This window comes from Gilliamella sp. B2887 (assembly GCF_026537015.1).
Lineage (GTDB): Bacteria > Pseudomonadota > Gammaproteobacteria > Enterobacterales > Orbaceae > Gilliamella.
The window spans coordinates 182,556-227,536 of the sequence record NZ_JAFNMX010000004.1 but is presented as its reverse complement, the minus strand read 5'-3'; the positions used below and the strand labels follow the sequence as shown (position 1 = coordinate 227,536).

General features: G+C 32.9%; 43 protein-coding genes and 5 tRNA genes. 26 read left to right on the top strand and 22 right to left on the bottom strand.

Annotation, left to right across the window (positions count from 1 at the left end):
- The first annotated feature begins 188 nt into the window (after positions 1–188).
- Entirely contained in the window at positions 189–692 is a 504-nt protein-coding gene (locus tag J3U13_RS05485; RefSeq protein WP_267340672.1) for a hypothetical protein, read from the top strand.
- Positions 693–1,007: 315 nt separating this feature from the next.
- Here J3U13_RS05485 and J3U13_RS05480 read toward each other — a convergent pair.
- A tRNA-Ser gene (locus J3U13_RS05480) sits at positions 1,008–1,095 on the bottom strand.
- Positions 1,096–1,287: 192 nt separating this feature from the next.
- Between J3U13_RS05480 and J3U13_RS05475 the strand changes: the two genes are divergently transcribed.
- Genes J3U13_RS05475 through J3U13_RS05450 form a run of 6 tightly spaced genes read left to right on the top strand, consistent with a single transcriptional unit; the run spans position 1,288 to position 4,806 of the window.
- Positions 1,288–1,605 carry a TusE/DsrC/DsvC family sulfur relay protein gene (locus J3U13_RS05475; protein ID WP_267340671.1) on the top strand — a complete coding sequence of 106 codons (318 nt, stop codon included), beginning with the start codon at positions 1,288–1,290 and terminating at the stop codon, positions 1,603–1,605.
- A 21-nt stretch (positions 1,606–1,626) separates the two neighbouring features.
- A complete protein-coding gene (gene ftsB, locus J3U13_RS05470) occupies positions 1,627–1,923 on the top strand; it encodes a cell division protein FtsB (protein ID WP_267340670.1) in 297 nt (98 codons plus the stop codon).
- Entirely contained in the window at positions 1,920–2,621 is a 702-nt protein-coding gene (gene ispD, locus J3U13_RS05465; RefSeq protein WP_416380280.1) for a 2-C-methyl-D-erythritol 4-phosphate cytidylyltransferase, read from the top strand. Before ftsB ends, ispD begins: the two co-directional genes overlap by 4 nt.
- A 19-nt stretch (positions 2,622–2,640) precedes the next feature.
- Positions 2,641–3,126, top strand: a complete 486-nt coding sequence (gene ispF / locus J3U13_RS05460; protein WP_267340667.1) for a 2-C-methyl-D-erythritol 2,4-cyclodiphosphate synthase — start codon at positions 2,641–2,643, stop codon at positions 3,124–3,126.
- A 21-nt stretch (positions 3,127–3,147) separates the two neighbouring features.
- The gene (truD, locus tag J3U13_RS05455; RefSeq protein WP_267340665.1) at positions 3,148–4,170 is read left to right on the top strand and encodes a tRNA pseudouridine(13) synthase TruD; all 1,023 of its coding nucleotides are present in this window, start codon (positions 3,148–3,150) and stop codon (positions 4,168–4,170) included.
- 6 nt (positions 4,171–4,176) lie between these two features.
- Positions 4,177–4,806: a protein-L-isoaspartate(D-aspartate) O-methyltransferase gene (locus tag J3U13_RS05450; RefSeq protein WP_267340664.1), complete on the top strand. Its 630-nt coding sequence runs from the start codon at positions 4,177–4,179 to the stop codon at positions 4,804–4,806.
- A gap of 374 nt (positions 4,807–5,180) precedes the next feature.
- Here J3U13_RS05450 and pnuC read toward each other — a convergent pair whose 3' ends face one another.
- Positions 5,181–5,870 carry a nicotinamide riboside transporter PnuC gene (gene pnuC, locus J3U13_RS05445; protein WP_267340663.1) on the bottom strand — a complete coding sequence of 230 codons (690 nt, stop codon included), beginning with the start codon at positions 5,868–5,870 and terminating at the stop codon, positions 5,181–5,183.
- A gap of 2 nt (positions 5,871–5,872) precedes the next feature.
- A complete protein-coding gene (nadR, locus tag J3U13_RS05440) occupies positions 5,873–7,108 on the bottom strand; it encodes a multifunctional transcriptional regulator/nicotinamide-nucleotide adenylyltransferase/ribosylnicotinamide kinase NadR (protein ID WP_267340662.1) in 1,236 nt (411 codons plus the stop codon).
- Between the two features lie 501 nt (positions 7,109–7,609).
- Between nadR and recD the strand changes: the two genes are divergently transcribed.
- Positions 7,610–9,457 (top strand): exodeoxyribonuclease V subunit alpha, encoded by a 1,848-nt coding sequence (recD, locus tag J3U13_RS05435; protein WP_267340661.1) that lies wholly within the window; start codon positions 7,610–7,612, stop codon positions 9,455–9,457.
- A gap of 104 nt (positions 9,458–9,561) precedes the next feature.
- Here recD and J3U13_RS05430 read toward each other — a convergent pair whose 3' ends face one another.
- The 14 genes from J3U13_RS05430 to J3U13_RS05365 form a co-directional block, all read right to left on the bottom strand.
- On the bottom strand, positions 9,562–10,287 hold the full coding sequence (locus tag J3U13_RS05430; RefSeq protein ID WP_267340660.1) for an amino acid ABC transporter ATP-binding protein: 726 nt from the start codon (positions 10,285–10,287) through the stop codon (positions 9,562–9,564).
- Entirely contained in the window at positions 10,284–10,985 is a 702-nt protein-coding gene (locus tag J3U13_RS05425; RefSeq protein WP_267340659.1) for an ABC transporter permease subunit, read from the bottom strand. Before J3U13_RS05425 ends, J3U13_RS05430 begins: the two co-directional genes overlap by 4 nt.
- Position 10,986: 1 nt before the next feature.
- Positions 10,987–11,721, bottom strand: coding sequence for an amino acid ABC transporter permease (locus tag J3U13_RS05420; protein ID WP_267340658.1), 735 nt, complete (start codon positions 11,719–11,721; stop codon positions 10,987–10,989).
- A gap of 80 nt (positions 11,722–11,801) precedes the next feature.
- Positions 11,802–12,710, bottom strand: a complete 909-nt coding sequence (locus J3U13_RS05415; RefSeq protein WP_267340657.1) for a glutamate/aspartate ABC transporter substrate-binding protein — start codon at positions 12,708–12,710, stop codon at positions 11,802–11,804.
- A 227-nt stretch (positions 12,711–12,937) separates the two neighbouring features.
- Positions 12,938–14,476, bottom strand: coding sequence for an apolipoprotein N-acyltransferase (gene lnt / locus J3U13_RS05410; RefSeq protein WP_267340656.1), 1,539 nt, complete (start codon positions 14,474–14,476; stop codon positions 12,938–12,940).
- 1 nt (position 14,477) lies between these two features.
- Entirely contained in the window at positions 14,478–15,341 is an 864-nt protein-coding gene (gene corC, locus J3U13_RS05405) for a CNNM family magnesium/cobalt transport protein CorC (protein WP_267340655.1), read from the bottom strand.
- Between the two features lie 86 nt (positions 15,342–15,427).
- Positions 15,428–15,895: an rRNA maturation RNase YbeY gene (gene ybeY / locus J3U13_RS05400; RefSeq protein ID WP_267340654.1), complete on the bottom strand. Its 468-nt coding sequence runs from the start codon at positions 15,893–15,895 to the stop codon at positions 15,428–15,430.
- Positions 15,896–15,916: 21 nt separating this feature from the next.
- Positions 15,917–16,387 (bottom strand): 23S rRNA (pseudouridine(1915)-N(3))-methyltransferase RlmH, encoded by a 471-nt coding sequence (gene rlmH / locus J3U13_RS05395; protein WP_267340653.1) that lies wholly within the window; start codon positions 16,385–16,387, stop codon positions 15,917–15,919.
- 4 nt (positions 16,388–16,391) lie between these two features.
- Positions 16,392–16,709, bottom strand: coding sequence for a ribosome silencing factor (rsfS, locus tag J3U13_RS05390; protein ID WP_267340673.1), 318 nt, complete (start codon positions 16,707–16,709; stop codon positions 16,392–16,394).
- Between the two features lie 138 nt (positions 16,710–16,847).
- On the bottom strand, positions 16,848–18,491 hold the full coding sequence (gene cydC / locus J3U13_RS05385) for a heme ABC transporter ATP-binding protein/permease CydC (protein ID WP_267340652.1): 1,644 nt from the start codon (positions 18,489–18,491) through the stop codon (positions 16,848–16,850).
- Positions 18,485–20,200, bottom strand: coding sequence for a heme ABC transporter permease/ATP-binding protein CydD (gene cydD / locus J3U13_RS05380; RefSeq protein ID WP_267340650.1), 1,716 nt, complete (start codon positions 20,198–20,200; stop codon positions 18,485–18,487). Before cydD ends, cydC begins: the two co-directional genes overlap by 7 nt.
- 15 nt (positions 20,201–20,215) lie before the next feature.
- Positions 20,216–21,169 (bottom strand): thioredoxin-disulfide reductase, encoded by a 954-nt coding sequence (gene trxB, locus J3U13_RS05375; RefSeq protein WP_267340648.1) that lies wholly within the window; start codon positions 21,167–21,169, stop codon positions 20,216–20,218.
- 395 nt (positions 21,170–21,564) lie between these two features.
- Entirely contained in the window at positions 21,565–22,221 is a 657-nt protein-coding gene (locus tag J3U13_RS05370; protein ID WP_267340646.1) for an NAD(P)H-dependent oxidoreductase, read from the bottom strand.
- Between the two features lie 8 nt (positions 22,222–22,229).
- On the bottom strand, positions 22,230–23,492 hold the full coding sequence (locus J3U13_RS05365) for an AmpG family muropeptide MFS transporter (protein ID WP_267340644.1): 1,263 nt from the start codon (positions 23,490–23,492) through the stop codon (positions 22,230–22,232).
- A gap of 261 nt (positions 23,493–23,753) precedes the next feature.
- On the opposite strand from J3U13_RS05365, the gene J3U13_RS05360 reads away from it, so the two are divergent.
- The 6 genes from J3U13_RS05360 (at position 23,754) to J3U13_RS05335 (ending at position 31,531) form a co-directional block, all read left to right on the top strand.
- Positions 23,754–24,761 (top strand): 2-hydroxyacid dehydrogenase, encoded by a 1,008-nt coding sequence (locus J3U13_RS05360; protein WP_267340642.1) that lies wholly within the window; start codon positions 23,754–23,756, stop codon positions 24,759–24,761.
- Between the two features lie 50 nt (positions 24,762–24,811).
- Positions 24,812–25,885, top strand: a complete 1,074-nt coding sequence (gene mltB, locus J3U13_RS05355; protein ID WP_267340641.1) for a lytic murein transglycosylase B — start codon at positions 24,812–24,814, stop codon at positions 25,883–25,885.
- Positions 25,886–26,568: 683 nt separating this feature from the next.
- Positions 26,569–26,988, top strand: a complete 420-nt coding sequence (locus J3U13_RS05350; protein ID WP_267340640.1) for an OsmC family protein — start codon at positions 26,569–26,571, stop codon at positions 26,986–26,988.
- A gap of 111 nt (positions 26,989–27,099) precedes the next feature.
- Entirely contained in the window at positions 27,100–28,449 is a 1,350-nt protein-coding gene (locus J3U13_RS05345) for an APC family permease (protein WP_267340638.1), read from the top strand.
- Positions 28,450–28,539: 90 nt separating this feature from the next.
- The gene (locus J3U13_RS05340) at positions 28,540–29,163 is read left to right on the top strand and encodes a LysE/ArgO family amino acid transporter (protein WP_416380548.1); all 624 of its coding nucleotides are present in this window, start codon (positions 28,540–28,542) and stop codon (positions 29,161–29,163) included.
- A gap of 406 nt (positions 29,164–29,569) precedes the next feature.
- Positions 29,570–31,531, top strand: a complete 1,962-nt coding sequence (locus tag J3U13_RS05335) for a glycoside hydrolase family 3 protein (protein ID WP_267340635.1) — start codon at positions 29,570–29,572, stop codon at positions 31,529–31,531.
- Between the two features lie 106 nt (positions 31,532–31,637).
- Here the strand turns inward: J3U13_RS05335 and J3U13_RS05330 are convergent, their stop codons facing one another.
- The 4 genes from J3U13_RS05330 to J3U13_RS05315 form a co-directional block, all read right to left on the bottom strand.
- Complete coding sequence (locus J3U13_RS05330) at positions 31,638–32,342, bottom strand: tetratricopeptide repeat protein (protein ID WP_267340634.1); 705 nt, start codon at positions 32,340–32,342, stop codon at positions 31,638–31,640.
- A 498-nt stretch (positions 32,343–32,840) separates the two neighbouring features.
- A tRNA-Lys gene (locus J3U13_RS05325) sits at positions 32,841–32,916 on the bottom strand.
- A 20-nt stretch (positions 32,917–32,936) separates the two neighbouring features.
- Positions 32,937–33,012: transfer RNA gene (locus J3U13_RS05320), tRNA-Val, on the bottom strand.
- Positions 33,013–33,047: 35 nt separating this feature from the next.
- Positions 33,048–33,123: transfer RNA gene (locus J3U13_RS05315), tRNA-Val, on the bottom strand.
- 166 nt (positions 33,124–33,289) lie between these two features.
- On the opposite strand from J3U13_RS05315, the gene J3U13_RS05310 reads away from it, so the two are divergent.
- The 6 genes from J3U13_RS05310 (at position 33,290) to tusA (ending at position 37,633) form a co-directional block, all read left to right on the top strand.
- On the top strand, positions 33,290–34,276 hold the full coding sequence (locus J3U13_RS05310) for a PilN domain-containing protein (RefSeq protein WP_267340632.1): 987 nt from the start codon (positions 33,290–33,292) through the stop codon (positions 34,274–34,276).
- Positions 34,269–34,739, top strand: coding sequence for a hypothetical protein (locus J3U13_RS05305; RefSeq protein ID WP_267340631.1), 471 nt, complete (start codon positions 34,269–34,271; stop codon positions 34,737–34,739). Before J3U13_RS05310 ends, J3U13_RS05305 begins: the two co-directional genes overlap by 8 nt.
- Entirely contained in the window at positions 34,736–35,110 is a 375-nt protein-coding gene (locus J3U13_RS05300; protein WP_267340630.1) for a hypothetical protein, read from the top strand. Before J3U13_RS05305 ends, J3U13_RS05300 begins: the two co-directional genes overlap by 4 nt.
- Entirely contained in the window at positions 35,100–36,443 is a 1,344-nt protein-coding gene (locus tag J3U13_RS05295; RefSeq protein WP_267340628.1) for a secretin N-terminal domain-containing protein, read from the top strand. Before J3U13_RS05300 ends, J3U13_RS05295 begins: the two co-directional genes overlap by 11 nt.
- Before the next feature lie 127 nt (positions 36,444–36,570).
- Positions 36,571–37,377 carry a Cof-type HAD-IIB family hydrolase gene (locus tag J3U13_RS05290; protein WP_267340626.1) on the top strand — a complete coding sequence of 269 codons (807 nt, stop codon included), beginning with the start codon at positions 36,571–36,573 and terminating at the stop codon, positions 37,375–37,377.
- A 19-nt stretch (positions 37,378–37,396) separates the two neighbouring features.
- On the top strand, positions 37,397–37,633 hold the full coding sequence (gene tusA, locus J3U13_RS05285) for a sulfurtransferase TusA (protein ID WP_267340624.1): 237 nt from the start codon (positions 37,397–37,399) through the stop codon (positions 37,631–37,633).
- Between the two features lie 38 nt (positions 37,634–37,671).
- On the opposite strand, the gene J3U13_RS11485 is transcribed toward tusA, so the two are convergent.
- Positions 37,672–38,079 carry a protein YgfX gene (locus tag J3U13_RS11485; RefSeq protein ID WP_416380532.1) on the bottom strand — a complete coding sequence of 136 codons (408 nt, stop codon included), beginning with the start codon at positions 38,077–38,079 and terminating at the stop codon, positions 37,672–37,674.
- Positions 38,080–38,347: 268 nt separating this feature from the next.
- Here J3U13_RS11485 and J3U13_RS05280 point away from each other — a divergent pair, with 268 nt between their 5' ends.
- The 6 genes from J3U13_RS05280 to J3U13_RS05255 all read left to right on the top strand — a co-directional run bounded on the left by J3U13_RS05280 (position 38,348) and on the right by J3U13_RS05255 (position 44,711).
- Positions 38,348–40,879: a penicillin-binding protein 1A gene (locus J3U13_RS05280; protein ID WP_416380256.1), complete on the top strand. Its 2,532-nt coding sequence runs from the start codon at positions 38,348–38,350 to the stop codon at positions 40,877–40,879.
- Positions 40,880–40,892: 13 nt separating this feature from the next.
- Positions 40,893–41,456: a 16S rRNA (guanine(966)-N(2))-methyltransferase RsmD gene (rsmD, locus tag J3U13_RS05275; RefSeq protein WP_267340620.1), complete on the top strand. Its 564-nt coding sequence runs from the start codon at positions 40,893–40,895 to the stop codon at positions 41,454–41,456.
- On the top strand, positions 41,456–41,713 hold the full coding sequence (locus J3U13_RS05270; protein WP_267340618.1) for a DUF1145 domain-containing protein: 258 nt from the start codon (positions 41,456–41,458) through the stop codon (positions 41,711–41,713). The genes rsmD and J3U13_RS05270 overlap by 1 nt, the downstream gene beginning before the upstream one ends.
- Positions 41,714–41,783: 70 nt before the next feature.
- Positions 41,784–41,859 (top strand) — tRNA-Gly (locus J3U13_RS05265).
- A 1,917-nt stretch (positions 41,860–43,776) separates the two neighbouring features.
- On the top strand, positions 43,777–43,998 hold the full coding sequence (locus tag J3U13_RS05260; protein WP_267340616.1) for a Flp family type IVb pilin: 222 nt from the start codon (positions 43,777–43,779) through the stop codon (positions 43,996–43,998).
- A gap of 494 nt (positions 43,999–44,492) precedes the next feature.
- Complete coding sequence (locus J3U13_RS05255; protein WP_267340614.1) at positions 44,493–44,711, top strand: Flp family type IVb pilin; 219 nt, start codon at positions 44,493–44,495, stop codon at positions 44,709–44,711.
- Positions 44,712–44,981 lie beyond the last annotated feature (270 nt).

Genomic DNA, 44,981 nt, shown 5'->3' with positions numbered 1-44,981 from the left:
GGGGACATCCAAAGAGGGCACTGAAATTCCTGTTGTTTTTGGTACTGTTAAAGTGAATAAACTCATTTATGTCTGGTATGGAAATCAAAGCACGGTGAGAATTGAATAATAATGGCTGTTATGATCAGGGTCAAAATTCATATTTAATAATGATATTAGAGAGGTCTATTCTCGCCTTTTGTATATTCATGTCAGACGATGAAATATCCAATATACATAGTAATGGCAGTAAACGTGTTAAGCAAATAATTGCGAGAACAGGTAAATTTAGCGATATAAATAGCATTGATATTTATTGCGTATCACTTAGCAACAAAATTGGAAATTTGTCTCCTTTCGACAATACGCCTGAAGATACTATACCCATATCAATTGGATTAAATGACATGCAAAAAATATTCATATTGGTTTACGGTAAAATAGAACATGATAGGAATCTAGCTTACACACTTCGAAAGTTTGTGTTAAATAAAAATTGCAGGTATGAAATCAGGTATGTCAGAAATGTAATTAATGAACAAAATTTTAAACAGGTGGTAGATAGACTATATTCTGAATTGTTCGAACTTAGTTATTATTGGACTTCTCAAAGCAAGATTTATGAGTTGAGATCAAATATTGAAGAGTTCGCTGATTGTGTTTTACATCAGAATGCAGTAACAAATAAGTTTGAAATTAAACTTTCTCAATAAGATTATAAATCCATTAGCCTTAATGGAGTTTGATAAAATCACCATTCACGATTTATAGCCAGTGAAAAAATAAGATATGGACATTTTTACAAACGTAAATTGAGCCATTATTAGGGATTATTATTAGGTAACTTGTTGTTAATGTCGTTTATTGTGATTAGTTGAAATTACATATTGTTTTTGAAGGAAATAATTAAGTTATGATTAGAATAAATAATGCTGTATATTTGAAATTAATACTAAGTGATATTATTTTATAACAAGATGATATTTTAATTTTTGAATTGTAACTAATCGCTTCCTATTTAGGAAAGATGGCGGAAGCGCAGAGATTCGAACTCTGGGAGGGTCGCCCCTCGCCGGTTTTCAAGACCGGTGCTTTCAACCGCTCAGCCACACTTCCGCAATGGCTGTGCATATTAAAGTAGACTTACTCATTTGTAAATAGGTATTTTGATTTTTTTAATCGTTTGCTTTAAATTTCATCAAATTTAGTGGTAATTAGTGTAAATATGGTGCTTTTACTATCAAAATAGTGTTGGAATTTATTTTAACAGGTATAATATGGCGCAAATAAAAATGCGTGTTTACAAAAATGTTAGAGCAAATACAAACTGATGATAATGGTTATTTAAAAAATTGGCAGGATTGGACTGCTGATTTGGTTCCTTTGTTGGCAGAAAAGGAGTCTATCGAATTAACAGATGCACATTGGGAAGTGATTTTATTTGTCCGTGATTTTTATTTAGAGTATAAAACATCGCCAGCGATTAGAGCATTAGTAAGAGCGATGGAAAAAAAATTTGGTATTGAAAAGGGTAATAGTCGTTATTTATATAAGTTATTCCCAGAGGGTCCTGCTAAACAAGCTACTAAACTTGCAGGCTTACCAAAACCCGTTAAATGTATCTAAATAAGCGAATAGATTAATTTCATGATTAGATGGAAATTGCCTTTAATACTACTTATTGTACTTGGTTATTTGCAATACTCGCTATGGTATGGCAAAAACAACGTTTATGATTACCAAGATAATCTACAAGTGTTGGCTGATCTTCATGACCAAAACGCACAATTAAAAGATCGTAATGAACAAATGTTTGCCGAAATTAATAATTTGCAACGCAGTTCTGAAGCGATAGAAGAGCGTGCGCGTAGCCATTTAGGTATGGTAAAGCCAAATGAATATTTCTATCGGATTATTATTGATCCCAACCCGCAATCTCGATAAGGCGTAACGTGAATAATACCAGTAATATTGTCGCAATTGTTCCAGCAGCTGGCATTGGTTGTCGTATGAACAACCAAATACCAAAACAATATTTGAAAATTGACTCAATGACAGTCATTGAGCATACTTTGAATAAACTGTTATCACATCCTAAAATAAGACAGGTTATTGTCGTTATTAACCGCGAAGATGTAATATTTAAAACACTTGCAGTTGCAATGCATGATAAAATAAAAGTTACTATAGGCGGTAAAACTCGTGCTGAGTCAGTATTGGCAGGTTTGCATTTAATAAATGATAATCAATGGGCGCTCGTTCATGATGCAGCAAGACCTTGTGTTTGTCATGATGATATAACACAATTAATGGATATAGTACTTAATACACAAAAAGGCGGTATTTTAGCTACTCGAGTCAGTGATACCATAAAACGTTCTTATCAAAATAATGACAATATTATTGAATGTTCAGAAGATAGGAATTATTTATGGGCGGCAGCAACTCCACAATTATTTAAAGCAGATGAGCTAAAATCATGTTTGCAGCGGGCTTTAGATAATCATATGACTATTACTGATGAAGCTTCTGCTATTGAATATTGTGGCGGGCATCCATTATTAGTTGAATGTCGTCGCGATAACATTAAAATTACTCGACCTGAGGACTTGGCGTTGGCCACTTTTTATTTAACTACATAAATCACAAATAGGTAGAACTATGCGAATAGGTCATGGATTTGATGTTCATAAATTTGGCGGAGAAGGTCCCATTACGCTTGGAGGTGTGAAAATTCCTTATCAATATGGTCTGGTTGCTCACTCTGATGGTGATGTGGTACTGCATGCAATAACGGATGCGTTAATTGGTGCATTAGCAATGGGTGATATTGGTAAACTTTTTCCTGATAACGATCCTCAGTACAAGGGAATTGATAGCCGAATATTATTAAGAAAAGTTTATCACATTATCCAAAACAAAGGTTTTGAACTTGTCAATTTAGATACGACGATCATTGCCCAGGAACCTAAAATGCGTGGTCATGTCGATCAGATGCGAATTAACATTGCTGAAGATCTTAATGTTCATTTTGATCAAATTAGTGTCAAAGCAACCACTACAGAACAATTAGGTTTTACCGGACGTAAAGAAGGTATAGCCTGTGAAGCAGTCGTATTATTAACGAAAATAGCTGAAGTCAATTAAATTAAAAGATAGGTAACATTCGTGTTAACAGAACTGAATTATTTTTATGGAAAACCTACAATAACAGGACAATATAAACAAAATTATGATGATTTTATTGTCACTGAAGATCTTGGATTTGAGTTAACTGGTGATGGTGAACACGTCTTGGTTTATCTTCAAAAGCGTGATTGTAATACTTTATTTGTTGCTGAACAGTTAGCTAAATATGTTGGTATTCCTGCTAAATTAGTCAGTTATGCAGGATTAAAAGATCGTCAAGCGGTAACTCGTCAGTGGTTTAGTTTACACATGCCAGGTCAAGTAACGCCTGATTTTTCGGCTTTTAATTTAGACGGATGTGAGATTTTAAAGATTACACGGCATAATAAAAAATTAAAAATAGGTTCTTTAAAAGGTAACTATTTTGATATCACGTTAAAAATGCTAAGTGATAAATCTGAGCTTGAAACCAAATTACCGTTAATCAAACAAAATGGTGTGCCAAATTATTTTGGCGAACAGCGTTTTGGTCGCGAACAAAATAATATTACTCAAGCCATCAAATGGGCGAATGGCGAAATTTCCGTTAAAGACCGTAAAAAACGCAGTTTTTACCTTTCAGCAGCACGAAGTGTGATTTTTAATGAAATGGTCAGTCAGCGAATTGAAAAAAAATTGCATAAAACTGTGCTTGATGGGGATATATTACAACTTGCAGGGCGCGGTAGTTGGTTTGTTGCAAAAACAGATGAACTAGATTTATTACAACATCGTTTGGAAAATCGTGAAATCACTATTACTGCACCAATGTTGGGCGATTCGCCACTAGGAACAATGTCTCAAGCACTTGAATTTGAGCAAATTTGTTTACAAAAGTGGTCAAGTTTTCATGATTTATTTAAAAAAGAGCGTCTTGAAACGGCAAGGCGCTCAATAGTTGTATATCCTTTAGAACTTAGCTGGCAATGGCTGGATGATAATAGCCTTAGTATGAGTTTTTATTTACCGTCAGGATGTTACGCCACAAGTGTTATACGCGAATTGATAATAGGAAATAAGTAAATAAATATGCAAAGTTTAAAAATGCAGTCTTTAATTAAATTATTGCGTCAGCAGGGAATCAAAGATGAACGTGTTTTAACCGCTTTTGCCTCTATACCTCGAGAACACTTTATAGACGAGGCATTATCCCATCAGGCTTATGATAATTGTTCTCTACCAATAGGTAGTGGACAAACCATTTCACAACCTTATATAGTTGCAAAGATGACTGAGTTATTACATTTAGAACCTAATTCTAAAGTGCTTGAAATTGGTACTGGATCTGGCTATCAAACGGCAATTTTGGCCAAATTAGTCAACCACGTTTGTTCGGTTGAAAGAATTAAAAGTTTACAGTGGAATACTAAACGTCGTTTAAAGCAGTTGGACATTCATAATATTTCTACTCGACATGGAAATGGTTGGTTAGGTTGGTCTGAACGTGGTCCTTTTGATGGTATTATTGTCACTGCTGCTGCAACACAAGTACCACAAAGTCTTTTAGAGCAGTTAGCGAATAATGGGCGCTTAATCATTCCTGTTGGTGATGAAGACAATCAGGTGCTTCAATTAATAAAACGTAGTGGTGAAAATTTTATTGTGAAAAATGTAGAGGAGGTTAAATTTGTTCCGCTCGTTAAAGGTGATATTGAATAATAAAGCTCTTTATAAACGGATAACTTTGTTTAGTCATTAATACTCAAGATTGAATATTCATATTTTCCTGCTTGATCCTTTATTGTAGGCCATTTTTCGCTCCTTTAATAATGCGAACGACTTTTTGTCAATTAGATATTGCTAATTTTTCTTTAAGTATTATCGTGTTATATCCATTCATGCTTAACCTTTATCGTAATTATTATAAAAGTAATAAATAATTGATTAAAAATTTTTATTTAAAATGGATAATTCATTAAAATTATTAGTTTTTTTAAATATCAGCAAATAGATATGAAATCATCCATGCTACTTACATGGATGACTGTTTTATTGAAATTTATGCATTACCTAAAGTTTTGTTACAAACAGTTTTATTGTTTTTGTTCAGAACTTCTCCACTCACAAATGCCATAAATTGCATTAAATAGATAAATTAAATATTGTGCAGCAATAACAATGTTATTCGTATAAAGGTTGAGACCAATAACCAATATATTTAATATCACCCAGAAATACCAATTAAACGAATAGCGCATCATCAATAATAACTGAGCAACAATCCCTAGTCCAAAGATAAAACAGTTAGTAATAAGCTGATAACTACTATTATTGACTTCAAGGGATTCGGTGATATAAACATTTAAAAATACTGCGACAATGAGTACAATGAAGGTCCATAAAAAATTACTTTCGTTTAAGATTCGGGATTTCACATTTTTATTATTATCTTGATTTTTTTGCCAATTAAGTAAGCCATAAATGTGTGAACCAAAATAGCAAATACTTGGTAAACCAGCACCAATATTACCGTTAAGAAAGTTGGCAAAGCATTCGGCAATATTGGCTAACATACCCATCACATTCCCGATATTTTTGCGTTTAGCCAATAATATTACGCAGATCAATCCACAAAAAGCTCCAATATAGGAAATAGTGTAACGAAGATTAAATTGACTAAATGGATCGGTGTATAAAAAGGCTAGCGTTACACAAAATATGCAAAAAAGCGGATAAAATTTATTTCGTCCAATAAGTATTATAAATTGTTTTAATTTATTCATAATTAATACTCTTCATTGTTGATAAGCTGATTAACTAAATCAATACAGCATAGATAACGTTCTTCATAATTAGGTGAATCTATTTGTATAAATTTTATGTTATTTTTTTCTAAAATAGAGATAAGTAACTGTTGAAAATCTTTACGTTGTTTAGGGCTGCCTAAATGACGTAAGCCGTCTGCAACCCATGGCGTATTGTTGCCAAGTAGAATAACCAGATCAAAACGGTAATTGTTAATCATTGCCTGTAAGAATGGGTGTTCTTTACCTTCATATTTTTTACAAAAAGCTTGAGTTGTAACAAAATCAGTATCAATAAATGAAACTTTATTGGCATGTTTGATTGCAAAATCGATATATTGTGCATGTCCTAGCGCAATTTTATCATAATCTGCATATTGTAATGCGCGTTCATCCCCACCTAACTGGGAAAAAACGTAATCTCGACCATATTCCCAAGCACTGGTAGTATTAAATACATTGGCTAATTTATTGACTAATGTTGATTTACCACTTGATTCTCCACCTAAAATTGCCACAGTCCTAACAAAAAATGGTCTAACTTCTGTTGGAATGTACTGCCAATTTTTGAGAGGTGCTTTACGAATTTGAGTACCACTAACTTGTATAAATTCTCTCTTAGGATCAATAAGAACCGTATTTAAATTAAATAACTTTTTATACATGGAAACGTCTTGAGGTTCACTTGAATAAACGCAATCAGGATTAATTCCTTTTGCTTTAAACAGCTTTTTGACGCGCTCACTCCATTGTAACCAACCATTTGGATAGGGAGGGATGCCATCTTCTTCCAATAATTCAATGTGAATGTTTTTTTGATATTTAAAGGTTTGTAAAAGCCAACGGATTCGATCATTAATTGTTGGTTGCCGAGACATGGCACTTTCTTGAAATAGGGCCATATCACGCTTTACATCAGAACAAAGAATGACATATAACTCATCGACTTGGCTAATTGCGAGTTGAATCAGGTGAATATGTCCAGTATGTAATGGATAAAATTTACCAAAAATCACACCCACTTTTTTATCTCTGGTTGGTTGTTCAATTTGCAAATATTGGTGAAGTGATTGTAATTTTTGCGCACTCGGATTTTTGATTTTATCGTTAATGAGTTGGCTTAAATAACCTTTAGTCATTTGACAAGCATCGGCTACAGTTTGCAATGATAAACTCTTTCGTTTGATTGCTTTTTTTAAATAACTGAAGTTACTCATGGCTTCTCCTTATACTTTGTTTTTTATTTTTAACAAAATATACATTTTTTTATATTAATGTTCAATATATAAAACGAAATTAATTATTTGTAGAAATCTGGATCAAATTTTATGGGAATTTAAACAGAAATAGTTAATAATCTTCTAGCGCAGTCCTTATAGATAGAAATATGCTATATCCCTATTTCTATCCATAAATGTATGGGAATAATAAAAATATAAAACTGTTCAAAAAGAACAGTGTGAAAATTTAAAAAAGAAGTGAAATTGGAAATCAATGCCTTTAGGTTAATTGTATATGACCGGATCCTAATCATTATCTATAAAACAGTAACTCTTAATGAAATTAAGTAATTTCTACAAATTATAGGGTTAATCACCTAAAATTTTGGTTTAAATCTAAATGAAATCAAAAAAAGCACTTTAATATTTAAACTTACTTATCTAAAAGATAAAGTTAACGATATAATGGGATACTAAGTTAGTAACAGAAAAGATCACATGTTAATAGAATGGTTAGCCCAATTTGAACAAAATAACCAAATCAGTTTACTCGATATTCATTTAGCTTTGTTTTTAACCAATAAAGCTGAGCTAAATGATGATATGACAGCTAAACGTTTTGGTTTTTTAGTGCTATCACTTAGTAAAGAAGTGAGGGCTGGTCATGTCTGCCTTGATCTGACATATTTAAATCAACAATCCATTGAACCACAATTATGGCAAGAGTTAGGATCACCCAGTGAACATGTTTGGAAAGCTGTACTTGAACTAGCTAAAAGTAAACACGTTGTAAGCGATGGTACGGACTTATCACCACTTATTTATACCCAAAATAAACTTTATTTTCAGCGTATGTGGTTTGATGAAGCCAATGTGGCGCAATATTTTAATCATACAACACTTGTCGAAGATCCCAATTATCTAGTTGGTTTAAATGTGATTCTTAATCAACTTTTTAGCGATAATAAAGAGCATATCGATTGGCAAAAAGTTGCTGTAGCAGTTGCATTGACCCGTAAAGTAGCCATTATTTCTGGCGGACCAGGTACGGGGAAAACTACAACGGTAGCCAAAATTCTTGCTGCAATTAAGCAAACTGATCCTAAAGCTCGATTAGTTACATCTGCACCCACAGGTAAAGCAGCTTCAAGATTAACCGAATCGTTAAGCCAAGCAATTGAACAACTTTCCTTATCATCTTTAAATATTAATACCGAATCGCTAACCTTGCACCGCTTGCTGGGTGCCAAAGAAGATAATCGCTCATTTACGTATGATAAAAATAACCCACTTAATTTGGATGTATTAGTGATAGACGAAGCATCAATGGTGGACTTAAATATGATGGCGAGAGTGATAGATGCGTTGCCACCCTCAGCTCGCTTAATTTTACTTGGCGATAAAGATCAACTTTCATCCGTTGAAGCCGGCGCTGTATTTGGTGATCTTTGTGCATTTATTACTAATGGATACAGCATCATACGAGCTAAAGAGTTGAGTTTATTGACGGGTTTTAATATACCGAGTTCAGAGCAAACAGTAAACATTACTGACAGTATTTGTTTATTACAAAAAAGTTATCGATTTGATGAATCATCGGGTATTGGTTTGCTTGCTAATGCTGTGAAAGATGGTGAATCCAGCGTTGTTCGAGAATTGCTAAATGATAGTTTATTGAGTGATATTAAGTACCAGGAACTTTCATCTCAGCAAGCTTATCAAGCTCTTTTACAGGATAGTGTGAATCAATATCAACATTATTTAAATATGATAAATGAAAATAGCGTTGATGATATTGCGACGATTTTACATAAATTTTCTCAATATCGGCTACTATGCGCAATACGAGAAGGCAAGTTTGGTGTCAGAGGTTTAAATAAGCAAATTGAGTCTTTATTGTCCCAAAAAAAATTCATTCATCTAAAGAATAATGAAACCTGGTACGTAGGTCGTCCGATTATGATTTTACGCAATAGTATTTCGTTAGGACTTTATAATGGTGATATTGGAATTACATTAAGGGCAGAACATGACCGTTCAAAATTGCGGGTCTATTTTCCCTTTTCTGATGGCTCAATTAAAGGATTTTCTCCTTTTAGATTACCAGAGCATGAAACCGCATATGCAATGACGATCCATAAATCACAAGGATCGGAATTTGATCATGTTAATATTATTTTGCCAATGGATCACTCACCATTACTTAACCGTTCATTACTTTATACTGCCATTACTCGTGCTAAAAAAACAGTTTCTATTTATGCAACAGAAGACATTATTCAACAAGCAATAAAATCTCAAACACAAAGACATAGTGGTTTAGTTAATTTATTATTGAATAATTGATGATTTGTACTGAAAATAGTTGTTAGCCGATTTTTTTATTGAATATTAACAATAAAATGAAAGAACAAGAAGAAAAAACAGGGCATACAGCCCTGTAATTAAAATTAATGAATAATTTTAGCTAAAAAGTCTTTAGCACGATCGGATTGTGGATTAGTGAAGAACTGTTCTTTCGAGGTATCTTCAATAATTTCACCCGCATCCATAAAGATAACACGGTGTGCAACTTTTCGAGCAAAGCCCATTTCGTGAGTAACGACCATCATCGTCATTCCTTCATAAGCAAGTTCAACCATTACATCAAGTACTTCATTTACCATTTCTGGATCCAGCGCTGAGGTAGGTTCGTCAAATAGCATAACAATTGGATCCATACAAAGTGCACGAGCAATCGCAACACGTTGCTGTTGACCACCAGAAAGTTGTGCTGGATATTTATCAGCATGTGCTAGTAAACCCACACGTTCTAATAAGTTTAGTGCTTTTTCTCGAGCCTCTTCATCTGCTCGTCCTAATACTTTAATTTGGGCAAGCGTTAAATTTTTTAAAATAGTCAAATGAGGAAAGAGTTCGAAATGTTGGAACACCATACCCACTTTTGAACGTAATTTAGCTAAATTAGTTGACGGATCGGTTATTTCGGTACCTTCAATAATAATTTTACCTTTTTGTACAGGTTCTAAACCGTTAACGGTTTTAATTAGTGTCGATTTACCGGAACCAGAAGGTCCACAAACAACGACAACCTCACCTTTACCTACTTTTGTTGTACAGTTTTTTAAAACTTGAAATTGTCCATACCATTTTGATACATTTTCTAAGGAGATCATCGATTTATCCCTTTCTTAAAATAATTAACTAACTGTGAAGCAGTAAAACAAATCACAAAATAACTTGCCGCTGCAAAAATAATCATTGAATATTTAACAGTACCGCCTTGAACATTGCCTATTTGAGTTACACTTGCGCCGAAAAGGTCAATTAAACTCATCACATACACTAACGAGGTATCTTGGAATAAGATAATACCTTGAGTTAGTAATAGTGGCACCATAGAGCGAAATGCTTGCGGTAAGATAATCAAGCGCATGGCTTGACCTTTAGTCATACCTAAAGCATAAGCAGCATGATACTGACCTTTAGTCACTGCATTGATCCCAGCACGAATAATTTCTGAATAATAAGCCGCTTCAAAAAGTGCAAAAGCAATCATTGCCGAAACAATACGTACATCCGCATAAGGAGGCAAATTAAATACATATTTAATGACTTGTGGCAATGCCAAATAGAACCATAACAGCACTAATAATAGTGGAATGGAACGAAATAAATTTACGTAGCATTTAGCAAAAATATTAAGCAATTTATTATTTGATAAACGCATCAACGCAAGCATAGTACCCCAAATAATACCAAAAATAACTGCACTGAGGGTAATTTTTGTTGTTAACCATAAACCGCTAAGTAGTAAATGATAATTATCAAATACCAATGAAGGTATATTTGCTATCCAATCAAAAAGCTGCATACTATCCTCCATGATTCATATTAGGTAAACGAGTATGTTTTTCAACAATACGCATAATGGTGAGTACAGCATAATTTATTAGCATAAAGGCAATGGTTACACCACATAAGATTTCAACAATACTATTTGTTGATTCATTAATACGATCAATCTGTCCGATTAAATCGATTAATCCAATTGTTGAAGCAACAGATGAGTTTTTAATAATGTTAGTCATCTCAGATGTTAATGGTGGAATAATGCGACGATAAGCATTAGGTAATAAAATGTATGTATATGCTTGACGATTGGTTAAGCCAAGGGCGATTGCTGCATATTTTTGACCTTTAGGTAAAGTTTGAATACCGGTTCTTACTTGCTCGGCAATACGTGCTGAAGTGAACAATCCTAGAGCAGTTGCGGCTATGATAAATGAACTCACATTCGGTGATAAACCAGAGACAAACCACGTTTTTAAACTTCCAGTCAGAATTTCAGGAAATAGCATATACCATAAAAACATTTGTACAAGTAAGGGGATATTTCGAAATAGCTGAATATAGGCCGCAGCAAAGTTATTTAGAAACTTGTTGTCAAGTGTTCTACAAATACCGACCAATGAACCCAGCACAAAGGCAATGATCCATGCTGTAATAGCTAATGAAATGGTCACAAAAATGCCATCTAACAGCCAATTTAAGTAAATCCCATCACCATAAGGGGTGGGTTCAAAAAATAGTGTCCAATTAAAACTCATAATATATTTAATTCACTAATTTAGATTATGTACTAAATGTAATGACATTTAGTACATGGATTAGAAAGATAAGAAAAGTATTAATCTAATGCTTTATCGTTAGGGTTTGCAAAAAGCTCAACCATTTTCGGTGAAATTTCAAGTGCCATATTTGCACCTTTTGGTGGCACTGGTTGGGTGAACCATTTGTTATAAGATTCTAATGCTTTTCCTGATTTTTGGGCTTCAGCAATGGTGTTATCCATTAGTTGTTTAAATTGAGTATCACCCTTTCTTAACATACAACCATAAGATTCATATGATAAAGGTTCACCAACAATTTTCCACTCAGCAGGATTAATTGCACGTGAACGTTCACCAGCCAATAAAGCATCATCCATTAAAAATGCAGCTGCACGACCAGTTTCAAGAGCATTAAATGCATCACCATGATCTTTTGGGGTAATGATCCGGATACCTAAATTTTCTTTATTGTTGATTTGATTTAAACGGATTTCAGAAGTAGTACCGGCAGTTGTTACTACATTTTTGCCTTTTAAATCTTCGATACTATTGATATTGCTATCCGCTTTAACTAAAAAGCGAGTACCTACAATAAAGATACTGTTTGAAAAACCAATTGTTTTTTGGCGTTCAAGATTGTTAGTAGTTGAACCACATTCAAAATCGTAAGTATAGTTTTTAAGAAGTTGAATACGCGTCTTAGAAGTAACAGGTAAATATTTTACTTTAAGATTAGGTAAGTTTAACTCTTTCTTCACGGCTTCTACGATTAGATTAGAATAATCTTGTGAATAGCCAATCACTTCTTGCTTATCACCATAGTAGGAAAATGGAATAGAAGATTCACGATGACCAACAACAATAACACCACTTTCTTTAATTTTAGCTAATGTGCCAGTAAGTTCTTCAGCTACTGCCGAACCTGTCATTAGGCCTAACATTGCGAATGATAAAACTAATTTGGTTAATTTTGTCTTTTTGTTCATACTCATCTCCTACTGTTTAATTTGTATCATATTAAATTTATTTAATATTTTTACAAAGGGCGTATATTATAACTTATTTTTTAGCATAAAAGTACTTTTTACTGTTTATTTATATATCATTGGCGCCAAATGCATAGCTATAATCATGCTTTATAAGCAATTATTTCTGTACATGATTTTACCTGAAACTGAATATATCTAAGCAATATTTATGCCACTATTGTAAATTAGTCTTTTTTTATAAATATTGGAATACACATCAATATTATTAATAATAAATAGGGTTTATTTCCCCATCTTGCATAAGGAGTCAGGCCAATGGTCGGTGATAGGCTGTCATTTAAAACACCAGTTTTAAATGCTGGAATCTGTTTGATGATTTTGCCTTGCTGATTAATTATTGCTGTGATGCCATTATTAGTACTGCGAATTAATGGGCGTCCAAACTCTAATGCTCTGGCTTGTGCCATTTGCAAATGTTGTTTTGGACCAATGCTATCACCAAACCAAGCATCATTTGAAACAGTCAGCAAAAAATCAGTATCAGGTTTAAAGTTTTGCCATATAAGATCCGATAAAATTACTTCATAGCATATAGCAGTGGTGAATTTAAACCCTTTTATGGTTAATTGAGGCTGTTTTTCATTGCCAGCTTTCATTGAAGACATGGGAATATTGAGCAGTTCGGTAATTGGTTCGAGTAAGGATGCAAATGGCGTAAATTCACCAAATGGTACTAGATGATGTTTCTGATAACGATCAGTAGTTGGGTATTGATAAGGTTCTTTTTTGCCCAATACAATTAAAGAATTATAGATACTACCTTTATTTCGATTGTCAGGTTCATTAAAACGATAATCAATAATACCCACAGCAATTTCTGAGCCATTTGCTCTGGCATGGTTATCTAAATAGTATAAGAAGGGTTGTTGATTAATTTCAAAATCTGTAATGCTCGCTTCTGACCATATTATCATTTTGTCTTTGCCAAAATTTTGTTGGGTAAGCTGATAGTAAGTTTCTAAGGTGTTATTTAATTGTTCACTGCTCCATTTTAAAGATTGAGGAATATTACCTTGAATTAATGAAAAATTGGCTAGGCGGTGATGATCAACGTGAGTCCAAGTTTTATTTTTGAATGAAATTGGTGCAATAAAGATCGTTAACAGTGCAATTATTGCACCAAGTACGTGCTTTTTTGGTTGATTATGTTTGATTCCAAATATGCTGTAAATGGCTAATCCAGATAAAAAACAAGTCAGTAAATTAACACCATCTATTCCGATTATAGGAAAATATGCTCGCAATGGGCTATCAAGTTGGCTATAACCTAATTGTAACCAGGCAAATCCCGTTAAAATATAACCACGTAGAAATTCGGTAAATTGCCATAAAATAGGTGCAGCTAACCCTAATTGCTTGAATGAAAATTGAGGTGCTATACGATCTGCTATTCTAAGTAAAAAAGCAAATAACATCGGGTAGAGTGATAAATATAGGATTAGGAATCCTAAAATCACTATTGCAATAGGGGTAGGTAGTTCTCCATATTGTTTGATACTGATATAAACCCAATGGACTCCTGAGAAAAAATAACCTATACCCCAAGTCAATCCTATTAACATTGCTTGTTTTTTAGTTTTATTCGCAATAAGCCATAATAAACCAATAAAAGAGACAAATGCTAAAGGCCATATATGAAAAGGTGCATAACTAAAAACGGCAATACAACCGTAAATAAAGCTCAATAGTAGATATTTAAGCATGTTATGGTAACTCTAAATTAGGCACTGTTGCACCTTCAGGAATGGTTACATGCAGTTGGATTATGCGTCTTTTATCAGCAATGGTGACCTTAAATTGATAACCGTCAATGATAATACTTTCACCTCTTAGGGGTAAGCGACCAAAATGCTGCATTACCAACCCACCAATGGTATCCATTTCGTCATCACTAAAATTAGTAGCAAAAATTTCGTTAAAATCTTCAACTGGTGTCAGTGCTCGTACGGTGTAAACCGAAGGTGATAAGCGACGAACATCACGATCTTCTACTTCATCATATTCATCCTCGATATCACCAACAATGAGTTCTAAAATATCTTCGATAGTGACAAGACCCGATACGCCTCCAAATTCATCAATCGCTATTGCCATATGGTAACGTTGCATACGAAACTCTTTTAACATATGATCAACACGTTTACTTTCAGGCACAATAACTGTTGGTCTTAATATTTTTTTTAAATCGAAATCGTCAATACCCTGACGGATAAATATAAGTAAATCTTTAGCTAGTAACACACCTTCAATGTGGTCTCTATCTTCACTGATCACAGGATAACGGGAGTGACCATGTTCAGAAATAATATCTAAACATTGATCTAATGAGTAATTGTCTTTGATAGTAACAATTTGTGAGCGGGGAATCATAATATCGCGAATACGTTGTTCTGCTATATCCATGACACCTTCAATCATGTCAAGTGTGTCTGGATCAATAAGTTCGTTTTCTTCAGCTTCGCGTATAACTTCAATCAGTTCTTCCTTATCTTTAGGTTCTGAATGAAATAACTGACTTAACCATAAGGCAAATCCTTTTTTGGATCTCCGGTGATTATCATCGCTCATTTGATTTTTCCTTTACTATTCTATTGTATTTAAGTAATTTTACTTCCGGTTTAGTTATGAACAATGGTGATATTAACTAAACAAGATTATTCGTCAATCAGTTGATACGGATTATTGAATCCTAACTGTTGCATGATATCAATTTCGATATTTTCCATTTCTTCAGCTTCTTCGTCAAGAATATGATCATATCCTAGTAGATGCAAACAACCATGAACAATCATATGTGCCCAATGTGAAGTTAACGATTTATGTTGTTCTTTTGCTTCAGCTTCCACCACTTGTTTGCAAATGATTAAATCTCCTAACAGTGGCACATCAATTTCAATCGGAGATTCAAATGGAAATGAGAGTACATTTGTGGGTTTATCTTTATGGCGGTAAGTATGATTTAACTGTTGGCTCTCTTGTTCATCCACAATTCGGATAGTGATTTCAGCATTATCCATAAATTGCGGTAAAATAACATTTAACCATTGCATAATTTGTTCTTCAGTTGGCAAATTTTGGTTTTCGTCTGTAGCAATTTGCATATCTAAAATAATTGAGCTCATTTAGGTATTTCCCTAATTTGTTTATTCGCGATGATAAGGATGGTTAGTGGTTAAGCTCCATGCTCGGTAAAGGCTTTCAGCTACAATGACACGTACTAAAGGATGAGGTAGTGTAAGAGGCGACAGCGACCAGCTCTGCTGTGCCGCCGCTTTACAAGCAGGGGATAAGCCTTCCGGTCCCCCAATGAGCAAACTTACATCACGACCATCATTTTTCCAACGTTGTAATTGTTGAGCTAAATCATGTGTGGTGTAAGGTTTACCTGGAATATCTAACGTGATAATGCAGTTGCTTTTACCACAACTTGCTAACATTTGTTCGCCCTCTTTGTCTAAGATTCGGGCAATATCAGCATTTTTGGTTCGTTTTCCGGCAGGAATTTCGATAAGTTCAAGCGGCATATCTTTAGGGAAGCGCGAACGATAATCGTCAAAAGCGGTCGTAACCCAACTTGGCATTTTGTTGCCAACAGCAATGAGCTGTATTTTCACACTACTAGCTCCAAAGTTTCTCAAGTTCGTAAAGTTGACGGCTTTCTTCTTGCATAATATGTACAATTACCGAATCCATATCAACCACTACCCAATCAGCATCACTTTTCCCCTCGCTACCTAAAACAAGGTGACCATGTTTTTTTGCTTCATCGAGTAAATGTCCGGCAATGGACGAGACATGACGGTTTGAAGTGCCCGTACAGATAATCATATAATCGGTAATACTTGATTTACCTCGTACATCTAAGGTAACAATATCTTTACCTTTCAGATCATCAATTTTATCGATAATAAAATCTTGTAACGACTGTTGCAAAATAATCTCTCTATCATAAAAAATTAAAGCAACAGTATACCATATTTCTAAAAAAATTACGGTGAAGATAACATTGAGCTTGTATATTTGGTCAAGAAGTTTTAGGTTCACCATATGTTTCAGTAAAATTATATCGCTAATTCAATTATTAAGAGAAATCACTCTATCAAATAATGGATTATCCGTTAAGCGATGGGTAACCATAAGGAGTGTTTTCTTTTTACAAGTGTGTTTAATCAACTGAATAATTTGTTGTTCGGTCTGTAGATCAAGGCTTTCTGTTGGTTCATCCATCAAAATAAGTGGTGAATTATGCAGTAAAGCTCTGGCAATACCGATACGACGAATTTCTCCACCTGATAAAGCGCGACCACCTTGACCAATCTGTAAATCTAAACCTTGCTCTGTATTTAGCAATCTTTCAAGTCCAACTTGCTCTAATACTTCTGTAAGTTGCTGCTCAGTAGCTTGTTCATTTCCTATTAACAAATTTTTCCTTAAGGTATCACTAAAAATTGCAATAACTTGTGGTACCATCGCAATCGCCTGTCTTAAGGTTTTTTCATCCAATTGATTAAGAGGTGTGCCATTAAAATAGATATTGCCTGATGTGGGTTCCCAAGTGCGATTAATGAGATTTAATAATGTTGATTTACCGCATCCTGTTTTGCCAATTATTCCAATATGCTCACCTTGATTCAACATTAACGAAAAATCTTTTAATACAGAAAAAGGTTGATTGGGATAACTAAAATTAATGTTTTCAAAATGTAATGTTGCTGAACTTAAATCGACTTTTTTACTTTCGTTTTCATTTACAAATTTAATATCAGGTTTTTGATTAAAAATTGCGGTTGTGCGTGAAGCGGAGGCCAACACTTGCCCTAAAAAGATAAATGCGCCAGGAATTGGTGCTAAAATTTCGGAACTGGCAAGACAAACAAATACAAATAAAGCTACTAAAGGAGAAAGCGTGTATTGAGTAATTAACCAAATTACCATCAAAGTTAAAAAACCAGTAATCAATAAAACTAATGCACTGGAAAGTGCCATTAAATTGGATTGCCGCTGTTGATCATGTAGCCAATTTGTTTCAAGTTCATCGAGTTGTTTCCGATAGCGCGATTGGGCATTGAAAAGAATAAGTTCAGCTTGTCCTTGTAAATAATTGATGAGTAATAAGCGATATTCACTTTGCTGCTTCGCTAAGTTTTTACCCAATTCTTTTCCTGCTAAATAAAAAATAACTGGCACTACTAATAAAGTGGCAGTAAGAATAATCGTGATAACCATTGCTATGGGTAAATTAATATTACTTAATATAATAAATATAACGCCTATAGTAATCAAAGCGGTTACAATAGGGGAGAATAGCTTAAGATAAAGATGATCCAGTGCATCGATATCAACAATAAAACGGTTAAGTAAATCGGCTCTTTGATATTGAGTTAACTGATTAGCACTCAGTGGCAAAATCTTACAAAAAGCTAATGTTCTTAAATGGGCTAAAATTTTAAACGTTGTATTATGATCTACTAAGCGTTCCATATAGCGTGCTGCCGTGCGTGTAATTGCCGCCGCTCGCACTCCCGCTGCGGGTAACATATAGTTAAAAGTATACAGGCCTGCAATCCCAACAAAAGCCGTTGAGGCTAAAAACCAACCGGATAAAGACAGTAAAAATACGCTAGTAAAAAGGGTCAAAAACGCTAAAGACAAACCACACAATATCTGCCAAAAATAGTGTTTATATAGTGCTATATAAGGACGTAATATGGCTAACACAAATACTCCTTGCTATCACAATCTAACTTACCGTCTGCTAACAACCAAACTTCGTCATACGCGTGGATATCATCAGTTTGGTGGGTAATAGTAATCGTATTTAATGCGATATGTTGGTGATCAATATTTTGCATAGTTTGTTTATCTAAGCTTGCTGTAGGTTCATCGAGAATTAACAATTGGCAGGGCTTTAACATTGCACGAGCTATTGCAACACGTTGCGCTTGACCGACCGACAAACGCACTGCGTCTTCGCCTACTTGGGTATCAAGTTTTTGAGGTAATTTATTAATAACACCAGTCAATTGGGCTTTAGCAATTATAGCCTCTATCTCATCATCAGAGGCGTTCGGTTTGCTTAATAAAATATTTTCGCGCAGTGAACCATTAATAAGATAGGGATTCTGTCCGATCCAACTGATTTGCTGTTGCCAATTGGTGATATCTAATTGATTAAATTCAATACCATTAATCTTCAACGAACCCTGATAAGGTAAAAAGCCTAGCAAAACTTGCATTAATGAAGTCTTACCTTCACCGCTTTTACCTACCAAGGCCACTTTAAATGGTGCCTGTAAGGTAAATGATAAAGGTCCAACGATGTGTTGTTTTTCGCTAGATAGCACAATCAAATCACTTGCTTCAATAGTATGTAATGGTTGATTGATTTGAATTAGAGCGGAATTATGGTGAGTTTGATTTAATAAGATATCTTTACTCAAAAAGGCTTCGATATTGTCTGCAGCAGCAATGGCTTCGGCTTTAGCATGATAGTATGTTCCTAAGTCACGCAATGGTTGAAAATATTCAGGAGCTAAAATTAACGCAAAAAAACCCGAAAATAAGGTGACAGTACCATTATATGAACCGAAATTAAATTCACCTAAATACGAAAAGCCAAAATAGACTGCTACAATCGCGATCGAAATTGATGTAAAAAATTCCAACACAGCAGATGATAAAAAAGCCATTTTTAACACTTGCATGGTTTTAATGCGAAAGTCTTCTGATGCTTGGGCAATTTCCTTAATTTGCTTCTCTCCTTGATTAAATAGACGAATAGTATTAAGTCCTTTTAAACGATCCAAAAAATGACCACTCAAATATGCCAATGCTTTAAAATGGCGTCGGTTGATATCTGCAGCACCCATACCTACTAAAATCATAAAGATAGGAATCAGTGGGGCTGTACATAATAAAATAGCGGCTGCTGCCCAGTTAAATGGAAAAATAGCGATACAAATTGAAATTGGTACAATACCGACTAAACGCATTTGTGGCAGATAACGAGCAAAAAAATCGTGCAGATTTTCTATTTGCTCAATGAGCAGCGTACTCCAAGCGCCAGTAGTATTCTGATTTAAATAGGCAGGACCATAAGCTTCAAGTCGATTAATTACTTTATTGCGAATATGCTTTCGTACTTTTTTTCCTAGTGCGAAGTTAATCTTTTCGCGTACATAAATTAATAATGCTCGACCTAATAAAATAACTATAAGCGAACCAAAGTAAGGTAGGATTTTGGCAAAATGTTGTCGCTCAATAATCAGTTTTTGTAAAATGATTGCTATGAGAGCAGCTTGCAAAATGACTAATAAAGTCAATGCAAAACCAGTTAAAGCAGAAGCATGCAAATCTGCTTTATGCATTTTTGCATGCTGTTTCAACCAGCCAAGTAGATAAGTTTGACGTTTTTTATCTAATGACATGATGATATATTTAGTTTATTTTAAATTATCCAAATAATGTTCGGCATCTAATGCAGCCATACATCCAGTTCCAGCTGAAGTGATCGCTTGGCGATAAATATGATCCATAACATCTCCTGCGGCAAAAATCCCTTCGATACTGGTTTGGGTTGCATTCCCATGCGTACCAGATTGAACTTTAATGTAACCACCCTCTAGCTCAAGTTGACCTTCGAAAATAGTGGTATTGGGTTTATGACCAATAGCAATAAATACGCCCATAACAGAAAGATCATCAGTTAAATTAGGATGTTGAGTGCTACGAAGCCTGACTCCTGTAACGCCCATATTATCTCCTAATATTTCATCAACAGTTTGATGAGTATGCAAAATCACTTTACCTTCTTGTATTTTTTCAGCCAAACGAGTCATTAAGATTTTTTCTGCTCTAAAGCTATCGCGGCGGTGTATTAAATGTACTTCACTGGCAATATTGGCTAAATAAAGCGTCTCTTCTACAGCAGTATTACCGCCTCCAACTACGGCAACTTTTTGATTGCGATAAAAAAAACCATCACAAGTTGCACACGCCGATACACCTTTACTTTTAAAGGCCTCTTCTGAAGGTAAGCCAAGATATTGAGCGGAGGCACCAGTAGCAATAATTAATGCATCGCAACTGTACTCTGTTTCGCTGCCATAGAGTTTATAAGGTTTGCTACTAAAATCGACTCGATCGATATGATCTAAAATAATTTCAGTATTGAATCTTTCTGCATGCTCTCTCATTTTGACCATTAAATCAGGCCCAGTTAATTCCGGCGCACCAGCAGGCCAATTTTCAATTTCAGTTGTAGTTGTCAGTTGACCACCTTGTTGTATTCCCGTTATTAATACTGGTGAAAGATTAGCTCGAGCGGCATAAACAGCTGCAGTGTAACCAGCAGGACCAGAACCAAGTATTAGTAAACGTGCATGTTTAGTTTTCATCTTTTAATCCTTATTTATGTTCTGGCTGTGAAAAGCAGAACTTGCTTAAGTTATAATTGAAAAGTCTAACATTATCAATCTTTATCGTGCAAAAAAATTGATTATTACAGTGATAGGTAAAGACGATAAGATTGATTTAAATATTTTGCAAAGATTATCTTTTTTATTATTCGTTCATTTTTAGTCGATATTTAATAAATAAATTACATCAAGAAATATAAAACGATCAATAATAAAAGCTCAATGGTTTGTAAATGAGAAACTTTATCTTGGGCATGTAGTTCAGAGGATACTATGTTGCAAACGATGTTAGTGTGCTAGCAATTAATTAAGAAACATCTAATTATTATCGTTGCTTTATATTTTTGAGACATAAAGCAACAGACGTTTTAAAATTATTCTGATAGATAAGTCGTAATATCTTTAAGTGGCCAGCGTATTTTAGGTGTTGGTTCATTGATTCGATAACCAAATGCTAAACATAGCCCTACACCAAAATTTTCACCATTAAATGAAGGTATACGATTTTCTAAAATTTTAATAATTCCATCATGTTGAAATCCACCAATTGCACAAGAATCAATATTATGATAGGCGGCTGCTGTAAGCATATTGGCACAAGCAAGGTAAGCTTGCATTTCTAACGAATGATTCAGCGTTAAGCCACTAGCTAGACCTTTTTCATAAAAGTTGATGATCGATTGGCACGTTATATCTATACTATTTTGATCATTAGGGTTAGGTAAGGTTCGGGCAACAGCGTTACGAAAATACTCACTTTGTACCGAAAAACAGTTAGACTTACGATAAAGTACAATCACATAATGTGAGCAACTGGTGACTTGCTCTTGATTGTAACAAACCTCATATAATTCACTTTTGATTTTAGGGCTGTCAATCACTACAAAATGCCAAGGTTCAATGCCAAACGCAGAAGGTGATAAGCGACCTGCATCTAAAATATATTCAATTTCAGCTGAATCAATCTTTTTTGTTTCATCAAATTTTTTACATGCATGTCGAAAATATAAGGCTTGTGTTAATTTATCCATGTTCTCTCCTATTTTTTTGTATTCCATGGGGCAACTTTTAATAATAGTAACATACCTGGTATAGCAAGAATCGTACATAAGCTAAAGTAGGTTGTCCATCCTAAATAATTAACCATAATACCTGTGGTGGCATTAAGTAATGTTCTAGGAATAGAAGCAATGCTTGTAAATAAAGCAAATTGTGTTGCTGTATAAAGAGGATTTGTCGTTTGGGCTATGAAGGCTACAAAGGCCGCTGATCCTAACCCAACGCCTAACGCTTCAAAGCTAATCACCAAAGCTAATAAAAATTTAGCTTTGTAGGTGATTTCAGTAAATGGACCTTCAATAGATAACCATGCAAATCCTAAAATAGATATAACTTGCACAATACCAAATAACCAAAGAGCGCGATTAGTACCTATTTTTATCATCAATATTCCGCCCATTAATGCACCAAATACACTTGGCCATAAAGATGCATTTTTAGCAATCCAACCAATATCTAAACGGCTAAAACCCATTTGTAAATAAAAAGGAGTTGCAAGTGAGGTTGCCATACTATCGCCCAATTTATAAAGGAAAATAAAAGCTAAAATTGTGAGTGCACTTTTTATACCTTGACGATTGATGAATTCACTAAATGGCTTAATTATGATATCTTCGATGCTATGTATTGTGGGGACTTGATTAATGGGTTCTTTTACTTTCAATGTCATAACAATTGCTGGCAACATAAAAAGCCCAGTGATAATAAAAACACTGTTCCAAGGAAGATAGTTGGACAGAATCAAGGATAGTGAACCAGGCACTAGACCCGAAACACGATAAGCATTAGTATGAATACTGTTGCCAAGTCCCTGTTCATTATCTGATAATAATTCTCGCTTAAAGGCGTCAAGGGCAATATCTTGGGTTGCTGAAAAAAGAGCAATAATGAAGCAGATAGAAGCAATTACCCAAATGTGTAGTGTAGGTGAAAAAAAACCTAAAATTATGATAAATAAAACTAACAATATTTGTGAGGCAAGCATCCATCCTCGTCTTCTCCCCATATTGAAAAGCGAGATATTGTCCATAAATGGCGCCCACACAAATTTCAAAATATAAGGAAATTGTGTTAACGAAAACGCACCAATCGTTTTGATATTGATACCTTCGCTTTGTAGCCAAGCAGGTAATAATTGCAACAATAAATAAAAAGGTAAACCCGATGCAAATCCAGTAAAAATACATATCAGCATCTTTTCGGTAAAAATTGTTTTTACAAGTGAATTTTGCTCATTAGACATTATTTAACTTTATTGGTTAGTTTTTTTACAAAATGTTATCATAGCATACAACTATAAAAAATAATTCTGTAAACCAAGATAAAACAAATTATTTCAAACTGGATTCTAAATTGAAAAACTGTGACAATGGATGTCTTGAAATAAAAACTTCACTTATTTGAAGTATTCAAGAAAATGCTTCAAAACGCTGTTATTAATCAAGTATAAACCAAACTACCGATTAACAGATTAACTAATCACCTTTCAGAGGAATGTAATAATATGAAAAATCCAAAAAAAATTGCTGTTTTCAGTAGTAAACATTATGACAAAGAACATCTTGAAATCACTAATAAAAAATTTGGTTTCGATATCGAATATTATGAACACAAACTGAGCCAAAAGACAGTCGTTACTGCGCAAGGCTATGATGCAGTTTGTGTATTTGTAAATGACGAAGTTGATAAAAAAGTTTTACACAAATTGGCTGAATATGGCATAAAAATATTAGCATTACGCTGCGCGGGATTTGATAATGTTGATCTTGCTGAAGCTAAAAAATTAGGTATTACCGTTGTACGGGTCCCTGCTTATTCTCCTGAAGCCGTCGCTGAACATGCAGTTGCGTTGATGATGACTCTTAATCGTCGTACTCATAAGGCTTATCAACGCACACGCGATGCTAATTTTTCTTTAGATGGATTAACAGGTTTTAATATGCACAATCGCATTGCAGGCGTTATTGGAACGGGTAAAATTGGTCAAGCAGTGATTCGTATCTTAAAAGGTTTTGGAATGCATATATTAGCTTATGACCCATATCCCAACGAAATGGTTGTCGAACTCGGTGCACAATATGTCGAATTAGATGAGCTTTATGCTAAATCTGATGTCATCACTTTACATTGCCCAATGACACCTGAAAACTATCATTTATTAAATAAAGAATCTTTCCAAAAAATGAAAGATGGCGTCATGATTATCAATACCAGTCGAGGGGCATTATTAGATGCTACAGCTGCAATTGATGCATTAAAACAAACCAAAATTGGTGCTTTAGGTATGGATGTCTATGAAAACGAACGAGACCTATTTTTTGAAGATAAATCAAATGATGTCATTTTAGATGACGTATTTCGACGATTATCCTCATGTCATAACGTTATTTTTACTGGACATCAGGCTTTTTTAACTCAAGAAGCGTTGTTGAATATTTCGGAGACAACTTTAAATAATATCAAACAAATTGCTGAAGGGAAATATTGTCCAAATATTGTTGAAAAACAATAAGTAATTTAAGATGTCGTCGATTTTTTAATTACATAAAATATAGGTTTTATATGCAGCGAATCATTATTCTAGTTAATATAGTATTGTTGCTTGCAGCTTGTAGTAGTGAGAAATCTTCAATATCGCCAATGCAAGAACATCGCGGACATCCTAGCGTCGAAGGTGGTGTCTATTTAGAAAAAGAACATAATGCGCCAAAAACCAACAATGAACTATTGGCAATTGATCAAGAAAATTTTATTACGAGAATGGTCAACAAATATGGTTTTAATCGTAAGCAATTACGCGAAGTGCTTTCACAAACTAACAAACTTGACTGGGTAATTAATTTAATGGATAAGCAGGCACCAAAATTGAGCCCTTCTACAGGTCCTAATGGTGCATGGATCCGTTACAAAAACAAATTCATCACGCCGAGTAATTTACCTCGTGGTGTAGAATTTTGGAATATTTACGAAAAAGAGTTACAACAAGCATATAACAAATATGGTGTACCGCCTGAAATAATTGTGGGCATCATTGGCGTTGAAACTGGTTGGGGACGAGTGATGGGTAAAACCAAAATCATTGATGCACTTTCAACGCTGGCTTTTTATTATCCAAGACGATCACAATATTTTTTAGGTGAATTAGAACATTTCTTAGTTATGTGCCGTGATGAGAGTGTTGACCCATTTGACCTAACTGGATCGTTTGCTGGAGCAATGGGATATGGTCAATTTATGCCATCAGCGTTCAGAATTCACGCTATCGATTTTAACAATGATGGCCACATTGATCTGTGGGATCCTGTTGATGCAATTGGTAGTGTGGCTAACTATTTTAAAGCACATGGTTGGCAACGTGGTAGAAAAGTAGCAGTTATTGCCGAAGGGCAAGCGCCATCACTTGATACTGGATTTAGTACAAAATATTCTGTTGCAGCATTAGCTAAATTAGGACTGAAGCCGAAAAGTTCATTAGATGGTCATAATAAGGTCAGTTTATTACGGTTGGATATGGGCGATAGTTATCAATATTGGTATGGTTTGTCAAACTTCTATGTCATCACACGTTATAACCACAGTACGCATTATGCTATGGCAGTATGGCAATTAGGTTTAGCAGTGAAAGAGGCACGATAAGACCATAACGTGTTTCATCATTTAATTAAAAGGTCGCAATTGCGATCTATTTTTTAGTTTTGAATTGAAACGGTATAGACTCCTAAATAATTTTAACAAATCTATTTATTGTTTTTATATACTGGTTGAGACTCACTAAACTTCCCTGTAATCAAATATTATAACTACTGCATATATTATATCGGTATGGTAATTAGGCTTAGGATTACAGAAATATAATAAAGCTATAGCGATATGCTACTTATAATGGTTACCAAAATTGAAATGCTCGAGATTAAAATGAATGCAAGTATAATCAATGATTCCTCCTACCAATGCTAAATACTCTTGCAAGCCAATCATTCCTAGCTCTGATAATAAGAAAGATAACAAACTTAACAATTGTATATTTATCTTTAAGGTGAAATAAAGCCATCAAACTGTCTATTTAATATTTAGATGATAATCATTGCTAGCTCAATGATAGTCATCATTTTCATTCTTGTTGCAAATAATTTGGTTATTCTATCCGAGTTGTTTAAAATATGTATCAATAATTCTATTAGTAATATAGTTAAACCTGTTTTTTTCAATAGGTTAATAAAATAATAAGCAAAAGATGACAGAATGTTTCAAAAAAGCTTATGTTATCTAACTTAAATTTAAAAAGTTTTAAAATAAATTTAAATTGAAAGGAGTGAATAATGAAAGATCGTTTAAAGTGGATTGATGATTTTGGTTTTTTAGGCGAGACCGCAAGTGGTCATTCGTTAGTGATGGATGGTGGGATTGAGCATGGCGGACGTAATCGTGGTCCCCGCCCTATGGAACTTTTATTGCATGGTGCTGCTGGATGTATGGCTTATGATATTATTGCTATATTAAAAAATAAAAAAAAGGATGTGCGGGATCTTTGGATTGAAATTGATAAAGCTCAAGCAGAATCTTCACCAAAAGTGTATACCAAAATTAATTTTCATATTGTAATTACTGGTGTTAAGGTAGATAACGAAACCATTGAATATGCGATAAAACTTGCTTCCGAAAAATATTGCAGTGCCTCTATTATGTTAGGTAAAACAGCAAAAATGTCATATACTTATGAAATAAGAGCACATGAATAACCCTTTTCTTATAACAAAAAATTATAATTTAATAACTAGCTGATCTTAGTGAGTTTTACAGTAATCATTTAACATTTTATCCTATTTATAGATTGTTACAAAGGAATGATTATGCAACAGCTAAGTAAAAATATGCAATTTCGAGATATGGTTATTTTGGGATTGCTTTTTATTGGTCCAGCGGCACCAGTAGGATTATTTGGTGTTTTAGATGCGGTGAGTGATGGTGCCATTGCTTCAGTTTATATTGTTGCCACTTTAGTGATGGCATTTACCGCTTATTCATATGCTAGAATGGCGAATGCTTTACCTCATGCGGGAGCCGTTTATGCTTATTGTTCTCTAGGCATTCATCAAAATGTAGGTTTTTTAGTTGGTTGGTTGTTACTTCTTGATTATATGTTTATCCCAGCCGTTGCTTACTTATTTAGTGGTATATCACTTAATGCTTTGATACCAGAAGTGCCCGTATGGATATGGACTTGTTTAGCGCTAGTATTAACTACCACATTAAATTTAATTGGGGTTAAAAAATCAGCCAAAATTACCTTACTGATTTTATTGCTTGAAATCGTAGTACTGCTTGCGGTGTTATTTGTTGGGATTTGGATCATAGTAACAAGTGATCTTAGCCGAGAATGGTTAAAACCTTTCATTGGTGGGTCTGCATTTACTTGGAGTCATCTGTTTAGTGCCGTATCTATTGCTGTTTTATCTTATTTGGGATTTGACGCTATTGCCACTTTCTCAGAAGAGAATAGTGGTCAACGCAATTTAGTTAGTAAGGCTATTATTAGTTGTTTAATTTTAGCTGGTTGTCTATTTGTAATACAGATTTACGTTGTATCCTTACTTTCTCCTTATGATGCTGAATATTTACGTAGTCATCCCAAATTACAAGGCAAAGCTTATTATAATATTGTCAATCAAGAAATTAATTTATGGTTAGGATGGTCATTAAGTTTAATGAAAGCTGTAGGAGCTTCATTTGCTGCAATGGTTGGACAGGCTGCTTCAAGCCGTCTTTTATTCAGCATGGGACGCGATAAGCGTTTACCCTTATTTTTTGCAAAAATAAGTCAGAAAAGTGGTGTTCCGATAATGGCAATCTTATTTGCAGCTCTATTTAATTTATGCTTAGTAATTATAGCCGCTAATAGTGCTAAAGGATTGCAGATTCTAGTCTCATTTGTTGATATTGGAGCCTTAACAGCATTTATTATGTTACACACTTCAGTCATTGGTTATTTTAGATTCAAAAAAGCTTCCAAAGGAGGGCTTTCATGGATTTTGGATGTTTTGATACCTATTGTTGGTATCCTTGTACTTTTGCCAGTACTATTACACATTGATAATTACGCAAAAATTGTAGGTATTGTTTGGTTAGCAGTTGGTTTGATAATTCTTTATTTTAATAAAAATAAAGCCCAATTAATTTGGTTTAAAAAAGAGAAATATTAATTATCTCATTGAAATATTTTGAACTATTGATCAATCGTATTTATTATACGATAATGCTTGTCCATTTTAACTCAATATTTTAACAAAATGATATCAGAAATATTAAGAGGGGCATTAATTTCAGCCAGTTTAATTATTGCCATCGGTGCACAAAACTTATTTGTTCTCAAACAAGGTTTATTACGAAATCATATATTTTATGTATCGGGGATCTGTTTTATTTGTGATTTTGTATTGATGTCAATTGGAATCCTAGGAGTAGGCACATTTATTAGTAGTAATCCCTTAATCACGAATGTATTAGCAATATTAGGTGCACTTTTTTTAATTTGGTATGGTTTTGGGGCGTTTAAAAGTGCAATTAAGGGAACAAGTAGTATACAACTCCAATCACAAGACTCTAATAAAAGCAGTTTTATCAAAGTAATATTGGCAACGTTAGCCGTTACTTTACTTAATCCACATGTATATTTAGATACCGTAGTGATTGTTGGCGGTATTGCTGGAACGTTAAGCAGTGAACAAAAAATTGCTTTTCTAATTGGTGCTGCGTGTGTTTCATTTATCTGGTTTTTTAGTATTGGTTATGGTGCTAGATTACTTACTTCATTATTTAAACAAAAAAGAATGTGGGTGATTTTGGATTGTTTAGTTGGTGTAATCATGTTTTATATTGCGTATCGTTTAATTTTCCATGTGTATTGTAATAGTTAGGTCAGTTTTCATTCTAGGTGCAATTTCAGTTAGATAGAGTATAAGCTAAATCATATTGCGCCTTATTTTATTTTTGTTCCGATGAGTTTAAATTCTCTTCACCTTCCTTTTTGATAAGTAAACTTTTTTAGGAATATTAAATAGATATGTAAAATCACTATTTTGTTGAAGTAATAACAAAAAACTGTGATTATTATCACAATTGTTTCAATTAACCTCAATCGTTGATTTCTTCTTTCTATTATTAATGCTAGTTTATTGAGCATATTTCGGATCGTTACTGTGCAGCTTAACAAGAGAGTATATAAACAAACCTAAGCATTTGGGGGAGCAAAGCGTTTAGGTTTTGTTGTTTTAAGCGCACAAAAATCAGCTTAAATATCATAAGTTATCCAAGGAGTGTAATATGAAATGTAAAACATTGAAGCTAGCATTGTTAATTAGCTCTGTACTAGTATTCAATCCATTATGGGCAATTCAGCAGGTTAAAATTGAAAGTCAAGAATTAAAAACTATCACTGTTGAAAATTTTCAATTTAAAGATATGGATAAAGATGGCAAGCTCACTCCTTATGAAGATTGGCGTTTGACACCAGAACAGCGCGCAAAGGATTTACTAGCTAGAATGACGCTTGAAGAAAAGGCTGGTATGATGATGCATGGTAATGCTCGAAGTTTAGAAGATGAACTTGGTCATGGTGATAAATATAATTTAGAAGAACTCAAGAACCTGATACTGAATGATAAAGTAAATAGTTTAATCACTCGATTAGAAGTTAGTCCAGAAGATTTTGCTCAGCAAAATAATCAGTTGCAAAAAATTGCAGAATCATCACGTTTATCTATACCTTTGACTATCAGTGTTGATCCACGAAATACTTTTTATTATGGTAATGAAAAAACTACTAAAAATGGTTTTAGCCAATGGCCAGGAACATTAGGAATGGCTGCAATTGGTAGTGAAAAAGACATTAATAAATATGGGGATATTATTCGTCAAGAATATCGATCTTTAGGGATAACTCAAGCATTATCCCCAATGGCCGATTTAGGTACTGAACCACGTTGGGCACGTTTTGAAGGCACTTTTGGTGAAAATCCTGAATTGAGTAAAAAAATGGTACGTGGTTATATCTCCGGTATGCAAAATGGAAAAGAGGGATTAAATTCACAAAGCGTTTCTGCCGTTGTTAAACATTGGGTTGGTTATGGTGCGGCTGAAGAAGGGTTTGATAGTCATAGCTTTTATGGAAAATATGCACGATTTACGGAAAAGGATAGTTTAAAAAAACATATTATCCCATTCACTGGAGCATTCGAGGTGAATGTCGCAGCCATAATGCCAACATACTCCATATTGAAAAATGCGCAAATAAATAATCATAGAATCGATCCTGTTGGTGCAGGTTTTAATAATTATTTATTAAAAGATTTACTGCGTGATACCTATAAATTTAAAGGTGTCATCATGAGTGATTGGAATATTACTAAAGACTGTAATGACGTTTGTATTAATGGTACGCCTCAAGGAGTTGAACCTAAAGCTGAAGGGATGCCCTGGGGAGTTGAGAATTTAACAGTGGAAGAGCGTTTTATTAAAGCGATCCTAGCTGGTGTTCAACAATTTGGAGGGGTAAGCAATAGTTCAACTATTGTCTCTGCAGTTAAAAATAATAAATTGGATGAGAAGCTGATAGACAGTGCAGTATTGGCAATTTTAACGCAAAAATTTGCTTTAGGCCAATTTGAAACACCTTTTATTGATCCTAATGAAGCAAGCAAATTTGTTGGTAATCAAAATTTTCAACAAATTGCGAATAAAGCACAATTCAACTCAATGGTGTTACTTGAAAATAAACAACAAACCTTACCACTAGATACTAATAAGAAAGTTTACTTGCATGGTTTTGTAACAGAAACAAAAAATCAATTAAAAAATCAAGTAACTATTGTTGATGATATTGATGATGCGAATGTAGTGGTTGCACGTATTGATGCTCCCTTTGAACAGAATCATAAAAATTACTTTTTTGGTTTAAGACATCATGAAGGTTCACTTGCATTTTCTGCAAATGATAAAAATATTGAATTTATCGCCAAGGCAAGTAAAAAACATCCGGTTATTGTAACAATTTATTTAGATCGACCTGCTGTTCTCACCCCTATAAAACAATACGCTAGTGCAGTTGTGGCTAATTTTGGTGTAAATGATGAAGTATTGTTTGAACGTTTATTGGCGGATAAACCATATATCGCTAAAATGCCATTTGCTTTACCAGATTCAATGGAAAGTGTAATTAAACAATCTTCTGATTTACCAAATGACATGAAATTTTTGTATCCATTAGGATATGGATTGACCCGTTAATTCATCTTGCTTAATATTATTGCTATCTTGGTGATGGCAATAATATTGTTATCATTACCTTCAGCTTATTAATTGTTTAAGAAAGCTAATGAACTGCATTCAATTATCAATGAATATTTTTGGAAAGTTCACACGCTTTTTGTACCCCGTTTTTGCAAGCTAAACTATAATATTTTTTTGCTTTATTTTTATCTTTTGATACTGCTGTTCCATTATCATACAACACACCCATTAATAATTGTGCTTGAGGGTTATTGGCTTTTAGTCCTTTTTTAAGTAATTCCAATCCTTTAGGATAGTTTTTATCATTTAATAAATATATGCTCGCTAATGCAGCTTGAGATTTTAGATGTCCTTGATTGGCTGCTTTTTCAAACCACAGTTTCGCTTTATCTAAATCTTGTGGAACAGCTTTACCTTCATAATATATTAAGCCTAAATTATTTTGCGCTCTTATAAAGTTAGCCTGTGCGGCTTGTTCATAGTACATTATTGCTTTTTTATAATCACGTTTTACTCCTTCTCCCTTATTATACATAAGACCTAAATTATATTGAGATGATGTATATCCCTGTTTGGCTGATGCTTCAAACCATTTTTTAGCTTGGTCATAATCTTTCGTATAACCATTTTGTCCAAAATAGTAATTCGCACCTAATGCAAATTGTGCTGCAGCATCCTGTAATATAACTGCTTTTTTGTATAACACTTCTTTATTGTTATAAGTTTCAACTTCATTATAATTAGAATTAGAACTACAAGCAGTCAACAAATTGATCATAATCAATCCCAATAACACTAACTTTTTCATATTATTTCCTTAATCATATCCTTTTGATATTGATACATTTTACATGATATCTCTTTAGATCGTTAGTTGATTTATTGTTGATTGAAAAAGTCAAGATTATAAGTGAACAATAAAATATTTAATATTGTAGATACGCTGATTAAATAGAATTGATTTTAAACAATACTTTTGTAGAAAAGATGTAAGTTTGACTGTTTGATATAACGTGTACTTAACCTTTTGGGCAATATTCGCGTTGATTAAAAATAGTTGAATATTAATTCATCAAATCCAAACATATTAGCGATTAATTAATCATTGTTAATATTTATTTTAAAATAGAAAAATGATAGATGGGTTCGGATCCTTATAATTAAAAACATCGTATTTTTTATGATTTCAGTGCAGACACTTAATGTTAATCAGATTTATTCCAAGCAAATTAGTTAAATGCTTGTACTTTTATAGATCAATATACTGACTTATTGAATAAAATCTTAAAAAAGAAAGATAAAAAAGTGGTGGGTCGTGAGCGATTCGAACGCTCGACAAACGGATTAAAAGTCCGCTGCTCTACCGACTGAGCTAACAACCCATGTAGAAAACTGACAAAAGTGGTGGGTGATACCGGGTTCGAACCAGTGACCCCCTCCTTGTAAGGGAGGTGCTCTCCCAACTGAGCTAATCACCCCAAGTGTTTTATTTCTAAAACGTCACGGTAAAGATTGGTGGGTGATACCGGGTTCGAACCAGTGACCCCCTCCTTGTAAGGGAGGTGCTCTCCCAACTGAGCTAATCACCCTTACCGTGTGGATGTGCATTATAAGGCACGCCTTATTTCAGTCAACCTTTTTTTTTAATTTTCTGCAAAATTAGCTTTGTTCGATTTAATTTTAAACGTTTTTTGGATAATGTATCACAAAAACTCCTTTTATTCGTATTCATATTGCTTAATGTGACTATGATTTATGGATGAAATTATTTTTATGGTCAGTCAATCAATGAAAATATTAGATAAATGTCAGGTCGTAATTCATGTCGAATCCAATATTATAAGATATAAGATAAATCAATCTAATGGGCGATTAGCGTTTTCCCGTTACGGCAATTTAATTGAATATCATTATCAAAATTTCAATGATATTGATATTTTAGTTAGTCAACTACAAGCAAAATTACCTAAATATACAAAATATGAAATAAACCTTTCTGATACCTATATTCAATTAACCAAGTTAACAAGACCTGATGTTAAATTGCAAATTAACGAAATTGCTTTGTATATTGAGGCTTCGATCTATAAATTATTTGGAGTGTCAGCTAAACATGTCTTTTATGATTTTATTTTTTTGGCTGATAAACAGAACCAGAACCAAATTATGGTTGCAATTTGTGAGCGAGATTATGTTAATAGCTGGATTAGATTATTTAAGGAAAATGAATGTGTAATAAATTTTATTGGTTACACAATTGATAATAAAAAATTCAATTTTTTACCATGGAGACAAAGCCAATATAAAAAGCAAAAATTGTATTTATCAATTGTAATTGTATGTTTGATTGGCGTCATGAGTTGTTTATTTTGTTATATGTGGCGGCAAGCCCATACAAAATTAACCCGCTATAAAACCAATGTTACACATTTACAACTTATTGAGCAAAAGTTAAATGAGCAATTATTGAATTATTTGCCTAATCCCTCAATAAGTCAAAGACAAATCCATCAATCATTAATCTTAATTTCATTACAATTACCTTCAAATATTTGGTTAACTTCGTTCAATTATGAACTCGATAACATAACAATAAGAGGGCATAGTTTTAACTATATTGAACTCACTAATTTTAACTTAAATCTTTTACAACATAAAAACGTCAGTAAAAGCCAAATTAAAATGATTGCTAATAATAAAAGCAGTTTGTCTTTTGAAATGGATATTGACCTAAATGAATAGTGATTTTTACAATCGCCCACTTTGGCAACAATATTTAATCTGTATTTTGTTACTTTTGGTTACTTTTATTACCGGTTATCTGTTATTTATTCACGATATAAGTAACCAATCAGAAGAGCAACAAAAATTATATCAACAAAAACAATTACAAATAGTATCGTTACAATCAAGGCTTATGCTTTATCGATTTGGGCAAAACAGTTCATTGACTATGATCAATCAAAGTGAATTTGCTCAATATATTGAACGAAATCATTTAGTATTAAATGCCTTCAAACATTATCAAACCGAGGAAACAATTAATTGGGATATTGAACTAAACGGTGAATTTATTGATTTTATGAATTTAATCTCAGAGCTGAATAAAGATTATTATTTGAATTTTCGAGATTTAAAGATGATTAAACAGGAATCTTATTTACAAATTATATTTACCTTATTATTTAAAAGGAAAATGGAATGAAGTCAAACTTATCTATAATTAGTTTATTATTGATTACTCATTGTTTTAATGCCATTGCTGAATTAAATTTTAATCGGGATCCATTTGTTAAACCAACGCAGATATCATGTAACGAACAGAAAGAGATATTATTAAAACAGATACAAGCTTGGCGATTTAAAGGCTTTATTAAACAAAAGAGCCATTATTACCCGCAAATTTGGCTTTATTCAGAGAATCATTGGCTAGCCATAAATCATGAGGTTCCGTCTCACGTATTATTTCCCTGGTTTGTTCAATCTTGGCAAAACCATAAAATTGTGTGGCAAGCAAATTTGACAGATTATTGTAATGAAACTATCGAATGGATGATGTCATTAAATGAATCTTAAAGATATACAGACAAAAAAACGACAATTGTTCCAGCAATGTCAACATCTATTATTGAATGTAACAACAAGCTTTTTCATCTCTCTGATTATCATGATATGTACGGTTAGTGCTAACGAAAATCAATTACATTTTAATTTATCTTCTAATCCTGAGCTTTACAATAATAAATTGATTTCATTGAATTTTTATCAAACAGATATTGCTATTATTTTGCAATCTTTAGCTGATTGTAAACAAATGAATCTTATTATGGGTGAAAATTTATCAATAAAACAGACAATTAAACTGCAAAACATAGATTGGCAAAAAGCATTAAGTATTATTTTAGATTCGGCCAATTTACAAGCTACAATGGATGATAATATTTTATTTATTTCCAAAGCTGTCGATCCCGAAATTTTAGAACAAAAACGGCAATCAGAATTAAAGCAACAAGAGCAAAAACAACCATTGGAATCTTTGTCTATCGTAATTAAACATGCTGATCTTACAACGTTAAATGAAACCATATTACAGAATGGGTTATTATCTGAACGGGGCAAAGTTATCATGGATAAACGAACCAATTCACTAATTATTATGGATTTGCCAAAGCAGTTTAAAGCAATTAACAACTTGATTAAGTCCATTGATAAACCAATGCCACAAGTACATATATCCGCTCATATTGTAACAATGAGTAATGAAGGTTTGAACGAATTGGGTATTAAATGGGGCTATTTAGGACGATCATCGCAATTATTAGGTAAGTTTGATGTAGGGTTAGGTATTACTAACTCCACATCAACCATAGGTTTTAATTTAGCTAAAATTTCGGGTAGTTTGCTTAATTTAGAACTATCAGCATTAGAGTCTGAAAATCAAGTTGAAATTATCGCCAGTCCTAATTTATTAACATCTAACCAGAATATGGCGTCAATAAAGCAAGGCACGGAAATTCCTTACGAAGTCTCAAATGGTAGTAATGGAGCAACATCGATTGAGTTTAAGCAAGCGGTTTTAGGATTAGAGGTGACGCCTAAAATACTATCTGAAAATCAAATGCTTTTAGATTTATTTATTACTCAAAACACCGCAGGTCGCGCAATTAAACGTAGCGAAGGAGGAGAAGCATTGGCTATTGACACCCAAGAAATTAAAACCCAAGTGATAGTCAATAATGGCGAGACTCTTGTTTTGGGTGGTATTTTTCAACAAACTAGCGATAATATTAAACGAAATGTTCCAAGCGTGAGCGAGCTTCCGATTATAGGTCACTTGTTCAAATATAAAGGTAAAAAACAGCAGAAAAAAGAACTTGTTATTTTTATCACACCACAATTAGTTGAGTAAATGCTATCAGAGTTGTATCATACAGAGTTTATGATTATATGGTTTACTTTGAAACGGAATTTGTTGTTTCAATGTTTAGTTTTTTTAGTCATCATCATTACAAATTATTATAAAAGTAGAGAATATTATGTTTCGTGTTGTAGCTTCCGATTTAGATGGCACTTTATTAACTCCTGAGCATAGCTTATCACCTTATACTAAACAAGTTCTTCAAGCTTTGCGAAAAAAAAATATCCATTTTGTTTTTGCCACAGGGCGACATCATATTGATGTAGCACAAATGCGAGAAAATATGGAAATTGATGCTTTTATGATTACTTCTAATGGTGCTAGAGTGCATGATAGCTCAGGCAATTTAATTTTTAGCCAAAGTCTTGAGCCAACTTTAGCATGTGAAGTCGCAAAAGAATGCATTAATGATCCATTAGTTTATACTCATGTTTACCGTGGTGATAATTGGCTGATTAATAAAGAAGATGCATACTCTTTAAGTTTTTATAGAGATACAGATTTCACTTATGAATATTTTAATCCTTCTGATTTTGAAACCGATGATATTGCTAAAATTTACTTTACAACCAGTAGTGATTCATTACATCCACATTTAGCTGAACTAAAAAATAGGCTTGTTAAAAAGTATGGTAGTAAAATCAGCATTACTTTTTCGTCTTTAAATTGTCTTGAAATTATGGCTGAAAATGTATCAAAAGGCAGTGCTCTAAAAAAGGTAGTTGAAAAACTTGGTTTCGCTCTAAAAGATAGTATTGCTTTTGGTGATGGCATGAATGATTTTGAAATGTTAAAAATGGCAGGAAAAGGTTGTATTATGCAAAATGCTAGTTTAGATTTACGCCAAAAACTACCACAATTAGAGGTAATTGGTTCAAATGTTGATGATGCCGTACCCCATTATTTAAGTAATTTATTACTATAAATTAATCTAATTATATTTTATGACTCTAACTTTTGATAAAAAACTTGATACTCTGGGATTACGTTGCCCAGAGCCTATCATGCTGGTTCGAAAAGCTATTAGAGAGCTGGCTATAGGACAAGTACTCTATGTGATTGCTGATGATTTTTCCACTACTCGTGATATACCGAGTTTTTGCAGATATATGGATCATGAACTACTTGCATTACAACTAGAATCTAAACCTTATCAATATTGGATAAAAAAATCCCATTGATCTTTTTTTGATAAAAAGTTGCAGGCTAACGATATGATTTAACAGGTCAACCTAATTTGATAAAGATAATAACGTAAAGTACGCCAGTCACTAGGGGAAAAATTATCTGACATTAAAAATAGTGTATGACGTTTATTGGTTCTGCGTGATTGCAAATTCAAAATAATAATGTAACGGAGTATTATGGGATTATGTCTTATATACCACCGTTGTTTAAACCAATAGATCTGATTGATATGATGAAATACTGCAAATTCTCCTTTGATTTTTTTGCAACAACCAATGCTTCGCCACCATTCATTTATTAAAAACAATAGGATAATAAAAGTGTAGTTATTTAATAATGTATCAGAAAATTTTAATAGGCATTCAATAACTAGAATTAAATAAATTATTGATACTATAATGATTTGTTGTAAGGATAGGGTTAATTTAGTTCTCCACATGATAAAAACTCGGTTCAAATAAAACACAATTAATAAATGATGGGAGTAAAAATTGCTTAAAATTAAGCTAAATATGGGAGATAATACGCATAATTGCAGTAATTTTTTATGAGTGATTAACATATTTTCTTTATAACAAGGATATTAAATTCATCATATCAATGTTAATAAAAACTAAGTGTAAAATTATTTACAGGGGTAACAAAAATGCCTTAGTTACCCTTACATTTTCCTTTGAAAATTTAGCTAGGAATAATTTGTGATAATAATTAAAGCGTTAAAATTTTTTCTTAAGTTTTTTATCGGCTGTTTTCTATGTGCTTTAGCCATAGCAATTGCTGGTTATACTTATTATTCAAAAGACTTGCCTGATGTTACAACCTTAAAAGATGTAAGGTTGCAAACACCCCTGCAAATTTTGAGCAAAGATGGAGAACTTATTGCTATCTTTGGTGAGCGTCGACGAACACCATTAAAATACAATGAAATCCCACCAGTTGTTGTTAATGCCGTGATTGCAACCGAAGATGCGAGATTTCATGAGCATTTTGGTATCGATCCGATTGGTATTGTTCGAGCAATGTACATAGGCTTGAAACAAAAAGGGTTTTCGCAAGGGGGTAGCACTATAACCCAGCAAGTTGCAAAAAACTTTTTCTTAACACCAGAAAAAAGTATTGCACGAAAAGCTAGAGAAATTATTTTGGCTATTCGTATGGAAAAAGAGCTTACCAAAGAAGAAATCATGACACTTTATTTAAATATGATCAACTTTGGTTCTAGAGCATATGGTGTTGCCGCCGCATCTTATACTTTTTTTGGTAAAACTCCAGATCAGTTAACCATCGATGAAGCGGCATTGTTAGCTGGTTTGCCAAATGCGCCTTCAGCTTATAATCCTATTTCACATCCTGATCGAGCACTGACCAGACGTAACTGGGTTTTAGGTCGTATGTTAGATCAATCGTATATTACTCAAGCACAATACAATGAGGCAATTAGTAAACCAATTAATGTAAGTTATCATTCACCACAGATCGAATTTTCAGCTCCATATATTGCAGAAATGGCAAGGCAGTTTATGTATGATAAATTTGGTGAAAATGCTTATACTGATGGCTATAAAGTCTATACAACTATATCTAAAACTGACCAGATAGCAGCAGAGCAAGCCGTACAAAAAAATATTATTGATTATGATATAAGACATGGTTATCGTGGTCCTGAAAAAACATTATGGAAAAATAACGAAAAGGCGTGGAATGATGAACAAATTCAAATAACGCTAAAAAAATATACTTGCTATAGTGGTATGTGTCCTGGTGTTGTTATTCAATCTTCTGATTCAGAAGCAAATGTAGTTTTAACCGATAAATCTAAAATCGTTATATCATTCCAAGATATGAAATGGGCTCGTCCATTTATTAGTGATACTCAACAAGGCGCTTTTCCGAAAAAAGTATCTGATACATTAAAATCAGGGCAACTCATATGGGTTAAGAAAACAAATGATAAATGGGCGTTAGCACAAATTCCAGCAGTCAACGCTGCGTTAGTTTCACTGGATTCAGACAATGGGGCTATCAAAGCGATTGTTGGCGGTTATGATTTTTATTTAAGTAAATTTAATCGTGCTACTCAAGCTCTTCGTCAATTAGGATCAAATATTAAACCTTTTATCTATACATCTACATTGGAAAAAGGTTTAACTATGGCGACACTACTCAATGATGCACCCATTGTTCGTTCGACAGGAAGTGCGACTTGGAGGCCTAAAAATTCTCCACCAAATTATGCTGGACCATTACGTTTAAGAATTGGTTTAGGGATGTCTAAAAATGTAATGATGGTTAGAGCGCTACGAGCTGTAGGTATTAAATATGTAGCAAATTATTTAGAAAGATTTGGATTTCCAAAAGAAAATATCTCTCTTAATGAATCATTAGCTTTAGGTTCTGCATCATTTACACCCTTGCAAGTAGCTAGAGCTTACTCAGTGATTGTCAACGGTGGATATTTAATTTCACCTTATTTAATTGAAAAAATTGAGGAAAATAATGGTAGTGGTGTTATTTATCAACATCAACCTTTGATTGCATGTAAAAATTGTACTGATGGGGTTATTAATACAGGGTCAACGCCAATATCACTAAATAATGTTGAGAATGAAATAAACGAATCAGATAATGAAGAACCTGAACAAGCTAATCTTAAATCAGATGATACTATGGTATTACCAAATATCAATTCAGATAATAAAACTATAGATGTTACATCACAATATGCACCACATACGATCAATAGTGGCTTAGCTTTTATTATGAAAGATGGACTAAGATCAATTGTATTTGGAGGGGCTGATTGGCAAGGTACAGCCTGGCGAGTAAAAGTATTAGGTCGAAAAGATGTGGGAGGTAAAACAGGTACCACAAATGCATCTAAGGATGTTTGGTTTTCTGGCTTTGGTGGCAATATTGTAACAACTGTATGGATGGGATTTGATGATCATCGGCGCAATTTAGGCCGAACTATTCGAGCGGAAGCTGGGTCAGTGACAGCAAATCCAGTTTGGATTGATTATATGAAAGTTGCCTTGCAAAATGTACCTATAAAAGAAGATACAAAACCGGACAATGTTATATCTGTAACCATTGATCAAAAGACAGGATTATTACCTCAATCAGGCTCTAAAACATTGTCTGAATATTTTATTAAAGGTACTGAACCAACATCTTATACAACTCAAGAAGTAGAGACTAGTGTGACCGATTCTCAAGGTAACACTCAGGAACTATTCTAGTAAGGAATTTAGTATGAATGGTTCTATAAGAATTATTGGTGGAAAATGGCGTGGGCGTAAATTGTCCGTGCTCGATAAACAAGGTCTACGACCTACGACTGATAGAGTTAAAGAAACTTTATATAATTGGTTAATGCCAGTTATATATGATAGTGATTGTTTAGATTGTTTTTCAGGTAGTGGCTCTTTAGGCTTTGAAGCAGCATCAAGAGGTGCAAAAAATGTAATTTTACTTGAAAAAGATAAACAAGTTGCACAGTTACTTAAGAAAAATAAACAGCTTATTGCTTGTGATGCAATTGATATTTATCACACTAATACGCTAACATGGCTTGATCAACCTGCTAAAAAGCAGTTTGATATTGTGTTTATTGATCCCCCTTTTTATCAATCACTGGTTGCCCAAACGATTATTCAGCTAGAAGATCATGATTGGTTGAAATCATCTGCATATATTTATATTGAAACAGAAAAAGATCTCGAACTAATGAGTAATATTCCTACTAGTTGGCAATTACATCGAGAAAAAATTGTTGGGCAAGTTCGCAGTTATCTTTTTATAAGAGAAGACAATTAATGTTTATATTTATTGGTAAATTTTTATACACCATAATGTGGTTATTTTTATTATTTAATTTGATTCATCCTTTCCCAAGACCAGCTAATATTGTCGCATATGTTGGTTTAGCTGCTTTTACCATAACTCATGGTTTACAGGCCTACATGCTACAATCAACAATGACTAATAAAGAGAAACAAGAGGATAAATTTAAAGCACTTCGTCTTTTTATTTTTGGAGTATTTGAATCACTTAGCTGGAAAACTAAAAAATAACGTCAAAAGTGGTTGCCAGATACAAAAAATTTTGTATAATGCTTCCACTTCTTTCGAAGTATTCCAGTAAGCGGGAATAGCTCAGTTGGTAGAGCGCAACCTTGCCAAGGTTGAGGTCGCGAGTTCGAACCTCGTTTCCCGCTCCAAATGTTTATCTATAGACTTTTAGCAACGCCTACGAATCCAGATAATTGGTGTGTTGTATCTCTCATTTTTTTGCAAAAACACTGAAATATATCTGGATGTAAAATAAATAATTCCTATTTTTAAGTGCATCGTTTTTTAAATTAAGTATGAAGGTGTGTATTATCTAATTTAGTCTTTTCTAATGTTATTTTATAGGTTAACTTATTGATATTTTTTATTAAAGAAGTTGATAAAAGTTAACTATGGTAGTCATTTTCCAAACATTAATTAATGATACAAATTTGTTTATTATATTTAATAATAACTTGTCTTTTGGAACGATATCTTACTGAACTCATTAACTCTCTTTATTTACGATGATTTAATCATAATGAAACACTGATTATGTTTCTTTTAATCAACGTGTTTCATGTAACGCAAAGTTGTAACCTCATTTTAGTATGTACTAATAATAAAATTGACACTATTAGACTTTAATACAGAATGTTTAGAAGGACATAGTATGTTTTGAAAAATTGATAATGAATGAAAAAGTCTATAATGTTTATCTGTTTAAACTTTCATATAGTATCATTCTTCTATACTTTTCAAGCTGGACGAAAACGGGCTTTATGAAATGAACTCAAATAAATTAAAACTTCAAACATTATTGATTTTAATGAAGATAGTATAGACTTGTCTTTCATTTATTTTGCATCGACCTATATATTACTGGATAAGTTTATTTTATTGATAAAATAGCATGTCAGTAAATGGTTTTGTGCCATAAAATAACGATATGAGAATTAGTAATAAAATTATTTTTTACTTGAGTCTATGGAAATCCTAAACACTTCATTAAAAAACATGAAGCGTTAATCTAAAAAATGGATCAACATAGTAGATAATAAAGGATAATTATTTATATTCAAATGGTTACTTGTTTAGATTTGGAATGTATTTCCTACTCTAACTATCCACCTAAGAATATTAAATTGCGAATAAACGTTTTTTAGATAACAAAAATCTTGTTAAACTTCTTTTCATCAGAATTTGATAAACTGATCTTGATATATCACATATATATGTCATATCAGTTGTATTGAAATTTAAAATTTTTATTCCATAAAAATTATCTTTGATTTTGTTGTTTTTTATATCTTTGTATCCTTAAATTTTTTTATCATTTCTATTATTTTAAATTCATTATTACTAAGTACTTTACGGTAATTAGCATAATATTTGCAAAACCTAAAAAGCGAAAGAAAAAATAAACGGTAAGTTAATAAATGGAGCATTGTTATTATGAACATCTCAGCAATACTTACACGACTAAAATTGAGTGGAATTAAATTTATAAAAAATGAACATGGAGTGCATACGATCGAATACATAATTATAATATCAGTACTTACAATGATAGTTACAGTTCTTTTTTTTGATGATGGTCCAGCTAAAAATGCCTTAACTGAATTATTTAATAAACTAAAAGATAAATTAAGTATTGTCATCTAAGTTTGTATACTTATTTGTATAACTTTTCTTAACGTTAAAGTAGATAGAAATAACGATTAGAAAAGATAAGTTTAATTTATTGATATGACTATCTTAATTTATCATTTTTATTTTCCTCTTTAAAATTATTCATTATTCAATAAATTGTAAGTATCTTTTATACTTTTAACTATATGAAAATTTTAACTGTATTTTTGTTAACATCTTTATTTCATCAAAGATGTCTGCTTGTTACTCTGGCAAACTAAAAAATTAGTTTCAATTCATTTTTAACTAATTCATAAATATTTATTACTCATATCTGTTGTAATTTTTTTATTAGCACTGGTAAAGTTATATTAAAGCGCATATAATGCAAAAGACTTTACAAATAAAGTAAATAAATATTAAAAAAAATGTAAATATTTAAGGAGAAAGTTATTATGATGTACTTATCAGCAGTTCGAGCACAAGTAAGAAATTTTGCAAATAAATTCATCAAAAATGAACGTGGTGTAACCGCTATTGAATATGCAGCGGTTGCTGCAGGGGTTTCGGCGGTGGCTTTGACTATATTTAATCGAGATGATGGTGCTGTTCACAATATGTTAGAAAATATATTTTTTGAGTTGAAATCTAAATTGGTAAATATAATTGTTCAATAAGCAATAATTATTATATTAATTTAACCACCCTTTATAAATGGGTGGTTTATTATTTTAAGGTAATTTATGCTTTCTTTAAGATGAAGGATAAAACTAAGTATTACGTATAATATATTGAATTTTTGGTTTTTTAAAATTGATTTGTCAGCCATTTTATAGCTTATATCTTTGCCGCTCCTTTTTCCCTCTTATGTAATTTAAACAATCGAATGATGTTTTAGCGAAATAGTTTATTGAGAAAATTATTTTTACTTTAATAATTAAATAAAACTTCCAATGTCTATTTAAGACGATACCTATTTACCTTATGATTTTAAGGCGCTTTTTGTTTGTTGAATTCATTATATTGTTCATTAAATTGATAAAAAAAATTAAAATAAAATTGCATTTCTTGCTGGCAATTTAATATGAATTCGCATATAATGTGAAAACTTTCAGTTAAGAAAGTGAAAAAATAATTTTAAAAAATGTAAATATTTAAGGAGAAAGTTATTATGATGTACTTATCAGCGGTTCGTGCACAAGTAAGAAATTTTGCAAACAAATTCATCAAAAATGAGCGTGGCGTAACTGCAATAGAATATGCAATTGTTGCTGCAGGTGTTTCATCTGTGATTTTAGTTATTTTTAATAGTTCAGGTGGACCAGTTCATGATATGTTAACTAATGTATTTAATACATTGAATAGTAAATTATCTAATATCATTTCTTAATTATAAATATTTGTTATAGTGATATAAACCACGCCTTTATATAAGGGGTGGTTTATTATTTTAAAGTAATTTATGCTTGCTTTAAAATGAAGAATAAACCTAAGTGTTAAATATTGAATTTTTAGTTTTTTTAAAATTGATTTGTCAGCCATTTTAAAGCTTATATCTTTGCCGCTCCTTTTTCCCTCTTATGTAATTTAAACAATCGATGATGTTTTAGCGAAATAGTTTATTGAGAAAATTATTTTTACTTTAATAATTAAATAAAAC

What these genes read in the sequence shown, in the direction of transcription:
- J3U13_RS05290 (WP_267340626.1), top strand. Translation starts at nt 36,571, where the DNA reads ATGTTTCGTGTTGTAGCTTCCGATTTAGATGGCACTTTATTAACTCCT.
- lnt (WP_267340656.1), bottom strand. Translation starts at nt 14,476, where the DNA reads ATGCTTAAATATCTACTATTGAGCTTTATTTACGGTTGTATTGCCGTT.
- corC (WP_267340655.1), bottom strand. Translation starts at nt 15,341, where the DNA reads ATGAGCGATGATAATCACCGGAGATCCAAAAAAGGATTTGCCTTATGG.
- J3U13_RS05300 (WP_267340630.1), top strand. Translation starts at nt 34,736, where the DNA reads ATGAAGTCAAACTTATCTATAATTAGTTTATTATTGATTACTCATTGT.
- J3U13_RS05425 (WP_267340659.1), bottom strand. Translation starts at nt 10,985, where the DNA reads ATGCAGCTTTTTGATTGGATAGCAAATATACCTTCATTGGTATTTGAT.
- nadR (WP_267340662.1), bottom strand. Translation starts at nt 7,108, where the DNA reads ATGAGTAACTTCAGTTATTTAAAAAAAGCAATCAAACGAAAGAGTTTA.
- ybeY (WP_267340654.1), bottom strand. Translation starts at nt 15,895, where the DNA reads ATGAGCTCAATTATTTTAGATATGCAAATTGCTACAGACGAAAACCAA.
- J3U13_RS05365 (WP_267340644.1), bottom strand. Translation starts at nt 23,492, where the DNA reads ATGTCTAATGAGCAAAATTCACTTGTAAAAACAATTTTTACCGAAAAG.
- rsmD (WP_267340620.1), top strand. Translation starts at nt 40,893, where the DNA reads ATGAATGGTTCTATAAGAATTATTGGTGGAAAATGGCGTGGGCGTAAA.
- J3U13_RS05370 (WP_267340646.1), bottom strand. Translation starts at nt 22,221, where the DNA reads ATGGATAAATTAACACAAGCCTTATATTTTCGACATGCATGTAAAAAA.
- J3U13_RS05295 (WP_267340628.1), top strand. Translation starts at nt 35,100, where the DNA reads ATGAATCTTAAAGATATACAGACAAAAAAACGACAATTGTTCCAGCAA.
- J3U13_RS05475 (WP_267340671.1), top strand. Translation starts at nt 1,288, where the DNA reads ATGTTAGAGCAAATACAAACTGATGATAATGGTTATTTAAAAAATTGG.
- J3U13_RS05345 (WP_267340638.1), top strand. Translation starts at nt 27,100, where the DNA reads ATGCAACAGCTAAGTAAAAATATGCAATTTCGAGATATGGTTATTTTG.
- J3U13_RS05430 (WP_267340660.1), bottom strand. Translation starts at nt 10,287, where the DNA reads ATGATCTCCTTAGAAAATGTATCAAAATGGTATGGACAATTTCAAGTT.
- J3U13_RS05360 (WP_267340642.1), top strand. Translation starts at nt 23,754, where the DNA reads ATGAAAAATCCAAAAAAAATTGCTGTTTTCAGTAGTAAACATTATGAC.
- pnuC (WP_267340663.1), bottom strand. Translation starts at nt 5,870, where the DNA reads ATGAATAAATTAAAACAATTTATAATACTTATTGGACGAAATAAATTT.
- J3U13_RS05270 (WP_267340618.1), top strand. Translation starts at nt 41,456, where the DNA reads ATGTTTATATTTATTGGTAAATTTTTATACACCATAATGTGGTTATTT.
- J3U13_RS11485 (WP_416380532.1), bottom strand. Translation starts at nt 38,079, where the DNA reads ATGTGGAGAACTAAATTAACCCTATCCTTACAACAAATCATTATAGTA.
- cydD (WP_267340650.1), bottom strand. Translation starts at nt 20,200, where the DNA reads ATGTCATTAGATAAAAAACGTCAAACTTATCTACTTGGCTGGTTGAAA.
- J3U13_RS05420 (WP_267340658.1), bottom strand. Translation starts at nt 11,721, where the DNA reads ATGAGTTTTAATTGGACACTATTTTTTGAACCCACCCCTTATGGTGAT.
- mltB (WP_267340641.1), top strand. Translation starts at nt 24,812, where the DNA reads ATGCAGCGAATCATTATTCTAGTTAATATAGTATTGTTGCTTGCAGCT.
- J3U13_RS05450 (WP_267340664.1), top strand. Translation starts at nt 4,177, where the DNA reads ATGCAAAGTTTAAAAATGCAGTCTTTAATTAAATTATTGCGTCAGCAG.
- recD (WP_267340661.1), top strand. Translation starts at nt 7,610, where the DNA reads ATGTTAATAGAATGGTTAGCCCAATTTGAACAAAATAACCAAATCAGT.
- J3U13_RS05255 (WP_267340614.1), top strand. Translation starts at nt 44,493, where the DNA reads ATGATGTACTTATCAGCGGTTCGTGCACAAGTAAGAAATTTTGCAAAC.
- ispF (WP_267340667.1), top strand. Translation starts at nt 2,641, where the DNA reads ATGCGAATAGGTCATGGATTTGATGTTCATAAATTTGGCGGAGAAGGT.
- J3U13_RS05330 (WP_267340634.1), bottom strand. Translation starts at nt 32,342, where the DNA reads ATGAAAAAGTTAGTGTTATTGGGATTGATTATGATCAATTTGTTGACT.
- J3U13_RS05485 (WP_267340672.1), top strand. Translation starts at nt 189, where the DNA reads ATGTCAGACGATGAAATATCCAATATACATAGTAATGGCAGTAAACGT.
- J3U13_RS05260 (WP_267340616.1), top strand. Translation starts at nt 43,777, where the DNA reads ATGATGTACTTATCAGCAGTTCGAGCACAAGTAAGAAATTTTGCAAAT.
- J3U13_RS05350 (WP_267340640.1), top strand. Translation starts at nt 26,569, where the DNA reads ATGAAAGATCGTTTAAAGTGGATTGATGATTTTGGTTTTTTAGGCGAG.
- J3U13_RS05305 (WP_267340631.1), top strand. Translation starts at nt 34,269, where the DNA reads ATGAATAGTGATTTTTACAATCGCCCACTTTGGCAACAATATTTAATC.
- J3U13_RS05415 (WP_267340657.1), bottom strand. Translation starts at nt 12,710, where the DNA reads ATGAACAAAAAGACAAAATTAACCAAATTAGTTTTATCATTCGCAATG.
- J3U13_RS05310 (WP_267340632.1), top strand. Translation starts at nt 33,290, where the DNA reads ATGGATGAAATTATTTTTATGGTCAGTCAATCAATGAAAATATTAGAT.
- trxB (WP_267340648.1), bottom strand. Translation starts at nt 21,169, where the DNA reads ATGAAAACTAAACATGCACGTTTACTAATACTTGGTTCTGGTCCTGCT.
- tusA (WP_267340624.1), top strand. Translation starts at nt 37,397, where the DNA reads ATGACTCTAACTTTTGATAAAAAACTTGATACTCTGGGATTACGTTGC.
- ftsB (WP_267340670.1), top strand. Translation starts at nt 1,627, where the DNA reads ATGATTAGATGGAAATTGCCTTTAATACTACTTATTGTACTTGGTTAT.
- J3U13_RS05335 (WP_267340635.1), top strand. Translation starts at nt 29,570, where the DNA reads ATGAAATGTAAAACATTGAAGCTAGCATTGTTAATTAGCTCTGTACTA.